Origin of the sequence: Klebsiella sp. P1927 (genome assembly GCF_018204675.1) — a bacterium.
Classification (GTDB): Bacteria; Pseudomonadota; Gammaproteobacteria; order Enterobacterales; family Enterobacteriaceae; genus Klebsiella; species Klebsiella pneumoniae.
Window position 1 is genome coordinate 114,076 of record NZ_CP073379.1, and the last position, 56,736, is coordinate 170,811.

Genomic DNA, 56,736 nt, shown 5'->3' on the forward strand with positions numbered 1-56,736 from the left:
AATATCATGCCGCTGAATTCATAAGAAATATATCCTCTGATAAAAAACCCAAGTTTTATAATCTCATAATGGAAGACATAAAACAAAACAATTATAGATATCATAATACAATCTCATTCCTACAAGAAACAGATGAGATAGACTGTAAAAAAAATCTTGTAATACCTTTGTGTGAACATTATAAGATCCATAAGTGGAATGATATGGAAATAGTTGATTACAAGGATTTGTTTAGGGAGTTTTTTGTGGATTCTACTGCTCAAGTTGTAATAAATAACGGAAATTATAGTGTCCAGGCACTTAATTACTCAACGACTTTCATGAGCTGGATAGCTTTTTTCGAAAATGAAATGTATTATGATTTGTACAATATTGTAACTAATATTTTATTTTCACATGAAAATTCCAGATCCCTCCCAGAGGAAATATTTACAGTAACCAAAGATGGTATAAGTCAAATCAGCTTAATTCTTTTAATTAATAGGATGGATTTATTTGATATTGCGCTTGATGCTTTCATAAAACAAGTTCGTGAGATTTATCAGCATTTATATGTCAATTCGTCCGTAACTATCAAAAATGAAACTGAAAGTATAAATGAATTTTTTGACTTGTAATAAATGATATTTTTAATAGAAGAAGGCAGTGCTTTGGGGCGTGCCTTTTAAGCCAGTATAGCGAAGTGCACAAGTCTTTGAGGCAGTGAAACCGGACTCACTCATGCGAATAGTAGGTGCAATGAGTCCGGTGAAGTACTGGCAGCATCTTGGGATCACAACATAACAGTCCAGGAAAACATCCGCAGCCCCTTAGGGACAATAATCTATGTTGCTAAGCAAGACGGAATGATCATCAACCTTAGGGAGTTTTCGAGCAGCAAGGATAAAACGAAAGCTAGATGGACGATAGATATCATCAATAATGAACAAGTTAGTAACCTGCAAGGTAAGTCAAAAAAACCTATCGAGATTAAGTTTAGGTGATATTTATGAAAGCGACATGCAAAGAATTACTTGAATATAAAGAAAATTTAGAAGGGTGTTCTATCAGTACAGTATGGTACGTGACACCTCCAGAAAGATTCAGTGAAAAAGATTTCAATTTTAATCAGAGAAAAGAATTTTTCCTTCATCTGCTACGTATGCTTTTAGAAACAGGCAAGATCAGGCTAGGTAAGCATGGTGAATTTTTGCAGGGTAGTGTTGATGAACTAATCAGCCGTTATGATGCGGCTTTCCCGAAAACAGAAGGAGAGTGGGAAACTAGAGGTGAGCATCTATGGTTCTACGAAGATGATTGCCCCGGTGGTATCGTCTGGATCCATGACAGCGGCTATGAGGATTGGACCTGACTACGGTTCTGTACTGGGGGCTTACCAGCTTGCAGGGGATCGCCCTCTTGCCGCATTCTTTATCGTGGCCGTAATTCCCGGTAGCAGCTCCAGCAGGATGGCCCCTAGCCGTTCTGCTGTTGCGGAGGTTGCTTCAAGTTTACTTAGTCTCAGTCGGAGATCAGGCTCGAATACCTGCCACATACCTTCACTGACGGTAAGAAATGGCCTTTATGCATCCCCGGCGGTGAAAGTAATGGAAGGTACGCTTCCTTTTATGATGCTGGTACCGAAGAATTTCTCATAGCGTCGGGCATCGGATTCGGGAAGACTGTCTGACAGTACCACACGATGTGCGCGGACAGGCTCGCGGGTTGCGAGTCTGGCAAACTGACCTGCTCCCCGTTGATTAATACACCGCGATGTTAGTAATGTCTTCATAAGCCACATGAGGACATCCCCATGAAGAAGCGATTTTCCGACGAACAGATCATCAGTATTCTCCGCGAGGCTGAAGCCGGGGTTTCGGCCCGGGAACTCTGCCGCAAGCATGCCATTTCAGACGCCACCTTCTACACCTGGCGTAAGAAGTTCGGTGGCATGGAAGTCCCCGAAGTGAAGCGGCTCAAGTCACTTGAAGAGGAGAACGCTCGTCTCAAGAAGCTACTCGCTGAAGCCATGCTGGATAAGGAGGCGCTTCAGGTGGCCCTGGGCCGAAAGTTTTGACGACAGACCAGAAGCGGGAAGCCGTGGAAGTCATGTGTGAGACAACGGGTCTGTCGCAACGCCGTGCCTGCAGGCTGGCTGGTCTGTCACTTTCAACCTGCCGTTATTCGGCTCAGCGTCCGGCTGCTGACGCACAACTGTCTCTACGCATCACAGAGCTGGCACTTGAACGCCGCCGGTTTGGTTACCGGCGCATCTGGCAGTTATTGCGCCGGGAGGGCCTTCACGTCAACCACAAGTGCGTTTACCGCATCTATCACCTTAACGGTCTGGGTGTAAAACGCAGGCGCCGCCGTAAGGGTCTGGCGACTGAACGGCTTCCGCTTCTTCGCCCGGATGCGCCGAACCTGACATGGTCGATGGATTTTGTCATGGATGCTCTTGCCAGCGGCCGCCGGATTAAGTGCCTGACCTGTGTGGATGATTTCACGAAGGAGTGTCTGACGATCACCGCCGCTTTCGGGATTTCAGGTATTCAGGTCGCGCGTATTCTGGACAGCATTGCGCTGTTTCGTGGATATCCTGAGACGATAAGAACCGATCAGGGCCCGGAATTTACCTGCCGCGCGCTGGATCAATGGGCCTTTGAACATAGTGTTGAGTTGCGCTTAATCCAGCCGGGCAAGCCAACTCAGAACGGATTTATTGAGAGTTTCAACGGTCGCTTTCGGGATGAATGCCTGAATGAGCACTGGTTCAGCGATGTTCTTCATGCCCGGAAAATCATTAATGACTGGCGGCAGGATTATAACGAGTGTCGACCTCATTCATCGCTGAATTACCAGACGCCATCTGAATTTGCAGCAGGCTGGCGAAACGGGAAGCATGAAGAAAAATCAACCGACATTACTAACTGAAGGTTGTATCTAATACTGGGGGCAGGTCAAAACCACAAAAAAGGGCGATTTCCGCGATTTGTAGTGACAGCGGAGCCTCGGGCTGAAGCGTCAGCCAGCGAGGAGATACCGTCAAATCTCCCTCTCGTCCAACATCCAGTATTAGTTCCATTGGACAGACAAGCTTTTTGTACGTGGCGAGACGCTGTGCAGCCAGTATACCCCGTATAAGGTTAGGACTGCAAAGGGCGGCAAAAAGTGGTGGGCTGAAAGTTTGGGTCGTCAGGGTTTCGATAACACGTAAGGGAGACATCGCGTCATCTGACTCAATTTCCAGCGCGCGCCAGAAGCTGAAATAGTCGTGTGCAGAAATAAAGACAATAAGTGGGATGCTGTGGTCGCCCTCATTATCTGTTGAATTCAAAAATCAGATTTCCCTCATCCCGGAGTTGCCTATAACATCCATCCTTGCCCTTCCGGCTGACCTTAAGGGAAGGGGGGAGGGTGGCAGAATTTATAGCCAGGTAACCGGCTACGCCGGGCTTTCGGCGCCATTTGACTCCACAGATACATGCAGCTTCATCTGGCGCCTCCATGCCGCTAACGCGGCATCCGATGCTGTAGTCTTTAATGTCTGCTTTGTGCCAAAAGCGGAAGTTTAATTGTTCTGACCAGCTCTCAAATCGCGGTCAGATTTTGACGACCGTTTCAGATGCTTCTCAGCAAACCTTTGTTCAACGACAACAGCGACTTCTTAATTTCGTTATCGCCGATGTGAATGCTAAAATTCCTAAAAGTTTCACTATTGCCAAAGCATCCATTTATGAAGAACGCTGATTTTAAACGCCCGCAACTGACGCTGCCGAACGGCGCAGACAAGCTACTGCTGCACTCGTGCTGTGCGCCCTGTTCGGGGGAAGTCATGGAGGCGATTCAGGCCTCGGGCATTGATTACACAATTTTCTTTTATAATCCTAATATTCATCCGCAAAAGGAGTACCTCATCCGTAAGGAGGAGAATATCCGTTTTGCCGAAAAACACGGCGTGCCTTTTGTTGATGCGGATTACGACACCGACAACTGGTTCGAGCGTGCGAAAGGGATGGAGTGGGAGCCTGAGCGCGGTGTTCGGTGTACCATGTGCTTTGATATGCGCTTTGAACGCACCGCGCTGTATGCCGCGGAACATGGGTTCAGCGTGATCAGCAGCTCACTCGGGATTTCCCGCTGGAAGAATATGCAGCAGATTAACGACTGCGGACAACGCGCTGCTGCGCATTATCCGGGAATGGCATACTGGGATTACAACTGGCGTAAGCAGGTCGGGTCATCGCGCATGATTGAGATCAGCAAACGCGAGCAGTTTTACCAGCAGGAGTATTGTGGCTGTGTCTATTCACTGCGTGATACCAATATGCACCGTAAATCGCAGGGCAGGCCGCTCATCAAACTCGGTAAACTTTACTACGGTAAGGAAGGCGAAGAACAGTAATACCAGAAGCCCACATTCGCATGTGGGCTTCTGTAAGCATTGACACAACCACGGCGTTTATCCCATATGTTGCATTCATTCTTGTAACGTAAGGACACTGACACTAAATAAAAGCCAGCACCATCTTCGAAACCATGACTGCTATTCTCTCACAGCGGACTTTTAGCCCAGTTAACGTGTCCGCTGCGTGCCAGGAGCAGACGTTCAGCTGTTTATTTTTTGGCATGAAACTGCGCGCTCTTTGGACGTTCAGATTATTTTGTCCAGTTTTAATTAATCCATCCAGTTTCTACGCTTTTTTGCTCTGGAGGCGTCTAGAAGGAAGTACGGGAATATTTCGTGAAAGTATGGAACTTGCGGTTCATTGATACCATTTTGAATCTCTCTGAGTTCCACAGCATCCCTGAGAGATACCAATAAAAAATAGTACGGCTGCAACATACATATTATTTCAGACGCAATGCAGGGTGAAACTTTTATAATTTTCCAGTTTAGCATACGCTGATCAATATGAGTCATAATATGTCCGTCTAGTCCAAAATCATAGGTGTATCCATAAAGCCTATTTTTATCAGCCCATTCAATAATTTCAGTTTGAAGTTTTTCCCTCTTGTTTGCTGATATGTGTTTCCAGTAGCAGGCATTGAGTATCTCGTTCCACTGTTCAAGCGGATTATTTATCTTTTTTTTATCTTCAACAATCGTGTTAAGGTTGTAGTATCTGGTTTCCTTACCAAACTCTGATAGCATTGTCAGAATTAATTCCTGCTCATCGTTGAGTTTCCATTCATTGTTGTTTCTATTATTATAATTTTCAGCAATAGCCACGGCCGTCTCATGTAAGGCCAATATATCATGACCTTTCTCCCTCAGTTGCTTATATGATGGTTTATGAAATTCATTTTCAATCATAAACTGCACTACATATATAATTTTAAAGAATCGCTCCAGCCCCGTTGATAGTTGGAAGAAAGCGTTATAAAAGCTTCCTTTATCGTGATACTTGCACTTATTTAGAGCCGTTAATCCTCCACGTAGCGAAGCGCTTGCCAGTAATGCCTCTGTTGTGAATTGCTGGAAGGATGCACCAAGCATATAAACTCCTGTTAAGTTTTAAATCAGTAAAATCTAGTCTAAATCTTTTCAAGCTTCTAAAAATCAGTAAGATAGGTAGTTACATTCACCAAACTTTCTGAGAGACATAAATGATTAACGATAATGATGTTAAAGTCTTTGCAAAAGAAAAGGAAGAAATGCTGATCAGCAAGCTTTCTTCTGGCAGAGAGCATTCTCCGTCGAGTGCAGATACAAGGCAAAGAAACGAATTTGAGCGAGACTATGCGCGCATTCTTTACTCTTCTTCGTTCCGGCGGTTACAGGGAAAGATGCAGCTGTTTGAAGTCGATCCTCAAAAATTTAACCGTAACAGACTGACTCATAGCCTGGAAGTCGCCCAGATTGCCCGAAGCATCGCATCCGAACTTGAACTTGAACATCACGTTGTAGCCGAACTGGCTGCGCTTGCGCACGATATTGGCAACCCTCCGTTCGGCCACTCCGGCGAAAAACAACTTAACAAGATTGCTAAGGACTTCGGCGGCTACGAGGGCAATGCGCAGGCACTCAGAATACTCAGAAGTCTTGAGATAAAGCATCCATATTGCCCCGGCCTCAACCTCACCCACCGCGCCATTCTCTCTGTGGTTAAATATCCCTTTAAAAATGAAAATGGCAACAAAAAATTTCTTTATGATAATGACTACAAATACTTCACAGACTTAGTAAATAAATATGAATTAGATTTGCAGCCAGGTGAAAAAACTATTGATGCGCAGATAATGGATCTGTCAGACGAAATTGCATATGCCGCGCATGACCTTGAAGATGCACTAAGCCGTAGTATGGTCAGCATTGAGGATATCGTTTATGAGTTTGGAAGATCCGATTACAAAGATTCAATTGGTTCATTAAATGAAATCATTGAAAAATCAAAAGCCACAGCTTCGAAAGCATTCAGACTAAATTCATCCGAAGAGTTCGCCATTATATTCAGAAAAGAATTGACATCCAATATTGTTAATGTGCTTGTTAATGATATTACTGTCACTCAGGGTGAAAATAGCTTCAGGCAACTTGGGTTTGGCACTAAAGAAAATCTGTCTTCCGGTCTTAAAGATATCGTATTTAAAGTCATCATGCGCAAAAGAGACATTAAAAGCTATGAGCACAAAGGGAACATGATTATCACAGATTTATTTAATTTCTATAATTCTGACAATAACATAGAATTTATATCACCCCAACTGTATCGGACGCTTCCGGAAGAAAAAATTAACAATGAAATAAATCCTCTTTATCAAAAAGATAAAGAACGGGCAATTGTCGACTACATCTCTGGCATGATGGACACGTTTGCCATCCGCGAGTGGGAAACGCATTGCAGAAAATGACCTGACTGACATGCAGATCAACAGCAGATTCAGCTCCACTCTTTTCACTGGACAGAACAGTGATTCTGTCCATTACCCACGTCCTTATCCCCCCGCTTCTGTGGATAAACCACATCTGGTGCGCCTGTGCCAGCCTCTGCCGTGTTAATTGCACTCGCTCCGTGCAAATCGTGTTTTTCAACCTGGACGAAAGAGCACATTCGGAAATAATGTCCAGTGACAAAGTCAGTCAGATCGGAATTAATCATCTTTACTTTACTGGGCACTGTTGCAAAGTTAGCGATGAGGCAGCCTTTTGTCTTATTCAAAGGCCTTACATTTCAAAAACTCTGCTTACCAGGCGCATTTCGCCCAGGGGATCACCATAATAAAATGCTGAGGCCTGGCCTTTGCGTAGTGCACGCATCACCTCAATACCTTTGATGGTAGCGTAAGCCGTCTTCATGGATTTAAATCCCAGCGTGGCGCCGATTATCCGTTTCAGTTTGCCATGATCGCATTCAATCACGTTGTTCCGGTACTTAATCTGTCGGTGTTCAACGTCAGACGGGCACCGGCCTTCGCGTTTGAGCAGAGCAAGCGCGCGACCATAGGCGGGCGCTTTATCCGTGTTGATGAATCGCGGGATCTGCCACTTCTTCACGTTGTTGAGGATTTTACCCAGAAACCGGTATGCAGCTTTGCTGTTACGACGGGAGGAGAGATAAAAATCGACAGTGCGGCCCCGGCTGTCGACGGCCCGGTACAGATACGCCCAGCGGCCATTGACCTTCACGTAGGTTTCATCCATGTGCCACGGGCAAAGATCGGAAGGGTTACGCCAGTACCAGCGCAGCCGTTTTTCCATTTCAGGCGCATAACGCTGAACCCAGCGGTAAATCGTGGAGTGATCGACATTCACTCCGCGTTCAGCCAGCATCTCCTGCAGCTCACGGTAACTGATGCCGTATTTGCAGTACCAGCGTACGGCCCACAGAATGATGTCACGCTGAAAATGCCGGCCTTTGAATGGGTTCATGTGCAGCTCCATCAGCAAAAGGGGATGATAAGTTTATCACCACCGACTATTTGCAACAGTGCCCTTTATCCGTGTTGATGAATCGTGGGATCTGCCACTTCTTCACGTTGTTGAGGATTTTACCCAGAAACCGGTATGCAGCTTTGCTGTTACGACGGGAGGAGAGATAAAAATCGACAGTGCGGCCCCGGCTGTCGACGGCCCGGTACAGATACGCCCAGCGGCCATTGACCTTCACGTAGGTTTCATCCATGTGCCACGGGCAAAGATCGGAAGGGTTACGCCAGTACCAGCGCAGCCGTTTTTCCATTTCAGGCGCATAACGCTGAACCCAGCGGTAAATCGTGGAGTGATCGACATTCACTCCGCGTTCAGCCAGCATCTCCTGCAGCTCACGGTAACTGATGCCGTATTTGCAGTACCAGCGTACGGCCCACAGAATGATGTCACGCTGAAAATGCCGGCCTTTGAATGGGTTCATGTGCAGCTCCATCAGCAAAAGGGGATGATAAGTTTATCACCACCGACTATTTGCAACAGTGCCCTTCGGCTTCCCGCAAAGCCATGCTGCCGGTACTTGAGCAATATAACGGCATGCTCTATTACCCAACCTTTTACGAAGGGCTTGAGCAATCGCCAAACGTTATTTATACCGGACAGGAAGCTACTCAACAGATAATCTCCGGCATTGATTGGGTAGTTAAAAATAAACATGCAAAAACCTTCTACCTGCTTGGCTCTGATTATATTTGGCCGCGTACTGCAAACAAAATCGCCCGTCACCATATTGAAAAGCTGGGGCTGAAAGTCGTTGGCGAAGATTATTACCCACTCGGTAATACGCAGTTCAATTCGGTTATTAACAAAATAAAACTCAAAAAGCCTGATGTTATCTATGCCATTGTTGTCGGCGGTTCGAATGTGGCCTTCTATAAGCAATTGAAGGCGGCGGGGATCGATATGACGCAGGAGAAACCGCTGCTGCTGACCATCTCCGTCACGGAAGATGAGATCCGCGGTATTGGCGGCGAAAATATCGTCGGCGCCTATGCCTCGATGAAGTATTTCCAGAGTATGGATAATCCGGAAAATAAAAGCTTTGTCGCCGCATTTAAAAAGCGCTGGGGTAATGACATGGTTATCGGCGATGTCACTCAGGCGGCCTATCTTGGCCCATGGTTATGGAAAGCGGCGGTTGAGAAAGCTGGCTCGTTCGACGTGGACAAAATTCGTAAGGCCTCGCCCGGTATTGAGTTCAAAGATGCGCCGGAAGGGTATGTACGCATCCATGATAACCATCATCTGTGGTCCAAAACGGTTATCGGTCGCGCTCGTGCGGATGGGCAGTACGACGTGATTTATCAGACGCCAGAACTTATCGAACCGAACCCATTCCCGAAAGACTAACCGACGCTTCCCCCCATATAGCGTGGGGGGGCTTTGACTTCACCGAGGATACTTCCATGTTCAGCGATTATAACTTCGCCGATTTGGCTTCCATTTTTGTCATGCAGGGGTTTTCGGGGCTCAGCCTGTTCGCCGTGTTTGTTCTGATGTCGCTTGGACTCGCTATTATTTTTGGCCAGATGGGCGTGATTAATATGGCTCATGGCGAGTTCATGATCCTGGGTGCTTATGTCACATGGTTGACCGGTAAGTTTTTCAGCGCTTATCTGCCTTCAATCTTCGGCATCTACTTCTTTGTTGCCATTGCCCTTGCTTTCCTGTGTACCGCCTTGCTGGGTACGCTCGTTGAGAAAATCCTGATACGGCATCTGTATAAACGCCCCCTCGACACGCTGCTGGCGACATGGGGTCTGAGCCTGATTCTACAGCAGTGCTATCGTTCGCTATTTGGTCCCCGCGAAGTCGGCGTTGACTTACCTTCATGGCTAATGGGGTCGTATCAGTTTGCCGACAATATTGATATTCCTGTTAATGGGGTATTTGTTCTGCTGCTGACCGTAGTTATTACCGCTTTTACGGCCTGGCTGATTTATTTCTCCGCCTGGGGAATAAAAGTCCGCGCGGTGGTACTTAACCGCCAGATGGCCAGCGCGGTGGGTATTAATACGGCTCAGGTCGATAGTCGAACCTTCGCACTTGGGTGCGGCATCGCCGGGATCGCCGGAAGCGCCTTTACCATGATCGGCTCAACAGGTCCAACGGCTGGCCAGCAGTATATCGTTGACACCTTCCTGGTGGTGGTGTTTGGCGGCGCGCAAAGTTTGCTCGGCACGCTCGCCTCCGCATTTGCCATTTCACAATCGCAATCCACGCTGGAGTTTTTCCTGAGCGGTTCAATGGCGAAGGTGATTACGCTACTGATCGTGGTCGGCATTCTGCTATTGCGTCCGCAAGGTCTTTTCGCCAACCGGGTCCGCCGCTAGGAGTTTATGATGAAACGCATGCAAAATTATCCGCTACTGGGTATTGCCCTGGTGATAGGCCTTATTTTTATCGTCATGCCGCTAACCCTGGATCTTTTCCGTTTAAACCTGATCGGTAAATACCTGACTTATGCATTTGTTGCCGTCGGGCTGGTACTTTGTTGGGGCTACAGCGGTATTCTGAGCCTGGGGCAGGGCATCTTTTTTGGCCTCGGCGGTTATTGTATGGCCATGTTTCTCAAGCTGGAAGCTTCCTCGCCAGCGGAAACAAAAATGCAAACCACCCCGGGCATCCCGGATTTTATGGACTGGAATCAGCTAACCGCTTTGCCCTCGTTCTGGCAGCCATTCCATTCTTTTAGTCTGACAATTCTGGCTATTTTAATCGTGCCCACTATTTGCGCATGGATTCTCGGCAGCGCAATGTTTAAACGCCGCGTTGGCGGGGTGTACTTCGCTATTATCACCCAGGCTATCTCCGCGATCCTGACGATTCTTATTATCGGACAACAGGGTTACACCGGGGGAATTAACGGCATCACGGATTTACGCACGCTTTTAGGTTGGGATATCCGTACTGATTCTGCACGCTATATCCTCTACTTTATTAATGCTGTTTTACTGATGCTGGTTGTGAGCGCGGGCTATTTTATTGTGAATAGCAAGCTCGGCCGACTGATGGTTGCCATTCGCGATAAGGAAGACCGCGTTCGTTTCTCTGGTTATGATGTCGCGAATATCAAAACGGTGGTTTTCTGCATTAGCGCTCTGTTTTCGGCGATCGGTGGCGCGATGTTCACTCTGCAAGTAGGGTTCATGTCGCCAGGGTTTATTGGCACTGTTGCTTCAATTGAAATGGTCGTTTTCTGTGCCGTGGGCGGGCGAGGTTCTTTGCTGGGGGCAGTATATGGCGCCCTTATCGTCAATGCCGCCAAGAGCAGTATTTCCGAGTCTTTTCCTGAACTCTGGACGATTGCCATGGGCCTGCTCTTTATTGCCGTCGTGCTGATTTTCCCGAAAGGACTGGCAGGGCTTTATCAGCAATATATTCACCCGATCGTGATGTCGCTGCTGCGCAAAAAGAGTATGACCAAACCCAGAGTAAACACCGGAGTGCTGAAATGAAAAATCCGATAAAAGAAATAATTTTAGCGGTAGAGGGATTAACCGTTTCATTTAATGGCTTCAAAGCCGTCGATGATTTTTCAATGTACATCGATGAGGGGCAGATTTACGTTATTATTGGCCCAAATGGCGCGGGTAAGACAACAGTGCTTGATCTCATTTGCGGGAAAACAAAGCTAACCAGCGGCAGCATCAAATTTCGCAATAAGGAACTGAGTAAACTTCGGGAAAATAAAATTGTTCATGAAGGGGTTGGGCGTAAATTCCAGAATCCATCAATCTATGAGAACTTAACGGTATTTGAAAATCTCGAGTTATCTTATCCCAAAGCCAGAACCGCGTTGGGCGCCATGTTCTTTCGTCGCACGCCAGAAATAATCGCTGCGGTCGAACAGGTTGCTGGCGAAATTTTCCTTGCCGATTACCTACATACGCAGGCTGACCTTCTCAGCCATGGGCAAAAGCAGTGGTTAGAAATAGGGATGCTACTAATACAAGATCCTAAGCTCATGATGCTGGACGAACCCGTGGCAGGCATGTCTGTCGCCGAACGCCAAAAAACCGCGCAGCTCCTGCGCAAAATTGCCGGGGGACGTTCTGTACTGGTGATTGAACACGACATGCAGTTCGTCGAAGACATTGCCGATCATGTCACCGTCATGCACCAGGGAAAAGTATTGTCGGAAGGTAGCATCAATAAAGTCAAAAACGACCCTCGGGTTATTGACGTTTATCTTGGTCATTAAGGAGACACGGATGCTGAAAATTTCTGATTATGCTGTCGCATATGGTCAGAGCCAGGTCATCAGTGGACTGAATCTGACGTTAGCAGAGGGTGAAATCGTCGCTCTGGTAGGGCGCAATGGTATGGGTAAAACCACGCTGATGAAATCACTGATTGGTATGATACCGTCCTGTGCCGGTGAGTTAGAGTTTGCCGGTACAAATATTACCGGCTTGCTTAGTTACCAGCGTGTTCAGCATGGCATTGGCTTTGTCCCGCAGGGGCGAATGGTATTTTCAACCATGACGGTTGAAGAAAATATAAAAACGGGGATTCGCCAATCCCGTTCGTTACAGGTTCCTGAATACCTGTATGACTATTTCCCTGTGCTGAAAGAAATGCGCAAACGGATGGCGGGAAATCTTTCCGGTGGTCAGCAGCAGCAGCTCGTTATGGCCAGAGCTCTCGCCGGTAAACCCAAATTACTTTTGCTGGATGAACCAACGGAGGGAATTCAACCGTCAATTATTAAAGAAATGGCAAAAATATTACGTAAGATTCGTGATGCAGAAGGGTTGACCATATTAGTTTCCGAGCAGGTTTTAAGCTTTGTACTCGATGTGTCAGATAAAATTGTTGTTATTGAGAAAGGCAATATTGTTCATCAACAGGCGCGTTCTGGTGCTGATGAAGAACAAATTGCGTCATATCTGTCGGTTTAAATTTATATCACCAACTTAACTACGAGAGGTCTGCTATGGGTAGCACCGGAAGTGTAAGCTCCTGGGATGAAGCGTTATTAATTGCCGCCATCCAATACCCCGTTCCCGTTATTAAAGGACCGGAGGATATCCAGATACAGGTCGATAAGATTTGTAAGGCCGTTGACTCCACCAAAGCCGGATATCCGGGACTTGATGTTATCGTCTTCCCGGAATATTCAACCCAGGGACTGAATACTAAAATCTGGACCTATGACGAGATGTTACTCACTCTCGATAGCCCGGAGATTGGTCAGTTCAAAGAGGCCTGTATCCGCAACGGCATCTGGGGGGTATTTTCCTTAATGGAGCGCAATGAAGACCCGTCTCTTCCACCGTACAACACCGCTATTATCATTAACGATCGGGGCGATATCGCTCTGCATTACCGCAAGCTGCAACCATGGGTTCCGATTGAGCCCTGGATGCCGGGAAATATGGGAATGCCGGTATGCGATGGGCCTAAAGGTTCTAAACTCGCCGTCTGCATATGCCATGACGGCATGTTCCCGGAACTGGCGCGTGAGGCTGCTTATAAAGGCTGCAATGTCTATATCCGTATTTCGGGCTATTCCACGCAGGTGAACGATCAGTGGATCTGGACCAACCGGACGAATGCCTGGCAAAACCTGATGTATACCGTTTCGGTGAATCTGGCCGGTTATGACGATGTCTTTTATTACTTCGGCGAGGGTACGGTCTGCAATTATGACGGTAACGTCATTCAGCAGGGGCACCGCAACCCATGGGAAATTGTTACCGCAGAGCTGTTCCCGCGCCTGGTGGATAAAGCGCGTGAAAACTGGGCGTTGGAAAACAATATTTTCAACCTTGGCTGCCGGGGCTATGTCGGCAAACCGGGAGGCGAACGCGAGAATTACCTGACCTGGGTGCGCGATCTTGCCAATGGCGAATACAAACTTCCGTGGGATGAAAATGTCAAAATTCGCGATGGCTGGAAGTATTATCCTGATGGGGTGCAATTAGGCCCGCTACCTAAATAAATTGAGTGTGCCAGGCGCTAAGTCAATCACTTTAAAGACTGAAGTCTGGCGCAGTAGCCCCTGAAAGTTGAATATCCAATTCCAATGAGTAGGGGGCTGAGCCATCCGGTAAGGGCTGAATTTGCCTGCGGGATTGGCTCAGCCCGCCAGACCCGTTTGGTGTTGCGTCGGACAATGTCCGGCGGCAAAGAAGGTAATGACTCCAACTTACTGATAGTGTTTTATGTTCAGATAATGCCCGATGACTTTGTCATGCAGCTCCACCGATTTTGAGAACGACAGTGACTTCCTGCCCAGCCTTGCCAGATGCTGCCTCAGATTCAGGTTATGCCGCTCAATGCGCTGCGTATATCGCTTGCTGATAACGTGCAGTTCTCCCTTCAGGCGTGATTCATAAAGCGGCCAGCCATCCGTCATCCATACCACGACCTCAAAGGCCGACAGCAGGCCCAGAAGACGCTCCAGCGTGGACAACGTGCGTTCACCGAATACGTGCGCCACAACCGTCCTCCGTATCCTGTCATACGCGTAAAACAACCAGCGCTGGCGTGATTTAGCACCGACGTAACCCCACTGTTCGTCCATTTCCGCGCAAACAATGACGTCACTGCCCGGTTGTATGCGTGAGGTTACCGACTGCGGTCTGAGTTTTTTAAGTGACGTAAAATCGTGTTGAGGCCAACGCCCATAATGCGGGCGGTTGCCCGGCATCCAACGCCATTCATGGCCATATCAATGATTTTCTGGTGCGTACCGGGCTGAGAGGCGGTGTAAGTGAACTGTAGTTGCCATGTTTTACGGCAGTGAGAGCAGAGATAGCGCTGATGTCCGGCAGTGCTTTTGCCGTTACGCACCACGCCTTCAGTAGCGGAGCAGGAAGGACATCTGATGGAAATGGAAGCCACCCGCACAGCGCGCTGGGATATCACTCCCCGAGGGAATACCGGCAGCGGACATCGTTAACTTAAGATACAAAAGCTGTTCGGAGATGGAGGGTCAAGATCAGGGTGACCTGCGCCATGATGTTATCCGAGCCCTGTTTCCTAATCACTACACCGGTATTTGATTACCCAGGTCAACTTCAGGCTGTTACAGGGACGGCAACCGTGTCAGCACATCCTTGAGATAGGCATACGGATCGTGCCCATTATTACGGGCCGACTGGATCAAACTCATGATCGCAGCAGCGCGCTTGAGTATGCGAACCCACGCCGAGCATTTGAGAAGGCAACGGGATGAACGCTGGCTGGATAGCCGTGGTTTTCTGGGTAGGCAGCCGAATCCATTTGTGGTCGAGGTTGGCATTGAGGCTGTAGCCCAAGGCGATGTTTGCGATGGAGGCACCGGGTTCAGAACACTCCTGAATGACCTGAGCCTTGAAAGATTTGCTGTAGGTACGGCGCTGAGGGCGCATGGAAAATCCGCTTGATGGGCCATGGCCTTCGGCGGCGGTGTCGGGAAGGTGTGTTGGCCGGACGGATACTGTTGAACTACGTTGTCTGGGGCAACGGAAGTGTTTCGGCCCGACTCTGGAACGCGATCCGCAGCGACGACTGGGCAATTCCGCACGTTAGCCTGAGCAGCCTCGGGGAAATCGTCGTCTGGGCGCGCCCAGACGAGTTTCCGCCAAGGAACATGCAGACGAGCAAGGGGCTGCGGGCACTCGGCTACAACGTGAGGATCGGTGTTTGATCGAGGCGCCTGTGGTACACGCAGGCTGACGAGCCAGGCGCTGTCCATTGCCTGATCAGACCGCCCCGCTGCGCCTTGCCTGAGCAGTTGACCTGCATCAATGGGGCGGGAGAACGCTGTACATTGACTCTTGAAGGCTGTCATGGTAAGCGTAATATCTTACAAAGTATTACAAGGATTTCCTTGGCCGGAACCGCAAAGCGACGCGATTGGAGAGGGTGAGATGAAAGCGCACCTACAGGGATGAAAGCGCACCTACAGGTGATTTTCACGCTCGATGAATTGGCTGCGTACTTGAAAGTCGGCAAGCGGACGCTTTATCGGCTCGCCGCGCACGGGGAAATTCCGGCTTTCAAGGTGGGCGGGACGTGGCGGTTTCCTCAAAGTGAAATCGATCAGTGGATCAATGATCAGACCCGAGCCGCAGCAAAGAAGGAGGTGATGCGCAAGCGTGAACAGCAGAAGTCATCCGAGCAGCCCGTGTCGCCTGGGCGCACTGCCCGTCACAGCAGGCAAAGGGCTTGAGTAACTCGTTTTCCAATTTTTCTGGAGGTATGACATGGACATCGATTTCAAGAAGTTGGCTCCCTGGAACTGGTTCAAGAACGAGCAGCAAGAGCAGCAGACCGTCTCTTCCCTGCCGGTGCAGCGCAATGACCTGCCAGCGGCGAGCGGGCCAGTCAGCCCGATCCTGCAACTGCATCGGGAAATCGACCGGCTGTTCGATGACGCATTCCGGGGCTTCGGTTTTCCGGCGTTGAACATGCCGCAGTGGCCATCCGATTGGTCGGGCATGCTGAAGCCGGCCCTGGACATCCAGGAAACCGACAAGCAGTACAAGATTGCCCTGGAAGTGCCCGGTGTCGAGGAGAAGGACATCCAGATCACTCTCGACAACGACGTGCTGATGGTGCGTGGCGAGAAGCGCCAGGAACAGGAGAAGAAGGAAGGTGGCTTCCACCGTGTGGAGCGCTCCTACGGCAGCTTTCAGCGTGCCTTGAACCTGCCTGACGACGCCAACCAGGATTCGATCAAAGCATCGTTCAAGAACGGGGTGCTCACGGTCACGATCGACAAGCGCGAGGTCAGCGCGCCGAAGCAGGGACGCTCGATCCCGATCAACGGCTGACGTCGCCGGCTCGTTCGTCACAAGAAAAACCCGGCACGAGACGAGGCGTCGCGGTTCGCGATGCCTCGTCGCCTCAACCTTGTCAACCTTGTCAACCTTGTCAACCTTCTCAGGAGCATCAGCATGGCCAGAAAACAATGCCAGGTCTGCGGCCAACCCGCCACCGTGCGGGTGGAAGCCAGTCTCAACGGGCGTCACAGCACCATGCTGTTGTGCGACGACCATTACCGCCAATTAGTGCGCCAGCAAAAACGCACCGTTTCGCCGCTGGAAGCCTTGTTCAGCTCGCGCAGCGGCCTGTTCGAGGACTTCCTCGGCAGTGACTTCTTCCGCATCGGCGACGACACGACGCCCGTTGCCGCCGATACCGATGATGTGGTCGATGCCTCGTTAAGTGAGCCCGCCGCCGCAGGTTCAGGTGTGCCGCGCCGTCGCGGCAGTGGGCTGGCCAGCCGCATCAGCGAACAGTCGGAAACCTTGCTGCAGGAGGCCGCCAAACACGCTGCCGAATTTGGCCGCTCCGAGGTGGATACCGAACATCTGCTGCTGGCACTGGCCGACAGCGACGTGGTCAAGACCATCCTGGGTCAGTTCAAGATCAAGGTCGATGACCTCAAGCGGCAGATCGAGTCTGAGGCCAAGCGCGGGGACAAGCCCTTCGAGGGCGAGATCGGCGTGTCGCCACGCGTGAAGGATGCGCTCAGCCGCGCCTTTGTGGCCTCCAATGAACTCGGCCATTCTTATGTCGGTCCAGAGCATTTCCTGATCGGTCTGGCTGAGGAAGGCGAAGGGCTGGCCGCCAACCTGCTACGCCGCTACGGCCTGACGCCGCAGGCGCTGCGCCAACAGGTCAGCAAGGTGGTGGGCAAGGGCGCCGAGGATGGCCGCGCTCAGACGCCGACCAACACGCCAGAACTCGACAAGTACTCGCGCGACCTGACCAAGATGGCGCGCGACGGCAAGCTCGATCCGGTGATCGGCCGCGCACAGGAGATCGAAACCACCATCGAGGTGCTGGCCCGGCGCAAGAAGAACAACCCGGTGCTGATCGGCGAGCCGGGTGTGGGCAAGACCGCCATCGTCGAAGGGCTGGCGCAGCGCATGGTGGCGGGCGAAGTGCCCGAGACCTTGCGCGACAAGCGACTGGTGGAACTCAACATCAACGCCATGGTGGCCGGCGCCAAATATCGCGGCGAGTTCGAGGAGCGCGTGCAGAAGGTGCTGAAGGAGGTGACCGAGCACCAGGGCGAGCTGATTTTATTCATCGACGAGGTGCACACCATCGTCGGTGCCGGCCAGGGCGGTGGCGAAGGCGGGCTGGACGTGGCCAACGTGTTCAAACCGATGATGGCGCGCGGTGAACTCAACCTGATCGGCGCCACGACGCTGAACGAGTACCAGAAATACATCGAGAAGGATGCCGCACTGGAGCGGCGCTTCCAGCCGGTGACGGTACCCGAGCCGACGGTGGCCCAGGCCATCATGATTCTGCGCGGCCTGCGCGACACCTTCGAGGCGCACCACAAGGTCAGCATCTCCGAGGACGCGATCATCGCGGCGGCCGAGTTGTCCGACCGCTACATCACGGCGCGCTTCCTGCCGGACAAGGCAATCGACTTGCTCGACCAGGCGGCCGCGCGCGTGAAGCTGTCGGCCACGGCCCGGCCGGTGGCCGTGCAGGAGCTGGAGTCCGAACTGCACCAGCTGCGGCGTGAACAGGATTACGTGGCCGCGCGCAAGCAGTACGACCAGGCCGCCGAGCTCGGGAAGCGCATCGAAGCCAAGGAGGCCGAGCTCAAGAAGCTCGTCGAGGACTGGGAGCGGGAGCGGGCCTCCGGCAGTGCCGAGGTCAAGGCGGAACACGTGGCGCAGATCGTCTCGCGCCTGACCGGCATCCCGGTCAACGAGTTGACGGTGGAAGAGCGCGAAAAGCTGCTGCACTTGGAACAACGGCTGCACGAGCGCCTGGTGGGACAAGACGAGGCGGTCCGTGCCGTGGCCGATGCCGTGCGGCTGTCCCGCGCCGGCCTGCGTGAAGGCAGCAAACCGGTGGCTACCTTCCTGTTTCTGGGCCCGACCGGGGTGGGCAAGACCGAGCTCGCCAAGGCATTGGCCGAATCGATCTACGGCGATGAGCACGCCCTGTTGCGCATCGACATGTCGGAATATGGCGAACGCCATACCGTGGCGCGATTGGTGGGCGCGCCTCCGGGCTATGTCGGTTACGACGAAGGCGGTCAGCTCACCGAGAAGGTGCGGCGCAAGCCCTACAGCGTGCTGCTGCTCGACGAGATCGAGAAGGCACACCCTGACGTATACAACATCCTGCTGCAAGTGTTCGACGACGGTCGCCTCACCGACGGCAAGGGCCGGGTGGTGGATTTCACCAACACCATCATCATCGCCACGTCCAACCTGGGTTCGGACATCATCCAGCGACGGCTGAAGGCGCGCGGGGCGGCCGGCGAGGAGTACGAAAAGACCAAGGCCGGAGTCATGGACGTGCTGCGCGGCCATTTCCGGCCCGAGTTCCTCAACCGCATCGACGAGATCATCGTCTTCCATGCGCTGGGCAAGGAGGAGATCCGCCACATCGTCGGCCTGCAGCTCGATCGCGTGGCGCGCAGCGCCGCCAGCCAGGGCGTGACGCTCACTTTCGATCAGACGCTGATCGACCATTTCGCGGAAGAAGGCTACAAGCCCGAGTTCGGTGCGCGTGAACTCAAGCGCCTGATCCGCAGCGAGCTGGAAACTGCGCTGGCGCGCGAGATGCTCGGCGGCGGCATCGGCAAGGGCGATCACGCCAGCGCACGCTGGGACGACAAGGCCGAACGCGTGGTGTTCGAACGCAAAGAGCCACCGCAGACCCCGGCCGAGCCGGAGCAGCCGGATGCCGCGAAGGCGAGCGACGCATCTTGATGGCGGGCGAGGCTGCCGTGTCCGACCCCATCGGCCTGGCACTGGCATGGGCAGCCTCCCTGGCCTCGATCGCGGTGGCGGTCGTGGCCGCAGGTCACGCGGGCGTCTACAAGCGTGATGAGCAGTCGGCCACGCCGTGGGGACTGCTCATCAGCGGCGGCACTGCCCTCCCGCTCGCTGGCCATCCGTTCGCGTGACGGCGCGGCCCATCTGTTCACCTGATCCTCTGGCAACTCGACTTTCGAGGAACAAGGCCCATGGCTGGGTGACGCGGGCAGGCAACTGATAGTCGGTACTCTGTTCGACATCTCTTCTCGCAAGGAAATAGAGCAGCAGTTGCTGCGTATGGTGATCACCGACCCCTTTGCTTCACGGTTGAGGGAACATGTTCGCGCAACCGACATGGCTGCCCGGATTGGGGGGAGGAATTCGCTGTGTTGTTGGAAGCGGCATCGATAGAAGGCGCCCAAGTATGGGCGGAGCGATTTCGTCAGGACACTGCGGCGACAGCGGTGGTGTGTGGAGAGGTGTCGATCAGCTATAGCGCCAGCATGGGGGGGGCTCTCCTTGACCCCCGTTTGCACTCTGTCGAGCAGGTGATGCTGCAGGCGGACAGCGCGCTCTACCAGGCAAAAAAGACAAGGGTGCAACCAAGTTGTGGGCGCACAAGTATTTCAGAATTGAGAGGAGTGGCGATGAAGGAAAAGCAAGCAGACCCGATCAAAACATTTCGCGCCCAATGGGCAGTGATGACGTTCTACGAGCGCTTTGAACAGGTGATCGCGCTCGCGCTGTCCGCAATCATTGCCGTTATCATCGTGGTCTCGCTGCTGCAGCTGATCTCGATCGTCTTCAGCCTGCTGATCATTGATGCATTCAATCCGCTCGATCACAAGGTCTTCCAGACCGTGTTCGGCATGATCATGACGCTGCTCATTGCCATGGAGTTCAAGCATTCCATCGTGAGGGTGGCCTTGCGGCGCGACAGCATCATCCAGGTCAAGACGGTGATCCTGATCGGGCTGATCGCCCTGGCGCGTAAATTCGTGATCCTCGACCCGGAGACCGGCCCCGCCAAGGTCGCGGCGCTTGCAGGCGCGACACTGGCCCTCGGGGCGACTTACTGGCTGCTGCGCGAGCGCGATGACCGGACAGCCGGGGAAAGCTCAGATGATCAGTCGTGATCTGCGCCACGCGCAGAATGTCGGCGCGCGGCATCGCTGGCACAATCGCCTGCAAACCGTGCTGTTGGTGCTGACCCTGCTCGGAATTGCCGCCGTCGCTGGCAGCCTGCTGTTGGGTGACGGCGGGCTTTGGCTGGCGCTTGCGGCTGCGGGGTTCACCCTGCTGCTTGAACCGGCGGCCGCCTCCGGGCTGACCTTGCGGCTGTATGGCGCACGCCCCCTGCACCCGGATGAAGCGCCCGATCTTTGGGCTGTGTTGCGCGAACTGGCGGCGCGGGCCGGGCTGCCTACCGTGCCGGTACCGCACTACGTGCCCAGCGGGGTCGTCAACGCCTTCGCCACCGGTTCGAAGCATCACGCGGCCATCGCGCTGACCGACGGCCTGCTGCGTAGCCTCACGCCCCGCGAGTTGACCGGCGTGCTCGGCCACGAAATCGCGCATATTGCGAACGAGGATTTGCGTGTCATGGGCTTGGCCGATTCCATCAGCCGGCTCACCCATCTTCTGGCCTTGTTGGGGCAGCTTGCGATCGTGCTCAGTTTGCCAACGCTATTGCTTGGAGTCACGGAAGTCAATTGGCCCGCGTTGCTTCTACTTGCGGTCGCGCCACAGCTGGCCTTGCTGGCTCAGTTGGGCTTGTCCAGGGTGCGCGAATTCGACGCCGACCGGCTCGCTGCCGAATTGACCGGCGACCCGCACGGGCTGGCCTCAGCGCTCGCCAAGATCGAGCGGGTGAGCCGCTCCTGGCGCGCCTGGCTGCTGCCCGGATGGGGCAATCCGGAACCCTCCTGGTTGCGCACGCATCCAGCGACGGCTGAACGCATTGAGCGCTTGCTGGAACTAGCTCCGCCGCCCGCGATGCCGCCGTTTCCATCGGCCCGTTTCGACCCCGAAGTGACCGTATCACCACGTCCGCCACGCTGGCGCACTGGCGGCCTTTGGCGCTGATTTCAACATGGAGAATGACGTGACCTACCCGACCCCTACAGCCGCCCGGAGCCGGATCGATTCATCCGGCGCTGGCTCGTCATCACTGGCTGCATCGCCGCACTCATGCTGCTGTGGCAGTTCCTGCCCGCCATCGAAGCCTGGTTCAGTCCCCACGAAACAAATGCTTCAGCCCGGAAGAGAGGTCTCAGGCCGTCCGGGAGCTCTGTAACCGACGTGGAACCGCGCGTAAAGTTGCACAAAGCATAGGCGTCAGCGTCCCGGTCCTGTACAAATGGAAGAAAGACCTTATCAGTGACGAGGCTTATCAATCCATGCGCAAACGAAAGTCAGCCCCTCAGGATAAAAATCAGGATGCTTTACTCGGTGAAATCCAGCGTCTCAGGAAGCAGGTTCATCAGCTGCAGCTCGAACGTGACATACTGACAAAGGCGAATGAACTGATAAAAAAAGATCTGGGCGTCAGCTTTCTGAAACTGAAAAACAGGGAGAAAACCCTGATAGTTGATGCCCTTAAGAAAAAGTACCCCGTTGCTGAGTTGCTAAGCGTTCTGCAACTTGCCCGCAGCTGTTATTTTTACCAAAACGTCTGTACGATAAGTATGCGGAAATACGCGTGATCATGGCCGATATCTTTGAGGAGAATTACCGCTGTTACGACTATCGGCGCCTTCACGCGATGCTTCGCGGTAACAACAGGGTTATTTCTGAAAAGGTTGTCCGCAGACTGATGGCAGAAGAGCAGCTCGTTGTTAAGCGCACCAGGCGACGACGATACAACTCTTACTGTGGCGAAATCGGCCCGGCACCGGAAAATTTACTCGCCCGGGATTTTAGTTCCTGCAGGCCAAATGAGAAGTGGCTGACCGATATTACGGAGTTCCAGCTTCCGGCTGGAAAAGTCTATCTGTCGCCGGTTATCGACTGCTTTGATGGCCTGGTTGTAAGCTGGTCGATAGGAACACGCCCGGACGCGACGCTGGTGAATACGATGCTCGATGACGCACTCGATACGCTCAACGAACATGATAAACCAGTGATACACAGCGATCGTGGTGGCCATTACCGGTGGCCGGGCTGGCTCGAGCGTATCAACACCTCCGGACTTATAAGGTCCATGTCGCGCAAAGGATGCTCGTCGGATAATGCTGCGTGTGAAGGCTTCTTCGGGCGTATCAAAAACGAAATGTTCTATGGCAGAGACTGGGCGGGTATCACGCTGGAAAAATTTATCTGCTTCCTGGACAGGTACATACGCTGGTATAACGAGAAACGTATCAAGCTATCATTAGGTGCAATGAGTCCTGTGAAGTACCGGCAGCATCTTGGGATCACAACATAACAGTCCAGGAAAACATCCGCAGCCCCCTAATAGACATTAGCATTGAGCCCCTACAATACAGGTGCGCATAACAAAGATTATGTTAAATCCAATAATAAACGAAATAAAAATCAATATGTTGAGGCTGTGGCCTGCTACTTTCCCACTCCAGCAACCAGTCATGGAAGCTTTAGAAACAGAGTCCTCTCATGAGTTTGTGATGCCTTAAATCCATGGTGAGCATAGAAACCTTTGGCTTCTTCAGTAAGCGCATGAACCATTATCGCACGAACGCCAATGTTCTCAGCTACGCGATAACACCGTAGAAGGGGTCAGTTTGGATATCGAAAATTATTGTACGTTAAGGCTATTTTTTGACCTTTCGACTTTAGCTGGTCTCAGCCGACGAAACTTACCGGAAGCCGGTATCCGGTTGCTTTTCCAGATATAATCGCCTGTCAGATTGATGTGCTCCCAGCCTAACGGAGACAAATGCGACAGCAGTTGTTCGTTGATCTTCACCCCTTTACGCTTCAGGGCATCGACCGCTCTTTCCATATAGACGGTATTCCACAGCGAGATAGCCGCCGTCAGCAGCGTCAGTCCACTGGCGCGGTAGCTATGATTTTCCGGTTTTCGGTCCCTGATTTCACCCAGCCGATGCAGGAATACCGCACGCGCCAGCGCGTTACGGGCTTCTCCTTTATTCAGCCCCGCCTGTACCCGCCGACGAAGTGCCGGATCGCGGAACCAGTCGAGCATAAACAGCGTTCGTTCAATACGGCCAATTTCCCTCAATGCCTTGGCAAGTCCGTTTTGCTTGGGGTAGCTGGCAAGCTTTTTCGGCACTGTTGCAAATAGTCGGTGGTGATAAACTTATCATCCCCTTTTGCTGATGGAGCTGCACATGAACCCATTCAAAGGCCGGCATTTTCAGCGTGACATCATTCTGTGGGCCGTACGCTGGTACTGCAAATACGGCATCAGTTACCGTGAGCTGCAGGAGATGCTGGCTGAACGCGGAGTGAATGTCGATCACTCCACGATTTACCGCTGGGTTCAGCGTTATGCGCCTGAAATGGAAAAACGGCTGCGCTGGTACTGGCGTAACCCTTCCGATCTTTGCCCGTGGCACATGGATGAAACCTACGTGAAGGTCAATGGCCGCTGGGCGTATCTGTACCGGGCCGTCGACAGCCGGGGCCGCACTGTCGATTTTTATCTCTCCTCCCGTCGTAACAGCAAAGCTGCATACCGGTTTCTGGGTAAAATCCTCAACAACGTGAAGAAGTGGCAGATCCCGCGATTCATCAACACGGATAAAGCGCCCGCCTATGGTCGCGCGCTTGCTCTGCTCAAACGCGAAGGCCGGTGCCCGTCTGACGTTGAACACCGACAGATTAAGTACCGGAACAACGTGATTGAATGCGATCATGGCAAACTGAAACGGATAATCGGCGCCACGCTGGGATTTAAATCCATGAAGACGGCTTACGCTACCATCAAAGGTATTGAGGTGATGCGTGCACTACGCAAAGGCCAGGCCTCAGCATTTTATTATGGTGATCCCCTGGGCGAAATGCGCCTGGTAAGCAGAGTTTTTGAAATGTAAGGCCTTTGAATAAGACAAAAGGCTGCCTCATCGCTAACTTTGCAACAGTGCCGGATAAAGCGCCCGCCTATGGTCGCGCGCTTGCTCTGCTCAAACGCGAAGGCCGGTGCCCGTCTGACGTTGAACACCGACAGATTAAGTACCGGAACAACGTGATTGAATGCGATCATGGCAAACTGAAACGGATAATCAACGCCACGCTGGGATTTAAATCCATGAAGACGGCTTACGCCACCATCAAAGGTATTGAGGTGATGCGTGCACTACGCAAAGGCCAGGCCTCAGCATTTTATTATGGTGATCCCCTGGGCGAAATGCGCCTGGTAAGCAGAGTTTTTGAAATGTAAGGCCTTTGAATAAGACAAAAGGCTGCCTCATCGCTAACTTTGCAACAGTGCCATATTTTTTATGCTCTCGGTCGTATGGAAGCTGGACCGCCTCGGTCGTGATCTTCGTCATCTCATTAATACAGTGCACGACCTGACCGCGAGGGGGACCGGTCTGAAAGTGCTGACCGGTCACGGGGCGACTATCGACACAACAACGGCCGCTGGCAAGCTTGTCTTCGGTATCTTTGCCGCACTGGCGGAGTTTGAGCGCGAACTGATTGCTGAAAGAACGACTGCAGGTCTGGCATCAGCAAGAGCCCGTGGGCGGAACGGCGGCCGACCTTATAAAATGACGCCAGTCAAACTGCGACTGGCAATGGCATCAATGGGACAATCAGAAACAAAGGTCAGTACGCTATGCCAGGAACTTGGGATAACCCGGCAAACTTTGTACAGGCATATTTCCCCTGTTGGTCAACTGCGGGCGGACGGGATCAAGCTGCTCAACCGTGGATAATTTGAACGGACGGAAAAATCTGGGGTTCCGGCGTAGTACCCCTATCACCTCCACATTTTTGCAACAGTGCCTTATAAATGGCAGCCTTATGTTTACTTGCCAAGATGGGCTACCATATGATGTTTTATACTGAGCAATATTAATATTATCTTTAATGGAAAAATTAAGCCCACTAAGTGACCCACTGCTATATGGCTCTATTGTGAAGACGCCTGAGGGTAAAAATTTATACATGGTTGTCCCTATGTCTATTATTGCAAGGTTGACAATATTATTCGTTTTATAAATTTGAGCGTTTAAAATCACACATCAAAGCAATTAGTCAGGATAAACAACAATACCCAGTGCTTCGAGAATCAGTTCTTGCTGCCAGGCTGCAATTTTGATACCTGATGTATCGACTTTGCGGGGATCTAAACCGTCGAGTTCGGCGTGGCATAAATTGGCACCCTGTAGGCTAAATTGCCCCCAGACATCTTCGGAAAAAACACCTCGACTTAAGTCTGACTCTTTCAGTGATGCACCCGCTAGGTTCGTTCCTATCCAGCGATTTTCAAACAACTCACATTTTTCTAAACAAACCCTCTCCATATTGGCATAGGAAAGATTACATCCAGAAATAAATGCTGAGCAAAAGTACATACGATTACTCACTTGATGGGCAAAGTTTGTTCGGGAAAAGTTGGCACCTTTTAAATCACACGCACGGAACTCTATACCGTAGCAATTGGCATTACTGAAGTTTGCCATCGCAAGTTGGCATTGTTGGAAACTTGCATCACGAAGATCTGCGACATCAAAGTGGCAGCCTTCGATATCACCCTGTTCAATGAACTTGCAGTTGACGAATGTCGTATCACGCAAGTTAGCACGTCGAAAGTCGCTGCGAATGAATGTGCAAGCGGTGAAGGTGAGATCACTTAAGTCTTTATGTGAAAAGTTGTGGTGCCGATATGTATGATTGTAGGTTTCCATGAGTACTCCTTGTTGAAAGGAGGGCTAGACTACCATTATACATATGCCAAGACATTAAAATAAAAGCCTGTTACATCAACACATTACAACCCCTCAATTTACCTGTTTTAAGTGGTCAAATTGGCGCGTAGAGCGCCTATCGCTCTTGCATTGGCACGCGGCCCTGTTGAAAAAAGTTATTCGCTTTAGATAGGGTTAGGAGAGCCGTGCTTCGCCGGTAAAAAATCGGACTATCCGACGCAGGGCGGACTCATCGGCGGAGAAGCAAACTTTGACTATATCTCCCTACACTTGGAAGAGGGCTAGACTGGCCCCATAGATCACCAGACACTTCGACTCTCTTAAAATAAGAGGTAGTCTTGGAACTATGTTTAATACCAGTCAGAACGATAAGATGGTTGAAGTGTTATCAGGACCTGAGCGGCGTCGGCGTCGTACACCGCAGGAAAAAATTGCCATTATTCAGCAGACTATGGAGCCCGGTATGACCGTGTCTCATGTCGCGCGCCTGCATGGCATCAATGCAAACCAGATATTCAAATGGCGCAAGCAATATTAAGACGGTTCACTGACGGCTGTTGCATCGGGCGAGGAAGTGGTGCCGGCCTCCGAACTCGCTGCCGCCAATAAGCAAATTCGCGAACTCCAGCGCCTTCTGGGCAAAAAGACGATGGAAGCCGAGATACTCAAAGAGGCCGTGGAGTTCGGCCGGGCAAAAAAATGGATTGCGCATGCGCCCTCGTTGCCTGGGAACGACGAATAAGCGACGTTTGCAGAAGTCTTGGCGTGTCGCGTGCGCAGTTGAGCATTCGGGTTCACCGGCCATCTGACTGACAGGATCGCAGACGGCAGCCCCGTTCTGACGATACCACCGTATTGTCCCGGATAAACATGGCGGTGGCTGACCTGCCGACGTATGGTTATCGCCGTGTGTGGGCGCTGCTGCGACGGGAGTCGGAGCGGGACGGCCTGCCTGTGGTTAATGCAAAGCGGGTGTATCGCATTATGAGAACGCATAATCTGCTTCTTGAACGTAAACCCGCTGATCCTTGCCGTAAGCGGGCCCATAAGGGGCGCGTAGCAGTAGCGGAAAGTAACCGGCGCTGGTGCTCAGATGGCTTTGAGTTCCGCTGTGATAATGGCGAAAAGCTGCGGGTGACCTTCGCGCAGGACTGCTGCGACAGGGAGATCATTGACTGGGCAGCGAGCACCGGAGGCTATGACAAAGAAACGGTGCAGGATGTCATGCTGGGTGCGGTGGAAAAACGCTTCGGAAGGCAGTTGCCAACAGTGCCGGCGTTCGCCCGGTTGCTGGGACTGGAGCCTTGTACGACAGCAGTGCGAAGCCCGGAAAGCAATGGCATAGCAGAAAGCTTCGTGATGACGATAAAACGGGACTACATCAGCATCATGCCGAAACCGGACAGCGAGGCAGCGGTGATGAATCTGGCGGTGGCGTTCAGTCATTACAACGAACATCATCCGCATAGTGCACTGGGATATCGCTCACCACGGGAATATATACGCAGGAAGTTATCGCAACCGTAAGAGAGCAAAAACGTCTGGATATATAGGGTCAAATCCACTGTAAATATATTACCAGTTCTTAATTACTGAATCTCCGATCCCTGCAATATGCTCGTTGAGTTCATTCATAGATGAATGAGTATTTGTAATATACAGGACTACTATACGAGATGGCTTGCCTCCGGGGCCCAACAGTGCAACGATGCCCCGAGATCCGTGATCACCTGCTCCTGTTTTATCCGCTATCATCCAGCCAGCTGGCAGTACAGAGCGGAACAGAGGCCCGCCGACTTTATCTTCCTGCATCCAGCTTATTAATTTTTTTCGAGATTTTTCTGTAAGTACACTTTCGTTTAACAATTTTTGTAGCGTTTGAGCCATCGCTGCCGGAGTGGTGGTATCACGCTCATCGCCAGGCTTCGCCTCATTAAGGCTGGGTTCGTGTCGATCAAGCCTTGTATAACTATCACCAGTGCTACGCAGAAAATGAGTTAATCCCTCCGGCCCGCCAATAGTTGATAGCAATAAATTTGCAGCAGTGTTATCACTGGTGGTAATGGCAGCATTGCATAACTCAGAAACCGTCATTCCATCTGCAATGTGCTGACTGGTTAGTGGAGAATAGTCGTCCAGGTCATGCTTATTATAGGTAATTCGGCGTTCAAGTTGTTCAAGCCCTTTATCAACACGTACTAATATTGCTCCACATAACAAAACTTTGAATGTGCTCATCATAGGAAAACGTTCTTCACGGCGATGACTACTCAGAACCTTCCCGGATAAAAAGTCTATTTCAGTAAAACCAACCCGACCTTTGATATGGTCTTCTGTGCTTTGTATTGTATCAGTAACATTGACTGGTGTAGATAATGCTGGAGTACACATTCCAGCCAGTAAAGAGATTATAATAAGGCGGATCTTTTTCATATTAATATCCTTTTTAAAATTAAGTTAAGTAATAATAGATAAATAATGAGTAAACAGGCTCTGTTCAGCCGGACTGTCGGTGTACCACCGGAGCACGTAAAGCATCCGGTGCAATCTTCAGCCGGGTAAGCACCGGACCGATAATCTGGCCGAAGACAGGCGCCGCCACTGAGCCACCAAAATGCTGTCCCGCTTTGGGATTGTTAATAACCACAACCAGTGCCACTTCAGGACGGCTCGCCGGCGCGACGCCTGCCGTATAGGTAATATGCCCCCCGTCATATTTTCCACCGGCACCTAACTTCTCTGCGGTTCCGGTTTTTATTGCCAGACGGTAGCCCGGTACAGCTGCCCTTACGCCACTTCCGCCGGGTAACACATCACTTTCCATCATTCTGATTACAGCATCGGCAAGCTTCGGGTCCGCCACCTGCTCACCGTACACCGGCGCGGATAACCGTGTAACGGATAACGGATGATAAACGCCACAGGCCCCGAGAGTGGCATAGGCTCTGGCTAACTGGAGCGGGGTTACCCGGAGGCCGTAGCCAAAAGCGAAGGTGGCGCGCTCAATATCAGCCCATCGATGGCGACTGAACGGAAAGTAACCAGTACTTTCACCGGGAAGGCCCAGCCCTGTCGGTTTTCCCAGCCCGAAGGATGAATACGTTTTTACCAGCGCATCCGAAGGCATCGCCAGGGCAATATGTGAAACTCCGGTATCACTGGATTTCTGAAGTATGCCGGTCGGCGTCAGCGCCGGCCAGTATCCCACGTCCCGGATAAGATGGCCGTCAACCCTGAACGGCCTTGTGTCAAGAAGCGTGCTGCTGCTGATAATATGGCGGCGCAGGCCTTCAAGAATGACGAAGGGTTTAACCGTTGAACCCGGCTCAAAGCTGTCATTAATCGCCACGTTACGCATTTCAGCGGAAGTGGCACCGGAAAAACGGTTGGGATTAAACGACGGATAGGATGCCATAGCCAGAATTTCGCCGGTGTTTACGCTGACAAGCACCGCAGCGCCTGACTGGGCGTGATGTTGCTCGACCCCCTCCCTTAACCGGCTGTAAACAATATACTGAAGCACACTGTCAATACTCAGCCTGATCGCCGGTGCAGTTTCCGGAGCGTCATACTGGATCACGCTGATGACGCCCCCCCTGGCGTTTTTGCGTATTTTTTTCACCCCGAAGTCCTTTCTCAGAACGGTGTTAAAGCTCTGCTCAATACCACTCAGCCCTCTATTTTCGGCACCGGTCACACCAATGAGCGAGGCTGATGCCTCACCCAGCGGATAGTAGCGATTTTCATTGTATTTCTGACTTATGCCCGGCAGATGCAGCTGTGACACGGCCCTGGACAATGACAGGGGCGACTTTTTCTTCAGAAACAGGAATTCCTTGTCCGAATTATCTTGAATAGTTCTGCGAAGTGGCACTGTTGCAAAGTTAGCGATGAGGCAGCCTTTTGTCTTATTCAAAGGCCTTACATTTCAAAAACTCTGCTTACCAGGCGCATTTCGCCCAGGGGATCACCATAATAAAATGCTGAGGCCTGGCCTTTGCGTAGTGCACGCATCACCTCAATACCTTTGATGGTGGCGTAAGCCGTCTTCATGGATTTAAATCCCAGCGTGGCGCCGATTATCCGTTTCAGTTTGCCATGATCGCATTCAATCACGTTGTTCCGGTACTTAATCTGTCGGTGTTCAACGTCAGACGGGCACCGGCCTTCGCGTTTGAGCAGAGCAAGCGCGCGACCATAGGCGGGCGCTTTATCCGTGTTGATGAATCGCGGGATCTGCCACTTCTTCACGTTGTTGAGGATTTTACCCAGAAACCGGTATGCAGCTTTGCTGTTACGACGGGAGGAGAGATAAAAATCGACAGTGCGGCCCCGGCTGTCGACGGCCCGGTACAGATACGCCCAGCGGCCATTGACCTTCACGTAGGTTTCATCCATGTGCCACGGGCAAAGATCGGAAGGGTTACGCCAGTACCAGCGCAGCCGTTTTTCCATTTCAGGCGCATAACGCTGAACCCAGCGGTAAATCGTGGAGTGATCGACATTCACTCCGCGTTCAGCCAGCATCTCCTGCAGCTCACGGTAACTGATGCCGTATTTGCAGTACCAGCGTACGGCCCACAGAATGATGTCACGCTGAAAATGCCGGCCTTTGAATGGGTTCATGTGCAGCTCCATCAGCAAAAGGGGATGATAAGTTTATCACCACCGACTATTTGCAACAGTGCCATATCTGGATCGCGCAACAGGGCTTTGATCTCTCGCACCTGCTGGTCGTCTAACTTCGGCTTGCGGCCACCGGCCCGGCCACGGGCGCGGGCTGCTGCCAGCCCGGCCTGCGTCCGCTCACGGATCAAGCCGCGCTCGAACTCGGCCAGCGCCGCGAAAACATGGAATTGCAGCTTGCCCGATGCGCTGCCCGTCTCGATCTTCTCGGTCAGGCTCTCGAAATGCACGCCGCGCTGTTCAAGCTCGGCCACGATCTGCACCAAGTCATGCAGGCTGCGCCCGAGTCGATCAAGCCGCCACACCACGAGGGTATCCCCGGCCCGTAACGCCTTGCGGCACTGCTCAAGCTCCGGGCGTGCCGCGCTCTTGCCGCTGGCCGCTTCCTCATAGATCACGCTGCACCCGGCCTGCTGGAGCGCGTCGCGCTGCAGGTCTAGGTGCTGGTCGTCCGTCGAAACGCGGGCGTATCCAATGCGTTGATTCATTGACAGTGCCTGAACATAGAAAAATTGACGGTTATCTTAACGGTTTTGGGTATGCCCGGCCATGAAAAAGCGAAACCCTGCAGACCTGTCCAGAAAACCACCGTTTTCTGAACATCGCCACAGATAGCCCGAATTGTCATTTTCAGAAGACGACTGCACCAGTTGATTGGGCGTAATGGCTGTTGTGCAGCCAGCTCCTGACAGTTCAATATCAGAAGTGATCTGCACCAATCTCGACTATGCTCAATACTCGTGTGCACCAAAGCGAGGTGAGCATGGCGACGGAGGCTCTGTTGCAAAGATTGGCGGCAGTCAGAGGTAGGCTGTCGCTCTGCGCCGATCAGGCGGCTGCTGCGAAATGGTGGTTGAGCATGCCCATGGCCTCCGTCAGCGCCGAGGGCCCAATGCCAAAAGCTCTCTCCACAAGGCGCACCTCGCCCCTGATGCCGGGCTGCAGGCACCAGGGGCGAGCCTGTCCTTTGCGCAGGGCTCGCATGACTTCGAATCCCTTGATCGTGGCATAGGCCGTGGGGATCGATTTGAAACCGCGCACCGGCTTGATCAGTATCTTGAGCTTTCCGTGATCGGCCTCGATCACGTTATTGAGATACTTCACCTGCCGGTGGGCCGTCTCCCGGTCCAGCTTTCCTTCGCGCTTCAATTCGGTGATCGCTGCACCATAGCTCGGCGCTTTGTCGGTATTGAGCGTGGCAGGCTTTTCCCAGTGCTTCAGGCCTCGCAGGGCCTTGCCCAGGAACCGCTTCGCTGCCTTGGCGCTGCGGGTCGGCGACAGGTAGAAATCGATCGTGTCGCCCCGCTTGTCGACTGCCCGGTACAGGTAGGTCCACTTGCCCCGCACCTTGACGTAGGTTTCATCCAGGCGCCAGCTCGGATCAAAGCCACGCCGCCAGAACCAGCGCAGCCGCTTCTCCATCTCCGGGGCGTAGCACTGGACCCAGCGATAGATCGTCGTATGGTCGACCGAAATGCCGCGTTCCGCCAGCATTTCCTCAAGGTCGCGATAGCTGATCGGATAGCGACAATACCAGCGCACCGCCCACAGGATCACATCACCCTGGAAATGGCGCCACTTGAAATCCGTCATCGTTCCGTCCGTCCAATCTCCGCCAAGCATGCTCAAGCTTCACGATTTTTGCAACAGAGCCCACACGAGTATTGAGCATAGTCGAGATTGGTGCAGATCACTTCTGATATTGAACTGTCAGGAGCTGGCTGCACAACAGCCATTACGCCCAATCAACTGGTGCAGTCGTCTTCTGAAAATGACATTTGGTATCTCTCATAAACGGATGTTTTTGAGAGAACTATCTTCGGCCTTCACACGCACGAAAGGCGGCGAAGCTCCGCCGTTAATCCGTCCGCCGGAGATCTCGCCCAGGCAGGCTGAAGGCCGAGCAAGCCTGACAGGCCCGAAAAGCCCGGCACGGGCGTCGGCGGCGATGACGGCGGCGGCATTATCCAGGGTTGATGATGGAAGTGGAGGATATCGACAACCTCTCGCGCAACCAAGACATCGCGGTCGGACTGCAAGTGATCTTGAAGCCACGGGCCCGTCCCACCCCGACATGGACCTCGATGCCCGAACGGACGTTAGATTTCGAGTTCTAGGCGTTCTGCGATGAAGGTTGGATCCCAGCCGGGATTGAAAGTGTCGACGTGGGTGAATCCGAGCCGCTCGTATAGGCCACGCAGGTTCGGGTGGCAGTCGAGCCGCAGCTTGGCGCACCCCTGCGTTCGCGCGGCATGGCGGCAAGCCTCGATCAGCGCGGAGCTGACACCCCGGCCCGCATGTGTCCGTCGCACCGCGAGCTTGTGCAGATATGCGGCCTCCCCCTTGAGGGCGTCGGGCCAGAACTCGGGATCCTCGGCCGACAAGGTGCAACAGCCGACGATGCCGTCGCTGCAACTCGCGACTAGGAGCTCGGATCTCAGGACGAAGGTCTCCGCGAATGTCCGGTCGATCCGCGCGACGTCCCAGGCGGGCGTTCCCTTGGCGGACATCCACGCCGCAGCGTCGTGCATCAGCCGCACAACCTCGTCGATATCACCCGAGCAGGCGACCCGAACGTTCGGAGGCTCCTCGCTGTCCATTCGCTCCCCTGGCGCGGTATGAACCGCCGCCTCATAGTGCAGTTTGATCCTGACGAGCCCAGCATGTCTGCGCCCACCTTCGCGGAACCTGACCAGGGTCCGCTAGCGGGCGGCCGGAAGGTGAATGCTAGGCATGATCTAACCCTCGGTCTCTGGCGTCGCGACTGCGAAATTTCGCGAGGGTTTCCGAGAAGGTGATTGCGCTTCGCAGATCTCCAGGCGCGTGGGTGCGGACGTAGTCAGCGCCATTGCCGATCGCGTGAAGTTCCGCCGCAAGGCTCGCTGGACCCAGATCCTTTACAGGAAGGCCAACGGTGGCGCCCAAGAAGGATTTCCGCGACACCGAGACCAATAGCGGAAGCCCCAACGCCGACTTCAGCTTTTGAAGGTTCGACAGCACGTGCAGCGATGTTTCCGGTGCGGGGCTCAAGAAAAATCCCATCCCCGGATCGAGGATGAGCCGGTCGGCAGCGACCCCGCTCCGTCGCAAGGCGGAAACCCGCGCCTCGAAGAACCGCACAATCTCGTCGAGCGCGTCTTCGGGTCGAAGGTGACCGGTGCGGGTGGCGATGCCATCCCGCTGCGCTGAGTGCATAACCACCAGCCTGCAGTCCGCCTCAGCAATATCGGGATAGAGCGCAGGGTCAGGAAATCCTTGGATATCGTTCAGGTAGCCCACGCCGCGCTTGAGCGCATAGCGCTGGGTTTCCGGTTGGAAGCTGTCGATTGAAACACGGTGCATCTGATCGGACAGGGCGTCTAAGAGCGGCGCAATACGTCTGATCTCATCGGCCGGCGATACAGGCCTCGCGTCCGGATGGCTGGCGGCCGGTCCGACATCCACGACGTCTGATCCGACTCGCAGCATTTCGATCGCCGCGGTGACAGCGCCGGCGGGGTCTAGCCGCCGGCTCTCATCGAAGAAGGAGTCCTCGGTGAGATTCAGAATGCCGAACACCGTCACCATGGCGTCGGCCTCCGCAGCGACTTCCACGATGGGGATCGGGCGAGCAAAAAGGCAGCAATTATGAGCCCCATACCTACAAAGCCCCACGCATCAAGCTTTTGCCCATGAAGCAACCAGGCAATGGCTGTAATTATGACGACGCCGAGTCCCGACCAGACTGCATAAGCAACACCGACAGGGATGGATTTCAGAACCAGAGAAAGAAAATAAAATGCGATGCCATAACCGATTATGACAACGGCGGAAGGGGCAAGCTTAGTAAAGCCCTCGCTAGATTTTAATGCGGATGTTGCGATTACTTCGCCAACTATTGCGATAACAAGAAAAAGCCAGCCTTTCATGATATATCTCCCAATTTGTGTAGGGCTTATTATGCACGCTTAAAAATAATAAAAGCAGACTTGACCTGATAGTTTGGCTGTGAGCAATTATGTGCTTAGTGCATCTAACGCTTTTAGCAGGGGCGCGACGTCAGGAGCGTCCCTTGCCTAAACTTGTTAAGGCATTTGTGAACAAACGCCACCAGTATTTTGGTTTAGAACCAATGCATACTTCATACGAATACAGCCTATCTCGAATCAAGCAGGAACCATCCAAGATTGGCATAAAAGGTACATTCAACCTTTTCACTGCATCCCATTGGTGCACGTACTCGGTCTTGCAACTCGGACACTTTGGGTTTGCACCAGGAACAAACCTACCCCCGCAAGGGCAATCTGGAAGAGTTGCTGCTATTCGATCCAAGAGCTCTTGATTGATTTCATTTTCATACAGTAATGCATGGTCCTGCTCTCTATGGATTACATTCGAGCAAGTATCACAGAAAAAATGCGGGCAACTGTCGCTCATGCCGCTCGATTGCCAGGCAGGAGTTTCCTTCCCACACTTTGGGTTTGGGCATTTCATTCTTCCTATCCATGGTGCATTCGCTTCGTAATGTACGATTTTCATGTAGCCTTAACGCCTGGCACAGCGGATCGCAAACCTGGCGCGGCTTTTGGTACAAAAGGCGTGACAGGTTTGCGAATCCGTTGCTGCCACTTGTTAACCCTTTTGCCAGATTTGGTAACTATAATTTATGTTAGAGGCGAAGTCTTGGGTAAAAACTGGCCTAAAATTGCTGGGGATTTCAGGAAAGTAAACATCACCTTCCGGCTCGATGTCTATTGTAGATATATGTAGTGTATCTACTTGATCGATCAGGCTTTTGTATATCTCCCCACCACCTGAAACAATGACATGATCCGTTATTTTCTTTAGGTTGGTTAAAGCATCTTTAATTGATGGAAAGATCAATACGTTCTCATTGTCAGATGTAAAACTTGAACGTGTTACGACCGCATACTTTCGGTTGGGTAATGCTCCCATTGATTCAAAAGTCTTGCGTCCAACCAACAGCCATTGGTTATAGGTAATAGCTTTAAACAGGAGCTGTTCACCTTTGGCACTCCATGGAATATCAGGGCCATTCCCGATAACTCCATTCTTCGATATAGCTACCATTAGTGATAGTTTCACAATTCTTCCTCAGAGGTTAACTTTGTTTTAGGGCGACTGCCCTGCTGCGTAACATCGTTGCTGCTCCATAACATCAAACATCGACCCACGGCGTAACGCGCTTGCTGCTTGGATGCCCGAGGCATAGACTGTACAAAAAAACAGTCATAACAAGCCATGAAAACCGCCACTGCGCCCCTATCTCATCTGCGCAAGGCAGAACGTGAAGACGGCCGCCCTGGACCTCGCCCGCGAGCGCCAGGCGCACGAGGCCGGCGCGCGGACCCGCGCCACGGCCCACGAGCGGACGCCGCAGCAGGAGCGCCAGAAGGCCGCCAGAGAGGCCGAGCGCGGCCGTGAGGCTTGGACGCTAGGGCAGGGCATGAAAAAGCCCGTAGCGGGCTGCTACGGGCGTCTGACGCGGTGGAAAGGGGGAGGGGATGTTGTCTACATGGCTCTGCTGTAGTGAGTGGGTTGCGCTCCGGCAGCGGTCCTGATCAATCGTCACCCTTTCTCGGTCCTTCAACGTTCCTGACAACGAGCCTCCTTTTCGCCAATCCATCGACAATCACCGCGAGTCCCTGCTCGAACGCTGCGTCCGGACCGGCTTCGTCGAAGGCGTCTATCGCGGCCCGCAACAGCGGCGAGAGCGGAGCCTGTTCAACGGTGCCGCCGCGCTCGCCGGCATCGCTGTCGCCGGCCTGCTCCTCAAGCACGGCCCCAACAGTGAAGTAGCTGATTGTCATCAGCGCATTGACGGCGTCCCCGGCCGAAAAACCCGCCTCGCAGAGGAAGCGAAGCTGCGCGTCGGCCGTTTCCATCTGCGGTGCGCCCGGTCGCGTGCCGGCATGGATGCGCGCGCCATCGCGGTAGGCGAGCAGCGCCTGCCTGAAGCTGCGGGCATTCCCGATCAGAAATGAGCGCCAGTCGTCGTCGGCTCTCGGCACCGAATGCGTATGATTCTCCGCCAGCATGGCTTCGGCCAGTGCGTCGAGCAGCGCCCGCTTGTTCCTGAAGTGCCAGTAAAGCGCCGGCTGCTGAACCCCCAACCGTTCCGCCAGTTTGCGTGTCGTCAGACCGTCTACGCCGACCTCGTTCAACAGGTCCAGGGCGGCACGGATCACTGTATTCGGCTGCAACTTTGTCATGCTTGACACTTTATCACTGATAAACATAATATGTCCACCAACTTATCAGTGATAAAGAATCCGCGCGTTCAATCGGACCAGCGGAGGCTGGTCCGGAGGCCAGACGTGAAACCCAACAGACCCCTGATCGTAATTCTGAGCACTGTCGCGCTCGACGCTGTCGGCATCGGCCTGATTATGCCGGTGCTGCCGGGCCTCCTGCGCGATCTGGTTCACTCGAACGACGTCACCGCCCACTATGGCATTCTGCTGGCGCTGTATGCGTTGATGCAATTTGCCTGCGCACCTGTGCTGGGCGCGCTGTCGGATCGTTTCGGGCGGCGGCCGGTCTTGCTCGTCTCGCTGGCCGGCGCTGCTGTCGACTACGCCATCATGGCGACGGCGCCTTTCCTTTGGGTTCTCTATATCGGGCGGATCGTGGCCGGCATCACCGGGGCGACTGGGGCGGTAGCCGGCGCTTATATTGCCGATATCACTGATGGCGATGAGCGCGCGCGGCACTTCGGCTTCATGAGCGCCTGTTTCGGGTTCGGGATGGTCGCGGGACCTGTGCTCGGTGGGCTGATGGGCGGTTTCTCCCCCCACGCTCCGTTCTTCGCCGCGGCAGCCTTGAACGGCCTCAATTTCCTGACGGGCTGTTTCCTTTTGCCGGAGTCGCACAAAGGCGAACGCCGGCCGTTACGCCGGGAGGCTCTCAACCCGCTCGCTTCGTTCCGGTGGGCCCGGGGCATGACCGTCGTCGCCGCCCTGATGGCGGTCTTCTTCATCATGCAACTTGTCGGACAGGTGCCGGCCGCGCTTTGGGTCATTTTCGGCGAGGATCGCTTTCACTGGGACGCGACCACGATCGGCATTTCGCTTGCCGCATTTGGCATTCTGCATTCACTCGCCCAGGCAATGATCACCGGCCCTGTAGCCGCCCGGCTCGGCGAAAGGCGGGCACTCATGCTCGGAATGATTGCCGACGGCACAGGCTACATCCTGCTTGCCTTCGCGACACGGGGATGGATGGCGTTCCCGATCATGGTCCTGCTTGCTTCGGGTGGCATCGGAATGCCGGCGCTGCAAGCAATGTTGTCCAGGCAGGTGGATGAGGAACGTCAGGGGCAGCTGCAAGGCTCACTGGCGGCGCTCACCAGCCTGACCTCGATCGTCGGACCCCTCCTCTTCACGGCGATCTATGCGGCTTCTATAACAACGTGGAACGGGTGGGCATGGATTGCAGGCGCTGCCCTCTACTTGCTCTGCCTGCCGGCGCTGCGTCGCGGGCTTTGGAGCGGCGCAGGGCAACGAGCCGATCGCTGATCGTGGAAACGATAGGCCTATGCCATGCGGGTCAAGGCGACTTCCGGCAAGCTATACGCGCCCTAGGAGTGCGGTTGGAACGTTGGCCCAGCCAGATACTCCCGATCACGAGCAGGACGCCGATGATTTGAAGCGCACTCAGCGTCTGATCCAAGAACAACCATCCTAGCAACACGGCGGTCCCCGGGCTGAGAAAGCCCAGTAAGGAAACAACTGTAGGTTCGAGTCGCGAGATCCCCCGGAACCAAAGGAAGTAGGTTAAACCCGCTCCGATCAGGCCGAGCCACGCCAGGCCGAGAACATTGGTTCCTGTAGGCATCGGGATTGGCGGATCAAACACTAAAGCTACTGGAACGAGCAGAAGTCCTCCGGCCGCCAGTTGCCAGGCGGTAAAGGTGAGCAGAGGCACGGGAGGTTGCCACTTGCGGGTCAGCACGGTTCCGAACGCCATGGAAACCGCCCCCGCCAGGCCCGCTGCGACGCCGACAGGATCTAGCGCTGCGTTTGGTGTCAACACCAACAGCGCCACGCCCGCAGTTCCGCAAATAGCCCCCAGGACCGCCATCAATCGTATCGGGCTACCTAGCAGAGCGGCAGAGATGAACACGACCATCAGCGGCTGCACAGCGCCTACCGTCGCCGCGACCCCGCCCGGCAGGCGGTAGACCGAAATAAACAACAAGCTCCAGAATAGCGAAATATTAAGTGCGCCGAGGATGAAGATGCGCATCCACCAGATTCCCGTTGGAATCTGTCGGACGATCATCACGAGCAATAAACCCGCCGGCAACGCCCGCAGCATCGCGACCGTCATCGGTGAGAAGTTCGGCAGGTATTGGGTGGTGACAATGTAGGTGCTGCCCCAAATGGCAGGTGCTATCGCTGTGAACAATAAATCGGGCGTGCGTAATGACATGCGATTACAAGACCTCCGCTACGGCGATGGGTTTTTGAGAGTTGCAGGCGCCGCGATGACCGCACCCTGACTTGGACTGGCCCTGCCTCGCACCAATCCACCTGCGGCTATGGCCGCGATCATGCGAGGCCCGAAAATTACACGACCTGTACACGTCCGCCGAACCCGGAACGCAACAGAGCTTCGTGGGCATCCCGATCCGGGTCGTAGCAGCAGTCCTGGACCAAACGCACGTCGTAGTCCGCATCACTAGCCCAGGCGACGCTTGAAAGAACAACGCCGGTGGTGCTTATCCCGGCCATGACAAGCGTGCTTACGCCGCGCGTCCGAAGGTCGGCGTCGAGCGCCGTGCCATAAAAGACGCTGGCTCGCGGACATGCATAGAAAAGGTCGCCCCGTTCGATCGCAAGCCCTTCGACGGGCAGACCGGTGCGAAATCGTCCGCTCGGGAGATACGGTGAGATTTGGCGATTCGTCGCCGGCGGCGCATGTTCATACTCTTCGCCGAGCGAAAAGTTGGGGAACAGCACGGGCCGGCCGCGCAAGGCGTGCTGGCAGCCGTGCAGACCCTGCGTGAGATGAACGCCGACAACCTGCGCAAGGTGCCGGCCGATGCACCCACGGCCTTCATCAAGCCGCGCTGGAAGCCGCTGGTGATCACCCCGGAAGGCCTCGACCGGAAATTCTACGAAATCTGCGCCCTGTCCGAGCTGAAGAACGCCCTGCGCTCCGGCGACATCTGGGTCAAGGGCTCGCGGCAGTTCCGCGACTTCGACGACTACCTGCTGCCGGCCGAGAAGTTCGCCGCACTCAAGCGCGAGCAGGCCCTGCCCCTGGCGATCAACCCGAACAGCGACCAGTACCTGGAAGAGCGTTTGCAGCTGCTGGACGAGCAGTTGGCCACCGTCACCCGCCTGGCCAAGGACAACGAGCTGCCCGATGCCATCCTCACCGAGTCAGGGCTGAAAATCACCCCGCTGGATGCGGCGGTGCCGGATCGGGCGCAGGCGCTGATCGACCAAACCAGCCAGTTACTGCCGCGCATCAAGATCACCGAACTGCTGATGGACGTGGACGACTGGACGGGCTTCAGCCGCCACTTCACCCACTTGAAGGACGGGGCCGAGGCCAAAGACAGGACGTTGCTGCTGTCCGCAATCCTCGGTGATGCGATCAACCTCGGGCTGACCAAGATGGCCGAGTCGAGCCCCGGCCTGACCTACGCCAAGCTGTCCTGGCTGCAAGCCTGGCACATCCGCGACGAAACCTATTCGGCGGCCTTGGCCGAGCTGGTCAACCACCAGTATCGCCACGCCTTTGCCGCCCACTGGGGCGACGGCACGACCTCATCCTCCGATGGCCAGCGCTTCCGCGCGGGTGGCCGGGGCGAGAGCACCGGGCACGTCAACCCGAAGTACGGTAGCGAGCCGGGACGGCTGTTCTATACCCATATCTCCGACCAGTACGCGCCGTTCAGCACCCGCGTGGTGAATGTCGGCGTCCGCGATTCCACCTATGTGCTCGACGGCCTGCTGTACCACGAGTCCGACCTGCGGATCGAGGAGCACTACACCGACACGGCCGGCTTCACCGATCACGTCTTTGCCCTGATGCACCTGCTAGGCTTCCGCTTCGCGCCGCGCATCCGCGACCTCGGCGAAACCAAGCTGTACGTGCCGCAGGGCGTGCAAGCCTACCCGACGTTGCGCCCGCTGATCGGCGGCACCCTGAACATCAAGCACGTGCGTGCCCACTGGGACGACATCCTGCGCCTGGCCAGCTCGATCAAGCAGGGCACCGTCACCGCCTCGCTGATGCTGCGCAAGCTCGGCAGCTACCCGCGCCAGAACGGACTGGCCGTGGCCCTGCGCGAGCTGGGCCGGATCGAGCGCACGCTGTTCATCCTGGACTGGCTGCAAAGTGTTGAACTGCGCCGCCGCGTGCATGCCGGCCTGAACAAAGGTGAGGCGCGCAACTCGCTGGCCAGGGCGGTGTTCTTCAACCGCCTTGGGGAAATCAGGGATCGGAGCTTCGAGCAGCAGCGCTACCGGGCCAGCGGCCTCAACCTGGTGACGGCGGCTATCGTGCTGTGGAACACGGTGTACCTGGAACGCGCCACCCAGGGGTTGGTCGAGGCCGGCAAGCCGGTGGACGGCGAGCTGCTGCAATTCCTGTCGCCGCTGGGCTGGGAGCACATCAACCTAACCGGCGATTACGTCTGGCGGCAGAGCCGCAGACTGGAAGACGGGAAGTTTCGGCCCTTACGGATGCCCGGAAAACCTTAGCGTACGATTTTTTCCGAATTCTGCGGGCTCCCCAAATTGTCGTCTCCAGGTCATTTGGTGAGCGTGTAACCAGCTTTCAGGAAATGCAGATGGCCATCACCGGCTTTGCTGCGCGGGCAGGAGAAAAGCTGCGTCAGGAAAAGCAGCACTGTCGTGCGATCAGTGTCTTTATCCGAACCAGCCCGTTTTCACCCCGGGATGCGCCCTGTGCCAGCCAGGCGACGGAGACGCTACTGGTAGCCACTCAGGACAGCCGGGACATCATTGCCGCTGCCCAGCGTGCGCTTGCGCGCATCTGGCGTGATGGCTACCGGTACGCAAAGGCTGGTATCATGCTGGCCGATTTTTCCGGCCGCGAGGCACAACTTAATCTGTTTGATGAATGTGCTCCCCGTCCTGACAGCGAAGCCCTGATGAATGCCGTCGATCGGATTAACCGCGCCGGTAAGGGCCGCATTTTTTTTGCCGGCCAGGGGATCAATGTGGGGTTCGCGATGCGCAGGGAAATGCTGAGTCCGGAATACACGACAGACTGGAACGCCTTGCCGCGTGCTTTCATGAGATAAGCGATATCTGGATTTTATAGATGTAAAATCATATGGTTACATTATTAACGTATGGTTCTTCCCCATTGGGCTTCAGACCTCCTGTACCGCGTTTTCCTGTTGAGACAACACCTACCCGGCGAAAACTAAAACCGGGTAGGATGTCATCAGTACAGGGCAATGACAGGTTTTTTGATGCCGCAGGCGTGAGCGTAGCGGGTCAGAGTGTCGATGCTGGCTTTGGTGATGTTGTTTTCCAGGCGGGAAATAACCGGAGGTGTAACCCCCATGCGTTCAGCAACCTGCGCTTTTGTCAGGTTGTCATGTTTACGCCATTCCGCAAGTAGCTCTCTGAGCTTCTCCTTGCGTTCTTCTTCCTGCCATGCAGCGCGATATTCGTCGTCCTGCATCCACTCGTTATGCAGTTCTTTATGGCTTACCAGTTTCATTAAGTACCTCCGCTAACCGCTTTTTGGCGAGATCGATTTCTTTCGCTGGCGTTTTCTGTGACTTCTTGATGAAAACCCGGAGCATGATGATGGTATTGCCTTTGTGGTATACCCAGATGCCCCTGGCTATGTCCGTCCCCATCGTGCGGATCTCAAAAAGTCCATCGCCCAGGGGCTTCGTGTCCGGCTCCCGCAGTAATCGGGCATCATACTCCAGTTTGCCGATGAGACGGTCAAACTTCACCCTGATTTTTACGGGTAATGCTGTGGCTTCTTCCCTGGCTTCCGGGTGATAAACAACGCTAAACATGTGACCTCCCATTTCCATTAATATTAACCTATAGGCTAATGTTAGGCAAGGTGAAAATTAACCTGTAAGCTAATTTTTAGGGAGGGGTATGCGACCAGCTATGACACGGACCCAGCATTGACAAAAGGCTCTAAAATTGTATTTTTTAACTTTTACGTTCCTTTTTACATCAGTGCCTTAACATTTTTTCTATGTACTGAACGAAGGGATAATTTTGAGACAAGGATACAATTATATGAAAGTGAATTATCTGGCACCGTTATTATGTATTGGCGTGTTGGCGCTGACCGGTTGTAACGATCCAAAGAAACCCTCCGAAAGTAATTTCAAAGAAGCCGCACAGCAGTATCTGGATACTGTATACCCGGCATGTTATATCAAAGCTAATTTCCCTGGCACTGTTGCAAAGTTAGCGATGAGGCAGCCTTTTGTCTTATTCAAAGGCCTTACATTTCAAAAACTCTGCTTACCAGGCGCATTTCGCCCAGGGGATCACCATAATAAAATGCTGAGGCCTGGCCTTTGCGTAGTGCACGCATCACCTCAATACCTTTGATGGTGGCGTAAGCCGTCTTCATGGATTTAAATCCCAGCGTGGCGTTGATTATCCGTTTCAGTTTGCCATGATCGCATTCAATCACGTTGTTCCGGTACTTAATCTGTCGGTGTTCAACGTCAGACGGGCACCGGCCTTCGCGTTTGAGCAGAGCAAGCGCGCGACCATAGGCGGGCGCTTTATCCGTGTTGATGAATCGTGGGATCTGCCACTTCTTCACGTTGTTGAGGATTTTACCCAGAAACCGGTATGCAGCTTTGCTGTTACGACGGGAGGAGAGATAAAAATCGACAGTGCGGCCCCGGCTGTCGACGGCCCGGTACAGATACGCCCAGCGGCCATTGACCTTCACGTAGGTTTCATCCATGTGCCACGGGCAAAGATCGGAAGGGTTACGCCAGTACCAGCGCAGCCGTTTTTCCATTTCAGGCGCATAACGCTGAACCCAGCGGTAAATCGTGGAGTGATCGACATTCACTCCGCGTTCAGCCAGCATCTCCTGCAGCTCACGGTAACTGATGCCGTATTTGCAGTACCAGCGTACGGCCCACAGAATGATGTCACGCTGAAAATGCCGGCCTTTGAATGGGTTCATGTGCAGCTCCATCAGCAAAAGGGGATGATAAGTTTATCACCACCGACTATTTGCAACAGTGCCGTTTTTAGCGATATGACTCGCCGCCAGCGCGCCGATCGCCTGTTTCTCCTCACTCTGCAGCGTGCTTTTCACCAGATGACTGGGTTCCGCAGCCAGCCGGCTGACGGCGCGCACGCCGCCCGAGACGCTGACCAGCAGCCCCTGCTCCTCCAGTTTACTGACGTCCCGACGGATGGTCATATGGGACACGCCGAGGATCTCCGTCAGCTCGTTAATGCTTACCGCCCCACGCTGCTCCACCAGGGCTAAAATACGCTGATGTCGTTCTATTGGAATCACCGCTCTCCCCTTACCATTTTTTCACACCAGGCGTCACCACCCAGGCTACGGCCCTGGCGACACCCGGTGTTGTTATCGCGCTTTGCCGCTGTTTTTAGGCTATTTTAGGGCAAGAATCGCCGTTGTGCAGCCTCTTTCCGCCTGTGAATTTTTTATATTCATGTGGGTTATTCGTGATAACTCTCACATAAATTCACATGATAACGCTTTATTCTATCATTAAATCACATTAATTAACTAATGTTCACAAGGAGACCAGCATGGCTGCACACACTAACGTCTGCGTGATTGGACTGGGTTCAATGGGCATGGGCGCCGCCCGCGCCTGCCTGCAGGCGGGCCTGAACACCTGGGGCGTTGACATCAATCCCGACAACTGTCGCGCACTGCTGGCGGCGGGCGCCAATGGCGCGGGCCCCAGCGCGGTGCCGTTCGCCGCGGAACTGGATGCAGTTGTGCTGCTGGTGGTCAATGCCGCCCAGGTGCGGGGGATCCTGTTCGGCGAGAGCGGCCTCGCCGCCCATCTGAAGCCGGGCACCGTCGTGATGGTGTCGTCCACCATCGCTTCCGCCGATGCTCAGGCCATTGCCGAGGCGCTGGCGGAGTACCAGCTATTGATGCTCGACGCGCCGGTATCGGGCGGCGCCGTGAAAGCGGCCGCCGGCGACATGACGGTGATGGCCTCCGGGAGCGATGCCGCCTTTGCCCGCCTCGCGCCGGTGCTGGACGCCGTGGCCGGCAAAGTCTACCGCATAGGGAGCGACATTGGTCTTGGCTCGACGGTAAAAATTATCCATCAGCTGCTGGCCGGGGTGCACATCGCCGTTGCCGCCGAAGCGATGGCGCTTGCCGCCCGCGCCGGGATCCCACTCGAAACGATGTATGACGTGGTCACCCACGCGGCGGGTAATTCATGGATGTTTGAGAATCGCATGCAGCACGTCCTGGATGGCGATTACTCGCCAAAATCCGCTGTCGATATTTTTGTCAAAGATCTCGGGCTGGTGAATGACACTGCCCGGGCGCTGACCTTCCCGCTGCCGCTCGCTACCACCGCGCTGAATATGTTCACCTCCGCCAGTAATGCCGGATTCGGTCGGGAAGATGACAGCGCGGTGATCAAGATTTTCAACGGCATCACCCTGCCGGGCCATAAACAGTGAGGAGAGACAACATGCAGCTTGGTGTCATTGCCGATGACTTCACCGGCGCCACGGATATTGCCAGCTTCCTCGTGCGCAACGGCATGCCGACGGTGCAACTGAATGGCGTGCCGACCCGCGATCTTCCGCTGACCAGCGAGGCGGTGGTCATCAGCCTGAAAACTCGCTCCTGCCCGGCGGAAATGGCCGTCAGCCAGTCGCTGGCGGCCCTGCGCTGGCTGCAGGCCCAGGGCTGTCAGCAGTTTTATTTCAAGTACTGTTCCACTTTCGACAGCACCGCGCAGGGCAACATTGGCCCGGTGCTGGATGCCCTGCTGGCCGAGCTGGGTGAGACGCGGACGGTGATTTCCCCGGCGCTGCCGGTTAACGGCCGCACGGTCTATCAGGGATATCTGTTCGTCGGCGAGCAACTGCTGAATGAGTCCGGGATGCGCCACCATCCGGTGACGCCGATGGAGGATGCGCACCTGGGCCGCTTAATTGAGCGCCAGGGGCGCGGAAAAGCCGCGCTGATTGCCTGGCCGATTGTCGCCCGGGGGCCGGAGGCGGTCGCCGCCGCGCTGGCGGCAGTCAACGATCCGGCGGTGCGCTATGTGGTGCTCGACGCCCTCAGCGAACAGGATCTGCTCACCCAGGGCGTGGCGCTGCGGGAGATGAAGCTGGTCTCCGGCGGTTCCGGCCTCGCCATCGGCCTCGCCCGCGACTTGGCGCAGCGCCATGGCGCCCGGGGTGAAAGCGCTCAGGCCGGCATGCCGCTGGTCGGCCCGGCGGTGGTGCTCTCGGGCTCCTGCTCGGTGATGACCAACAGCCAGGTGGCGGCCTATCGTCAACAGGCCCCCGCCCGCGCCGTCGACTTAAGCGCCTGCTTTACCGATCTGGAGAGCTACGTCAGGACGCTGACTGACTGGGTGGACGCGCAGCGCGATGCGCCGCTGGCGCCGATGATCTATGCCACCACCGAGCCGCAAACGCTGCAGCGGATCCAGGCGCAGTATGGCGACAAGGCCAGCAGCGAACGGGTGGAACAGCTGTTTGCCGCTCTTGCCGCCGCCCTGAAGGCGAAAGGATTTACCCGCTTTATTGTGGCCGGAGGGGAAACGTCGAGCATTGTGGCGCAGACCCTGGGGGTTGAGGCGTTCCATATTGGGCCGACCATCTCCCCTGGCGTGCCCTGGGTGCGTGACACCCGCCAGCCGCTCTCCCTGGCGCTGAAGTCAGGTAACTTCGGCGATATCCAGTTCTTTGCCCGTGCCCAGCAGGAGTTTCGTCATGACTGAGCAACAACTGCGAGAGGAAATGGTGCAGATTGGCGCCTCGTTATTTAGCCGCGGCTATGCCACCGGCTCCGCTGGCAATCTGTCGCTGCTGCTGCCGGACGGCAACCTGCTGGCGACGCCGACCGGCGCCTGCCTCGGCGAACTGCAGGCTCAGCGGTTGTCGGTGGTGACGCTGCAAGGAGAATGGATCTCCGGCGACAAACCGTCGAAAGAGGTCACTTTTCACCGGGCAGTCTATTTGCACAACCCGGCCTGCAAGGCGATCGTCCACTTGCACAGCCACTATCTGACCGCGCTCTCCTGCCTGCAGGGGCTCGATCCGCACAACTGTATCCGCCCCTTTACCCCCTATGTGGTGATGCGCGTCGGCGACGTCCCGGTGGTTCCCTACTACCGGCCGGGCGATGACCGTATTGCCCAGGCGCTGGCCGGGCTGGCGCCCCGCTATAACGCCTTTTTACTGGCCAACCACGGACCGGTGGTTACTGGCTCATCGCTGCGCGAAGCCACCAACAATACCGAGGAACTGGAAGAGACCGCACGGCTGATATTTACCCTCGGCAACCGCGAGATCCGCTACCTGACCGCTGACGAAGTAAAAGAACTGAGATAAAACCATGCCAAAATTCGCTGCAAATTTATCCATGCTGTTTACCGAACTGCCGTTCCTGGAACGCTTTGCCGCCGCTGCCCGGGCGGGATTTGAAGCCGTTGAGTTTCTGTTTCCCTATGAGTATGCCGCCGGGGAAATCAGACAGCGCCTGCAGGAGAACCAGCTGCAGCTGGTGCTGTTCAATACCCCACCCGGCGACGTCAACGCCGGAGAATGGGGGCTCGCCGCCATCCCCGGGAGAAGCGCGGAGGCCCGACGCGATATTGAGCTGGCGCTGGAGTATGCCTGCCAGCTCGGTTGCCCGCAGGTGCATATCATGGCCGGCGTGGTGCCGCCGGGAGCGGATCGCGCAGCCTGCGAGGCCGTGCTTATCGATAATCTGCGCTACGCGGCGGAGTGCTTTGCCCGCCACGACAAGCGGATACTCATCGAAGCGCTGAATCCGCAGACCAAACCGGGCTATCTCTACCACAGTCAATATCAGACGCTGGCGATGGTGAAACGGGTCGACAGGCCGAACCTGGCGGTGCAGTTAGATCTGTTTCACGCGCAGAAGGTGGACGGCAATTTAAGCCATCTTATTACCGAATATGCCGGCCAGTATCGCCATATTCAGATTGCCTCCCTGCCCGACCGTCATGAACCGGATGAGGGCGAAAGGCACTGTTGCAAAGTTAGCGATGAGGCAGCCTTTTGTCTTATTCAAAGGCCTTACATTTCAAAAACTCTGCTTACCAGGCGCATTTCGCCCAGGGGATCACCATAATAAAATGCTGAGGCCTGGCCTTTGCGTAGTGCACGCATCACCTCAATACCTTTGATGGTGGCGTAAGCCGTCTTCATGGATTTAAATCCCAGCGTGGCGCCGATTATCCGTTTCAGTTTGCCATGATCGCATTCAATCACGTTGTTCCGGTACTTAATCTGTCGGTGTTCAACGTCAGACGGGCACCGGCCTTCGCGTTTGAGCAGAGCAAGCGCGCGACCATAGGCGGGCGCTTTATCCGTGTTGATGAATCGCGGGATCTGCCACTTCTTCACGTTGTTGAGGATTTTACCCAGAAACCGGTATGCAGCTTTGCTGTTACGACGGGAGGAGAGATAAAAATCGACAGTGCGGCCCCGGCTGTCGACGGCCCGGTACAGATACGCCCAGCGGCCATTGACCTTCACGTAGGTTTCATCCATGTGCCACGGGCAAAGATCGGAAGGGTTACGCCAGTACCAGCGCAGCCGTTTTTCCATTTCAGGCGCATAACGCTGAACCCAGCGGTAAATCGTGGAGTGATCGACATTCACTCCGCGTTCAGCCAGCATCTCCTGCAGCTCACGGTAACTGATGCCGTATTTGCAGTACCAGCGTACGGCCCACAGAATGATGTCACGCTGAAAATGCCGGCCTTTGAATGGGTTCATGTGCAGCTCCATCAGCAAAAGGGGATGATAAGTTTATCACCACCGACTATTTGCAACAGTGCCTTTTACCCTTGGTGCCGTACTGGAGCAGCAGGAGCATACTGCCGCCCTGACCGACCGCCCTGCAGCACCGGACGAAAACCTGCCGCCGCTATTGCGGGAAGCGCTGCAGATTATGGACAGTGATGATGGTGAGCAGGCCTTTCTGCATGGCCTGGAGAGCCTGATCCGGGGGTTTGAGGTGCAGCTTACGGCACTGTTGCAGGGGTCCGCTTGGGAAAGGGAAAATATCCTACGCTAAGGCTGTTTTTTAACCATCAACTGTTAGCAAACTGCCCAAGTGGCGGTGCTATGCCATTTCTGCGTCCGAAACCGAGCGATTACGTACACCATGCCACCGATCTGTACGAAAGTAGGCAAAACCAGAAACGGACAGTCTGATAGTTCCGTACATCCCTTACGGTCAGGGGTTTCCACTCAATTGAACGAAATCACCCGTTAAGCTTGAAAAGCTTAACGTAGGATAATTTCCGAATTCCAAGCGGCCCCCCTCTTGCGCTCTCCTGTTCCCGTCCTGCGGCATCCGTGTAGTGGTGGAAGCTTTACCTAAATCACCACGCCCCGTTCCGTTTAGACAGTTCGCTCCAAGCTGGGCTGTATGCAAGAACCCCCCGTTCAGCCCGACCGCTGCGCCTTTTCCGGTAACTATCGTCTTGAGTCCAACCCGGAAAGACACGACTTAACGCCACTGGCAGCGGCCACTGGTAAACAGGATGTGCGAGAGATGTATCGAGAGTTCTTGAAGTGGTGGCCAGACTGAGGCTACACTAAAAGGACAGATTTGGTGACGTCTCGCACAAGACTGTTACCACGGTTCAGAAACTTGCCGGTTTACTGAACCTTCGAAAAACCACCCTGCAAGGTGGTTTTTTCGTTTACATGGCAAGAGACTACGACGTCCAACGTCAGATCTCAAGAAATTATTTAAAAATAAATAGTTAACCAATATCCTTGTGATATTTATTATCCAGGAATCAACGCCTTTACCCGCTGCCGGAGCCTCACCTCAATAGCACTCTCCGGCAGCCGTATTGTTACAGCGAATCAAACTGATAGCTGACCGATAGCCCAACGCCATAGTTACGGCCCGGCGCCGGTTCATAATAGCGTCCGTTGCTCTCGTTGACGATAACAGAGCCGACGTAGCGCTTATCAAACAGGTTATCAACGCGCGTATAGAGGTCGACGGTCCAGTTATCTAGCACATATTTATAGCCGGTATTCAGTGCCGTCACCGTATAGGCTGGAGCCTGCTCGCTATTGGCATCGTTGACCTGAATATCGCTCATATAGCGGACTTCAGCGCCAGCGTACCATCCCTCTTCCGGCACCCAGCCAAAGGAGGCATAGGCGCTATTACGTGCAATCCCCGGGATCCGATTGCCGCTCTGAATAGCATCGCCGGCGTTTTCACGGTAGGTCGCATCCAGCAGCGTCCACGCCAGTTTGGCGCGCCAGGCGGGCGCAAATTGCTGATCCCATCCCAGTTCGACCCCGCGGCGGCGCGTCTTGCCCGCGTTCTGATAGGACGTACGGCCATTGTCGCTGGCGGCAACGACAATTTCATTTTTCGTGTCCGTATTGAAGACGCTCAGGCTCGCCATCCCGGTGCCCACCTGCCATTTACTGCCTGCTTCAACGGTGGTGTTAGTGGCCGGTTGCAGAGCAAAGTTAAGCCCGGACTGACCATCGGGACGATAGGACAGCTCGTTAATGGTCGGCGTTTCAAATCCCCTCCCGGCAGAGAGGTAAACGTTCCACTGCGGCGTCATGGCATACTTCAGCGCTGCCGCCGGAAGCCACTTGTGATAGCTCGCTTCGCCGCTATCATCACCATTTTTACCTACAACATAACGATCGTTGGAATCAAACCATACCGAGCTATAGCGCGCCCCGGCGTCCAGCCCCAGGGCTGAGGTGAGCTGCCAGTGCGTTTGAATGTAGGGATCGAGGTTCCACATCAGGTTACGTTCGTTACGTCGCATATCACCTTTGGTGCCGAGATCGTAAACGCCGTTCTGATAAACAAAGTTCTCATAGCCTTTGCGCTGTTCGGTCATCGCCTCGTAATCAAGGCCGGTGGTGATGGCGTAAGGGATAAAACCGCTGTCATCGTGGTGTGTCCAGCGCGTGGCTTTGTTGAATAAATCAGATTTCGGGTAAGTCTCCCCCGTAGCGGGTTGTGTTTTCAGGCAATACGCACGCTTTCAGGCATACCTGCTTTCGTCATTTTGTTCAGCGCTCGTACCAGGGCCATAGCCTCCGCAACCTGACCATCGTAGTCACGCAGCGTCAGTGAACCCCCGAACAGCTGTTTTACCCGGTACATCGCCGTTTCCGCTATCGAGCGACGGTTGTAATCTGTTGTCCATTTCCACCGCGCATTACTCCCGGTCATTCGCTGATTAGCCACTGCACGGTTACGGTCTGCATATTCACCGGGCCAGTAACCCGCACCTTTTCGGGGCGGGATAAGCGCGCTGATTTTCTTACGCCGCAGTTCATCGTGACAGAGCCGGGTATCGTAAGCTCCATCGGCGGCGGCTGACCTGATTTTCCGGTGGGTTTGCCGGATTAACCCGGGGAAGGCCTCTGAGTCCGTAACGTTGTTCAGCGACAGGTCAGCGCAGATGATTTCATGTGTTTTACTGTCAACTGCCAGATGCAGCTTACGCCATATACGACGGCGTTCCTGGCCATGCTTTTTGACTTTCCACTCGCCTTCACCGAAGACCTTCAGCCCGGTGGAATCAATTACCAGGTGTGCGATTTCACCCCGGGTGGGCGTTTTGAAACTGATATTAACCGACTTTGCCCGCCTGCTGACACAGCTGTAATCCGGGCAGCGTAGCGGAACGTTCATCAGAGAAAAAATGGAATCAATAAAGCCCTGCGCAGCGCGCAGGGTCAGCCTGAATACGCGTTTAATGACCAGCACAGTCGTGATGGCAAGGTCAGAATAGCGCTGAGGTCTGCCTCGTGAAGAAGGTGTTGCTGACTCATACCAGGCCTGAATAGCTTCATCATCCAGCCAGAAAGTTATGGAGCCACGGTTGATGAGGGCTTTATTGTAGGTGGGCCAGTTGGTGATTTTGAACTTTTGCTTTGCCACGGAACGGTCTGCGTTGTCGGGAAGATACGTGATCTGATCCTTCAACTCAGCAAAAGTTCGATTTATTCAACAAAACCAGTTACAGCCCTTCGGCGATGATTCTCGCCGCTGAAGCCAGCACATCGCGGCGGCTCTCTGCGTTCTGTTGCGGCTGGGTAAAATAGGTCACCAGAACCAGCGGCGCACGACCCTGCGGCCAGATCACCGCAATATCATTGGTGGTGCCGTAGTCGCCGCTGCCGGTCTTATCACCCACAGTCCACGACGTCGGTAAGCCGGCCCGAATGCTGGCTGCGCCGGTCGTATTGCCTTTGAGCCACGTCACCAACTGCGCCCGCTGGGTTTCGCCCAGCGCATGACCCAGCGTAAGCTGACGCAACGTCTGCGCCATCGCCCGCGGCGTGGTGGTGTCTCTCGGGTCGCCGGGAATGGCGGTATTCAGCGTAGGTTCAGTGCGATCCAGACGAAACGTCTCATCGCCGATCGCGCGGGCAAAAGCCGTCACGCCTCCCGGGCCACCGAGCTGGGCAATCAATTTGTTCATGGCGGTATTGTCGCTGTACTGCAACGCGGCCGCGCTCAGTTCTGCCAGCGTCATTGTGCCGTTGACGTGTTTTTCGGCAATCGGATTGTAGTTAACCAGATCGGCAGGCTTGATCTCGACAGGCTGATTAAGCAGCTGCTTTTGCGTTTCACTCTGCTTAAGCACCGCCGCGGCCGCCATAACTTTACTGGTACTGCACATTGGAAAGCGTTCATCACCGCGATAAAGCACCTGCGTATTATCTGCGGTATCGATGAGCGCGACGCCCAGCCGCCCTCCGCTGCTTTTCTCCAGCGCCGCCAGCTTTTGCTGCACCGCACTCGTCTGCGCATAAAGCGGCGCGCTGCCCAGCAGCAGCGGAATGCACGCCGCCGCCGCGAACATCATCCGTTGCACTCTCTTTGTCACCATCTCAAACTCCCAATACGGTCAATCCGTGTTACATCAGTATTCCCTAAATTCCACGTGTGTTTTTTATTAGCTTCAAAAATCACTATTTCACGAAGAATTTAGACTGCTTCTCACACATTGTAACATTATTTACAACCACCTTTCAATCATTTTTGATAAATCATTGATTTCATCTTTGCTGCAATGATACTTAATAAACTCTGCAAGTTATCCACAGAGCAACACTCAATTTTATTGATGATATTCTTATTATACCAGACATTTTTCATACACTCCCTTGTACGGATAGTTTTCCGACAACTTCATGATTACATATCTTGCGGTTTTGATTATTTTTGCTGCAAGAAATACATACTTCAAACGAAAGGTCTTTATTTGCTGTCTGTATTCTGAAGAGTCCAAGGAATCAAACTTGAACAACAAAAATAGGTTATATGAAAGCATCATCATTTGAAACACGGCTTCATTCGCCCAAAATGACTTTAGCAAGAGATGACCCACCGCCATGTCGTATTTGGCTTCTTTGATATAGTTTTCAGCATTACCACGCTTTTCATAGTATATAACTACTTTTTCAGAAAGCAAGGTAGTATTTGTTACAAAGAAAAAGTAGTCGTATTCGGAACCTTCTAAAAGTGATAATTGTGCTCTTTCTTTTTCTGGTTTCAGTACGCGAGATACGACAAATCTTCTGTCTTTTTCCCATTTAACTAATTTTGTATACAGTTCTGTAGTTTCTCTACCTTCTTCTCCTTTAACGAATACAATTGATGAATTCGTTGCTTGTGAGGTGAGTGTAGAATAACTTTTGGCTTTAATTAAATATTTGCATCCAAGAGATTCTATCGTTTCGATAATTTTTTCATCAAAGTAGCCACTATCCATTCGAAATAAAATTTCTAAATCGTCTGATTTGATGTTAGCAACAATTTCTTTGATCATTTCCGCAGCACCGTTTGCAGTGTAAGTATTGCCACTTCTTACAAATCCGGTAACATATGCTTTTAATTCGTCGCAAAATGCAAATTGGATATTGTAGCATCGGTTTCCCAGTTTCTTAGGATTATATCCTTTTGACGCACCTTCTTGATGACCTTCTACGTTAATTACACTACTATCAATATCAATCGTAATGGATGTCAATTTACTTTTAGTGAGCAGTTTTTTAAAGACTTTAAAATTAATGTCTCTAAACATTTGGGTTGTCTTGAAGTTGAAGTTTCCTAGAAACCGTGACACTGTTTCAGGTTCTTTTACGGAAATATCAAACTCGTTGACGAGGGGATCATTTTGAAGTAGCTTTAGACGTTCTAACTTATCAATGCCAATGAAGTGACCGCAGAGCATGGTCTTTATATGATTCATCTTGATTTTATTTGTTGAGTCATTATCAAATACGAGGTCATTTTCAATAAAATCAAAAATCCCATTGCTTTTTGCATTCTCAAGGAGCAGAAAAAGACCTGCATTTGATGTTAGATTCTTAGCTTTGAAATCAATTTTATTAATCATAATTAGAACCCCTTTTTACTACTTTTCTTACTATTATTTTACCATATATCGAGTCATAAAAGCTGATAATTTAACATATTTTTGAGCACTTTTCTTTCACCCAATGGGTGAAAGCTGAATTTCGAAGGAATGCATATTTATCAAGGCTTTGATTATGCTTTTTGAAGTACTGACGTAGAATCTAGGTGCTAACTTTTCCAGTTTAATGGCCTCTCGTCGGGTTGTGTAGCAACAGTGTCGCCACCGGCGGAAATCCGCCGGTTTGAATGCTTTTTTGTTCAGCAGGCGACGAGGTGCCCGTCGCCAAAATCGGTAAAGCGCTGCGGTACTCTCTGATAGCCGATGGGTTTGATCGGTTCTGGTCTTATCGGCATTGCGCTGGTGGCTCGGGGTTGCCGTCTTTGCTGAACGTCAGGTATAGGAACGGCGCTGAGCAAGTGCTGAGTATAAGGATGCTGCGGATGGTGCAACACTCGATCTCGTGGGCCGATCTCCACGAGCTGGCCGCCAAACATCACCGCTACCCGGTGGCAGATGCGCTCCACCACCGCCATATCATGGGAAATAAACAGATAGCTGAGCCGATAGCGCTGACGCAAATCTTCCAGCAGCGTCAGCACCTGCGCCTGTACTGAAACATCCAGCGCGGAAACCGATTCATCGGCGATGATCACTTTCGGGTTCAGCGCCAGCGCGCGGGCAATGCAAATGCGCTGGCGCTGGCCGCCGGAAAACTGGTGCGGATAACGCCGCATCGCTTCCGCTGGCAGGCCGACCTGCTGCAATAGCTGCGCCACCCGCTCCGTGCGCTGTACTGCGGGCATCTGCTCATGAATCAGCAGCGGCTCCCCAACCAGGTCGAAAATAGTTTTGCGCGGATTGAGCGCCGCCCAGGGATCCTGAAACACCATCTGCAAATCGCGGCGTACCGCTCTTAACGCCTCGTCCTTCAGGCCGTGCAGCTCCTGTCCGTTAAGCTGCGCGCTGCCGCTAAATGGCACCATATTCATCAGAGCTTTTGCCGTCGTCGATTTACCGCAGCCGCTTTCACCGACGATGCCCAACGTCTCGCCGGGGAAAAGATCGAAGCTGACGCCATCGACGGCATGGACTTCGCGACGCACGCGCAGGCCGTCGCCGCGCACCGGAAAGCGCACGCTGAGGTCGCGGACGCTGAGCAACGGTCGCGTCGCCTCGACCGGCGCCAGCGCGGGCGCCTGGCCCAGCACCGGTACCGCCTGCAACAGCTGGCGGGTATAAGCCGCCTGCGGCGAGGTAAACAGCGTTTTTGCCGGAGCCTGCTCCATGATTTTGCCGTGACTCATGACCAGCACATCATCGGCCATTTCTGCCACCACTCCCATATCGTGGGTGATCAACAGCAGGCTGGTGGAAAACGCCTGCTGCAGTTCGCGCATCAACTCGAGGATCTGCGCCTGAATAGTGACGTCGAGGGCCGTGGTCGGCTCATCGGCAATCAGCACCTGTGGCTGGCACAGCATTGCCATGGCGATCATCACCCGCTGGCGCATACCGCCGGAAAGCTCGTGCGGATACTGTTGCAGGCGCTTCTCCACATGACTGATTTTGACCGCGTCCAGCATCGTGCTGACCCGGCTGCGCCGTTCACGGCGGCCCAGCACTTCGTGGCGTTGCAGCGTCTCTTCCAGCTGCTGGCCCACCGTCATCAGCGGATTGAGCGAGGTCATCGGTTCCTGAAAAATCATGGCAACCGACTTGCCGCGCAGCAACTGCATTTGCCGCTCCGGCAGGCTGAGCAAATCCTGGTTATCAAAAATAATCGCGCCGCCTGGAATCTGTGCCTCCTCCGGAAGCAAACCCATGATCGCCAGCGAAGTCAGCGATTTACCGCTGCCCGACTCGCCGGCAATGCACAGAGTTTTTCCCGGCCAGAGCGCAAAG

The 56,736-nt window shown here is 53.8% G+C and carries 50 protein-coding genes and 17 pseudogenes (2 of these 67 cut by a window edge); 34 read left to right on the plus strand and 33 right to left on the minus strand.

All coding sequences use genetic code 11. The features are described from left to right. The 3 genes from KB892_RS29350 to KB892_RS29360 form a co-directional block, all read left to right on the plus strand. Positions 1-617 carry the end of an NACHT domain-containing protein gene (locus KB892_RS29350; protein WP_211778028.1) on the plus strand. It extends 1,213 nt beyond the left edge of the window, so only the last 617 of its 1,830 coding nucleotides appear in the window; its start codon lies beyond the left edge, outside the window; the stop codon is at positions 615-617. Positions 618-988: 371 nt separating this feature from the next. After that, positions 989-1,351 carry a DUF596 domain-containing protein gene (locus KB892_RS29355; RefSeq protein ID WP_015632534.1) on the plus strand — a complete coding sequence of 121 codons (363 nt, stop codon included), beginning with the start codon at positions 989-991 and terminating at the stop codon, positions 1,349-1,351. Between the two features lie 441 nt (positions 1,352-1,792). Further along, positions 1,793-2,913, plus strand: a protein-coding gene (locus tag KB892_RS29360) for an IS3 family transposase (protein ID WP_087530309.1) whose coding sequence is annotated in 2 segments (ribosomal slippage) — positions 1,793-2,051 and positions 2,051-2,913 — 1,122 coding nt in all. Because the reading frame shifts where the segments join, the coding sequence is not laid out codon by codon here. On the opposite strand, the gene KB892_RS29365 is transcribed toward KB892_RS29360, so the two are convergent. After that, the gene (locus tag KB892_RS29365) at positions 2,906-3,316 is read right to left on the minus strand and encodes an AraC family transcriptional regulator ligand-binding domain-containing protein (protein ID WP_072025961.1); all 411 of its coding nucleotides are present in this window, start codon (positions 3,314-3,316) and stop codon (positions 2,906-2,908) included. The two genes, KB892_RS29360 and KB892_RS29365, sit on opposite strands and share 8 nt — an antisense overlap. 399 nt (positions 3,317-3,715) lie before the next feature. Between KB892_RS29365 and KB892_RS29370 the strand changes: the two genes are divergently transcribed. Then, positions 3,716-4,384: an epoxyqueuosine reductase QueH gene (locus tag KB892_RS29370; protein WP_032433951.1), complete on the plus strand. Its 669-nt coding sequence runs from the start codon at positions 3,716-3,718 to the stop codon at positions 4,382-4,384. 273 nt (positions 4,385-4,657) lie between these two features. On the opposite strand, the gene KB892_RS29375 is transcribed toward KB892_RS29370, so the two are convergent. Beyond that, positions 4,658-5,479 (minus strand): hypothetical protein, encoded by an 822-nt coding sequence (locus KB892_RS29375; RefSeq protein WP_015632537.1) that lies wholly within the window; start codon positions 5,477-5,479, stop codon positions 4,658-4,660. A gap of 113 nt (positions 5,480-5,592) precedes the next feature. Here KB892_RS29375 and KB892_RS29380 point away from each other — a divergent pair, with 113 nt between their 5' ends. After that, entirely contained in the window at positions 5,593-6,834 is a 1,242-nt protein-coding gene (locus KB892_RS29380) for a deoxyguanosinetriphosphate triphosphohydrolase family protein (RefSeq protein WP_032433962.1), read from the plus strand. A gap of 313 nt (positions 6,835-7,147) precedes the next feature. Here KB892_RS29380 and KB892_RS29385 read toward each other — a convergent pair whose 3' ends face one another. Beyond that, positions 7,148-7,852, minus strand: coding sequence for an IS6-like element IS26 family transposase (locus KB892_RS29385; RefSeq protein ID WP_001067855.1), 705 nt, complete (start codon positions 7,850-7,852; stop codon positions 7,148-7,150). 64 nt (positions 7,853-7,916) lie between these two features. Beyond that, positions 7,917-8,333 (minus strand): annotated as a pseudogene (locus KB892_RS29390) (IS6-like element IS26 family transposase); the annotation flags it as partial. Positions 8,334-8,398: 65 nt separating this feature from the next. On the opposite strand from KB892_RS29390, the pseudogene KB892_RS29395 reads away from it, so the two are divergent. From KB892_RS29395 to KB892_RS29420, 6 genes and pseudogenes are all read left to right on the plus strand, one after another. Next, a pseudogene (locus KB892_RS29395) lies at positions 8,399-9,259 on the plus strand (transporter substrate-binding protein); the annotation flags it as partial. 56 nt (positions 9,260-9,315) lie between these two features. Continuing rightward, positions 9,316-10,242 (plus strand): urea ABC transporter permease subunit UrtB, encoded by a 927-nt coding sequence (gene urtB, locus KB892_RS29400; RefSeq protein WP_004181993.1) that lies wholly within the window; start codon positions 9,316-9,318, stop codon positions 10,240-10,242. 9 nt (positions 10,243-10,251) lie between these two features. Then, positions 10,252-11,367: an urea ABC transporter permease subunit UrtC gene (gene urtC / locus KB892_RS29405; protein WP_004181994.1), complete on the plus strand. Its 1,116-nt coding sequence runs from the start codon at positions 10,252-10,254 to the stop codon at positions 11,365-11,367. Beyond that, a complete protein-coding gene (urtD, locus tag KB892_RS29410; protein ID WP_004181995.1) occupies positions 11,364-12,113 on the plus strand; it encodes an urea ABC transporter ATP-binding protein UrtD in 750 nt (249 codons plus the stop codon). The genes urtC and urtD overlap by 4 nt, the downstream gene beginning before the upstream one ends. Before the next feature lie 10 nt (positions 12,114-12,123). Further along, the gene (gene urtE / locus KB892_RS29415) at positions 12,124-12,813 is read left to right on the plus strand and encodes an urea ABC transporter ATP-binding subunit UrtE (RefSeq protein ID WP_004181996.1); all 690 of its coding nucleotides are present in this window, start codon (positions 12,124-12,126) and stop codon (positions 12,811-12,813) included. 35 nt (positions 12,814-12,848) lie between these two features. After that, positions 12,849-13,856: a formamidase gene (locus tag KB892_RS29420; RefSeq protein ID WP_004181997.1), complete on the plus strand. Its 1,008-nt coding sequence runs from the start codon at positions 12,849-12,851 to the stop codon at positions 13,854-13,856. Positions 13,857-14,063: 207 nt separating this feature from the next. Here the strand turns inward: KB892_RS29420 and KB892_RS29425 are convergent. From KB892_RS29425 to KB892_RS29435, 3 genes and pseudogenes are all read right to left on the minus strand, one after another. Beyond that, positions 14,064-14,761 (minus strand): IS1 family transposase gene (locus KB892_RS29425; RefSeq protein ID WP_223174644.1). Its coding sequence is split into 2 segments (ribosomal slippage): positions 14,064-14,512 and positions 14,512-14,761, totalling 699 coding nucleotides; the frame shifts between segments, so codons are not numbered across the junction. 184 nt (positions 14,762-14,945) lie between these two features. Next, positions 14,946-15,050: pseudogene (locus KB892_RS29430) on the minus strand (transposase domain-containing protein); the annotation flags it as partial. Next, a complete protein-coding gene (locus tag KB892_RS29435; protein WP_004118209.1) occupies positions 15,007-15,270 on the minus strand; it encodes a transposase in 264 nt (87 codons plus the stop codon). The gene KB892_RS29435 and the pseudogene KB892_RS29430, both read right to left, overlap by 44 nt. A gap of 14 nt (positions 15,271-15,284) precedes the next feature. On the opposite strand from KB892_RS29435, the gene KB892_RS29440 reads away from it, so the two are divergent. The 9 genes and pseudogenes from KB892_RS29440 to KB892_RS29475 all read left to right on the plus strand — a co-directional run. Then, positions 15,285-15,548 carry a hypothetical protein gene (locus KB892_RS29440; RefSeq protein WP_004118208.1) on the plus strand — a complete coding sequence of 88 codons (264 nt, stop codon included), beginning with the start codon at positions 15,285-15,287 and terminating at the stop codon, positions 15,546-15,548. Between the two features lie 243 nt (positions 15,549-15,791). Continuing rightward, complete coding sequence (locus tag KB892_RS29445) at positions 15,792-16,073, plus strand: helix-turn-helix domain-containing protein (protein WP_004152118.1); 282 nt, start codon at positions 15,792-15,794, stop codon at positions 16,071-16,073. A 34-nt stretch (positions 16,074-16,107) separates the two neighbouring features. Then, a complete protein-coding gene (gene hsp20 / locus KB892_RS29450) occupies positions 16,108-16,677 on the plus strand; it encodes a small heat shock protein sHSP20 (protein ID WP_004152117.1) in 570 nt (189 codons plus the stop codon). Between the two features lie 123 nt (positions 16,678-16,800). After that, on the plus strand, positions 16,801-19,596 hold the full coding sequence (gene clpK / locus KB892_RS29455; RefSeq protein ID WP_048255129.1) for a heat shock survival AAA family ATPase ClpK: 2,796 nt from the start codon (positions 16,801-16,803) through the stop codon (positions 19,594-19,596). Beyond that, on the plus strand, positions 19,596-19,793 hold the full coding sequence (locus tag KB892_RS29460) for a hypothetical protein (protein WP_004152115.1): 198 nt from the start codon (positions 19,596-19,598) through the stop codon (positions 19,791-19,793). The genes clpK and KB892_RS29460 overlap by 1 nt, the downstream gene beginning before the upstream one ends. Before the next feature lie 237 nt (positions 19,794-20,030). Then, a pseudogene (locus KB892_RS31300) lies at positions 20,031-20,177 on the plus strand (diguanylate cyclase); the annotation flags it as partial. 114 nt (positions 20,178-20,291) lie between these two features. Further along, the gene (locus KB892_RS29465; RefSeq protein ID WP_004152114.1) at positions 20,292-20,780 is read left to right on the plus strand and encodes a phosphate-starvation-inducible PsiE family protein; all 489 of its coding nucleotides are present in this window, start codon (positions 20,292-20,294) and stop codon (positions 20,778-20,780) included. Next, positions 20,767-21,729, plus strand: coding sequence for a zinc metalloprotease HtpX (locus KB892_RS29470; protein WP_004152113.1), 963 nt, complete (start codon positions 20,767-20,769; stop codon positions 21,727-21,729). The genes KB892_RS29465 and KB892_RS29470 overlap by 14 nt, the downstream gene beginning before the upstream one ends. 167 nt (positions 21,730-21,896) lie before the next feature. Further along, positions 21,897-23,071 (plus strand): annotated as a pseudogene (locus tag KB892_RS29475) (IS3 family transposase); the annotation flags it as partial. A gap of 158 nt (positions 23,072-23,229) precedes the next feature. On the opposite strand, the pseudogene KB892_RS29480 reads toward KB892_RS29475, so the two are convergent. After that, positions 23,230-23,379, minus strand: a pseudogene (locus KB892_RS29480) (GNAT family N-acetyltransferase); the annotation flags it as partial. A 22-nt stretch (positions 23,380-23,401) separates the two neighbouring features. Then, positions 23,402-23,893: pseudogene (locus KB892_RS29485) on the minus strand (Tn3 family transposase); the annotation flags it as partial. 64 nt (positions 23,894-23,957) lie between these two features. Between KB892_RS29485 and KB892_RS29490 the strand changes: the two are divergent. From KB892_RS29490 to KB892_RS29500, 3 genes and pseudogenes are all read left to right on the plus strand, one after another. After that, positions 23,958-24,662, plus strand: a complete 705-nt coding sequence (locus KB892_RS29490) for an IS6-like element IS26 family transposase (RefSeq protein ID WP_001067855.1) — start codon at positions 23,958-23,960, stop codon at positions 24,660-24,662. A 53-nt stretch (positions 24,663-24,715) separates the two neighbouring features. Next, positions 24,716-25,009: pseudogene (locus tag KB892_RS29495) on the plus strand (IS6-like element IS26 family transposase); the annotation flags it as partial. Positions 25,010-25,079: 70 nt separating this feature from the next. Then, positions 25,080-25,508: pseudogene (locus tag KB892_RS29500) on the plus strand (recombinase family protein); the annotation flags it as partial. Between the two features lie 318 nt (positions 25,509-25,826). Here KB892_RS29500 and KB892_RS29505 read toward each other — a convergent pair. Then, a complete protein-coding gene (locus KB892_RS29505) occupies positions 25,827-26,483 on the minus strand; it encodes a quinolone resistance pentapeptide repeat protein QnrS1 (RefSeq protein ID WP_001516695.1) in 657 nt (218 codons plus the stop codon). Positions 26,484-26,877: 394 nt separating this feature from the next. Between KB892_RS29505 and KB892_RS29510 the strand changes: the two are divergent. Then, positions 26,878-28,031: pseudogene (locus KB892_RS29510) on the plus strand (IS3 family transposase). Positions 28,032-28,079: 48 nt separating this feature from the next. Here the strand turns inward: KB892_RS29510 and KB892_RS29515 are convergent. From KB892_RS29515 to KB892_RS29530, 4 genes are all read right to left on the minus strand, one after another. Beyond that, complete coding sequence (locus KB892_RS29515) at positions 28,080-28,937, minus strand: class A beta-lactamase LAP-2 (RefSeq protein WP_012477595.1); 858 nt, start codon at positions 28,935-28,937, stop codon at positions 28,080-28,082. Positions 28,938-29,001: 64 nt separating this feature from the next. Further along, complete coding sequence (locus KB892_RS29520) at positions 29,002-30,396, minus strand: penicillin-binding transpeptidase domain-containing protein (protein WP_223807724.1); 1,395 nt, start codon at positions 30,394-30,396, stop codon at positions 29,002-29,004. 29 nt (positions 30,397-30,425) lie between these two features. Then, on the minus strand, positions 30,426-31,130 hold the full coding sequence (locus KB892_RS29525) for an IS6-like element IS26 family transposase (protein WP_001067855.1): 705 nt from the start codon (positions 31,128-31,130) through the stop codon (positions 30,426-30,428). A gap of 11 nt (positions 31,131-31,141) precedes the next feature. Then, positions 31,142-31,678 carry a recombinase family protein gene (locus tag KB892_RS29530; protein WP_019725122.1) on the minus strand — a complete coding sequence of 179 codons (537 nt, stop codon included), beginning with the start codon at positions 31,676-31,678 and terminating at the stop codon, positions 31,142-31,144. Positions 31,679-31,813: 135 nt separating this feature from the next. Between KB892_RS29530 and KB892_RS29535 the strand changes: the two are divergent. After that, positions 31,814-31,879, plus strand: a pseudogene (locus KB892_RS29535) (EAL domain-containing protein); the annotation flags it as partial. 139 nt (positions 31,880-32,018) lie between these two features. On the opposite strand, the gene KB892_RS29540 reads toward KB892_RS29535, so the two are convergent. The 6 genes and pseudogenes from KB892_RS29540 to dfrA1 all read right to left on the minus strand — a co-directional run bounded on the left by KB892_RS29540 (position 32,019) and on the right by dfrA1 (position 36,275). Then, positions 32,019-32,783 (minus strand): IS6-like element IS6100 family transposase, encoded by a 765-nt coding sequence (locus KB892_RS29540; RefSeq protein WP_001389365.1) that lies wholly within the window; start codon positions 32,781-32,783, stop codon positions 32,019-32,021. A 117-nt stretch (positions 32,784-32,900) separates the two neighbouring features. Continuing rightward, positions 32,901-32,969: pseudogene (locus tag KB892_RS29545) on the minus strand (EAL domain-containing protein); the annotation flags it as partial. Between the two features lie 320 nt (positions 32,970-33,289). Then, positions 33,290-33,790: a GNAT family N-acetyltransferase gene (locus KB892_RS29550; RefSeq protein ID WP_000376623.1), complete on the minus strand. Its 501-nt coding sequence runs from the start codon at positions 33,788-33,790 to the stop codon at positions 33,290-33,292. 127 nt (positions 33,791-33,917) lie between these two features. Continuing rightward, positions 33,918-34,757, minus strand: a complete 840-nt coding sequence (gene sul1, locus KB892_RS29555; protein WP_000259031.1) for a sulfonamide-resistant dihydropteroate synthase Sul1 — start codon at positions 34,755-34,757, stop codon at positions 33,918-33,920. Beyond that, positions 34,751-35,098 (minus strand): quaternary ammonium compound efflux SMR transporter QacE delta 1, encoded by a 348-nt coding sequence (locus KB892_RS29560; RefSeq protein ID WP_000679427.1) that lies wholly within the window; start codon positions 35,096-35,098, stop codon positions 34,751-34,753. Before KB892_RS29560 ends, sul1 begins: the two co-directional genes overlap by 7 nt. Positions 35,099-35,801: 703 nt before the next feature. Then, entirely contained in the window at positions 35,802-36,275 is a 474-nt protein-coding gene (dfrA1, locus tag KB892_RS29565; protein WP_000777554.1) for a trimethoprim-resistant dihydrofolate reductase DfrA1, read from the minus strand. A 202-nt stretch (positions 36,276-36,477) separates the two neighbouring features. On the opposite strand from dfrA1, the gene KB892_RS29570 reads away from it, so the two are divergent. Then, positions 36,478-36,720, plus strand: coding sequence for a transposase (locus tag KB892_RS29570; protein ID WP_000844627.1), 243 nt, complete (start codon positions 36,478-36,480; stop codon positions 36,718-36,720). Positions 36,721-36,751: 31 nt separating this feature from the next. Here KB892_RS29570 and tetR(A) read toward each other — a convergent pair whose 3' ends face one another. Beyond that, entirely contained in the window at positions 36,752-37,402 is a 651-nt protein-coding gene (gene tetR(A), locus KB892_RS29575; RefSeq protein WP_000164043.1) for a tetracycline resistance transcriptional repressor TetR(A), read from the minus strand. A gap of 105 nt (positions 37,403-37,507) precedes the next feature. On the opposite strand from tetR(A), the gene tet(A) reads away from it, so the two are divergent. Continuing rightward, positions 37,508-38,707 (plus strand): tetracycline efflux MFS transporter Tet(A), encoded by a 1,200-nt coding sequence (gene tet(A), locus KB892_RS29580; protein ID WP_000804064.1) that lies wholly within the window; start codon positions 37,508-37,510, stop codon positions 38,705-38,707. Positions 38,708-38,738: 31 nt separating this feature from the next. Here the strand turns inward: tet(A) and KB892_RS29585 are convergent, their stop codons facing one another. Both KB892_RS29585 and KB892_RS29590 read right to left on the minus strand, forming a co-directional pair. Then, positions 38,739-39,623: a DMT family transporter gene (locus KB892_RS29585; RefSeq protein ID WP_000058717.1), complete on the minus strand. Its 885-nt coding sequence runs from the start codon at positions 39,621-39,623 to the stop codon at positions 38,739-38,741. Positions 39,624-39,760: 137 nt separating this feature from the next. After that, positions 39,761-40,153, minus strand: a complete 393-nt coding sequence (locus KB892_RS29590; protein WP_001351729.1) for a cysteine hydrolase family protein — start codon at positions 40,151-40,153, stop codon at positions 39,761-39,763. Positions 40,154-40,156: 3 nt separating this feature from the next. Between KB892_RS29590 and KB892_RS29595 the strand changes: the two are divergent. Both KB892_RS29595 and KB892_RS29600 read left to right on the plus strand, forming a co-directional pair. Continuing rightward, a pseudogene (locus KB892_RS29595) lies at positions 40,157-41,908 on the plus strand (Tn3-like element TnAs1 family transposase); the annotation flags it as partial. 89 nt (positions 41,909-41,997) lie between these two features. Further along, positions 41,998-42,474 (plus strand): DUF4113 domain-containing protein, encoded by a 477-nt coding sequence (locus tag KB892_RS29600; protein ID WP_194164765.1) that lies wholly within the window; start codon positions 41,998-42,000, stop codon positions 42,472-42,474. Positions 42,475-42,620: 146 nt separating this feature from the next. Here KB892_RS29600 and KB892_RS29605 read toward each other — a convergent pair whose 3' ends face one another. The 4 genes and pseudogenes from KB892_RS29605 to KB892_RS29620 all read right to left on the minus strand — a co-directional run. Further along, positions 42,621-42,902, minus strand: coding sequence for a helix-turn-helix domain-containing protein (locus KB892_RS29605; protein WP_000780222.1), 282 nt, complete (start codon positions 42,900-42,902; stop codon positions 42,621-42,623). Then, positions 42,883-43,212 (minus strand): type II toxin-antitoxin system RelE/ParE family toxin, encoded by a 330-nt coding sequence (locus tag KB892_RS29610; protein ID WP_000493286.1) that lies wholly within the window; start codon positions 43,210-43,212, stop codon positions 42,883-42,885. The genes KB892_RS29605 and KB892_RS29610 overlap by 20 nt, the downstream gene beginning before the upstream one ends. 446 nt (positions 43,213-43,658) lie before the next feature. Then, positions 43,659-44,363 carry an IS6-like element IS26 family transposase gene (locus KB892_RS29615; protein ID WP_001067858.1) on the minus strand — a complete coding sequence of 235 codons (705 nt, stop codon included), beginning with the start codon at positions 44,361-44,363 and terminating at the stop codon, positions 43,659-43,661. A gap of 54 nt (positions 44,364-44,417) precedes the next feature. Further along, a pseudogene (locus KB892_RS29620) lies at positions 44,418-44,705 on the minus strand (DeoR family transcriptional regulator); the annotation flags it as partial. 260 nt (positions 44,706-44,965) lie between these two features. Here KB892_RS29620 and ltnD point away from each other — a divergent pair. The 4 genes and pseudogenes from ltnD to KB892_RS29640 form a co-directional block, all read left to right on the plus strand. Continuing rightward, the gene (gene ltnD, locus KB892_RS29625) at positions 44,966-45,868 is read left to right on the plus strand and encodes an L-threonate dehydrogenase (protein ID WP_002210514.1); all 903 of its coding nucleotides are present in this window, start codon (positions 44,966-44,968) and stop codon (positions 45,866-45,868) included. 11 nt (positions 45,869-45,879) lie between these two features. Next, positions 45,880-47,145 carry a 3-oxo-tetronate kinase gene (gene otnK / locus KB892_RS29630; RefSeq protein WP_002210515.1) on the plus strand — a complete coding sequence of 422 codons (1,266 nt, stop codon included), beginning with the start codon at positions 45,880-45,882 and terminating at the stop codon, positions 47,143-47,145. Beyond that, complete coding sequence (locus KB892_RS29635) at positions 47,138-47,758, plus strand: 3-oxo-tetronate 4-phosphate decarboxylase (RefSeq protein ID WP_002210516.1); 621 nt, start codon at positions 47,138-47,140, stop codon at positions 47,756-47,758. Before otnK ends, KB892_RS29635 begins: the two co-directional genes overlap by 8 nt. Positions 47,759-47,762: 4 nt before the next feature. Further along, a pseudogene (locus KB892_RS29640) lies at positions 47,763-48,416 on the plus strand (TIM barrel protein); the annotation flags it as partial. A gap of 53 nt (positions 48,417-48,469) precedes the next feature. Here KB892_RS29640 and KB892_RS29645 read toward each other — a convergent pair. Further along, complete coding sequence (locus tag KB892_RS29645; RefSeq protein WP_001067855.1) at positions 48,470-49,174, minus strand: IS6-like element IS26 family transposase; 705 nt, start codon at positions 49,172-49,174, stop codon at positions 48,470-48,472. Positions 49,175-49,232: 58 nt separating this feature from the next. Here KB892_RS29645 and KB892_RS29650 point away from each other — a divergent pair. Continuing rightward, positions 49,233-49,475, plus strand: a pseudogene (locus tag KB892_RS29650) (TetR/AcrR family transcriptional regulator C-terminal domain-containing protein); the annotation flags it as partial. Between the two features lie 793 nt (positions 49,476-50,268). Here KB892_RS29650 and KB892_RS29655 read toward each other — a convergent pair. The 5 genes and pseudogenes from KB892_RS29655 to KB892_RS29675 form a co-directional block, all read right to left on the minus strand. Further along, positions 50,269-51,366 (minus strand): annotated as a pseudogene (locus KB892_RS29655) (TonB-dependent receptor domain-containing protein); the annotation flags it as partial. A gap of 56 nt (positions 51,367-51,422) precedes the next feature. Beyond that, positions 51,423-52,391, minus strand: coding sequence for an IS5-like element IS903B family transposase (locus KB892_RS29660; protein WP_013362812.1), 969 nt, complete (start codon positions 52,389-52,391; stop codon positions 51,423-51,425). A gap of 34 nt (positions 52,392-52,425) precedes the next feature. After that, entirely contained in the window at positions 52,426-53,301 is an 876-nt protein-coding gene (locus KB892_RS29665) for an extended-spectrum class A beta-lactamase CTX-M-14 (protein WP_001617865.1), read from the minus strand. A gap of 249 nt (positions 53,302-53,550) precedes the next feature. Next, the gene (locus tag KB892_RS29670) at positions 53,551-54,813 is read right to left on the minus strand and encodes an IS1380-like element ISEcp1 family transposase (protein WP_000608644.1); all 1,263 of its coding nucleotides are present in this window, start codon (positions 54,811-54,813) and stop codon (positions 53,551-53,553) included. A gap of 278 nt (positions 54,814-55,091) precedes the next feature. After that, a protein-coding gene (locus KB892_RS29675; RefSeq protein WP_004118832.1) for an ABC transporter ATP-binding protein crosses the window boundary here: on the minus strand, positions 55,092-56,736 show its 3' portion. The gene runs 89 nt beyond the window's last position; the window shows 1,645 of its 1,734 coding nt (coding positions 90-1,734); its start codon lies off the right edge, out of view — the gene reads right to left on this strand; its stop codon occupies positions 55,092-55,094.

What these genes read in the sequence shown, in the direction of transcription:
- KB892_RS29355 (WP_015632534.1), top strand. Translation starts at nt 989, where the DNA reads ATGAAAGCGACATGCAAAGAATTACTTGAATATAAAGAAAATTTAGAA.
- KB892_RS29370 (WP_032433951.1), top strand. Translation starts at nt 3,716, where the DNA reads ATGAAGAACGCTGATTTTAAACGCCCGCAACTGACGCTGCCGAACGGC.
- KB892_RS29375 (WP_015632537.1), bottom strand. Translation starts at nt 5,479, where the DNA reads ATGCTTGGTGCATCCTTCCAGCAATTCACAACAGAGGCATTACTGGCA.
- KB892_RS29385 (WP_001067855.1), bottom strand. Translation starts at nt 7,852, where the DNA reads ATGAACCCATTCAAAGGCCGGCATTTTCAGCGTGACATCATTCTGTGG.
- urtB (WP_004181993.1), top strand. Translation starts at nt 9,316, where the DNA reads ATGTTCAGCGATTATAACTTCGCCGATTTGGCTTCCATTTTTGTCATG.
- urtC (WP_004181994.1), top strand. Translation starts at nt 10,252, where the DNA reads ATGAAACGCATGCAAAATTATCCGCTACTGGGTATTGCCCTGGTGATA.
- urtD (WP_004181995.1), top strand. Translation starts at nt 11,364, where the DNA reads ATGAAAAATCCGATAAAAGAAATAATTTTAGCGGTAGAGGGATTAACC.
- urtE (WP_004181996.1), top strand. Translation starts at nt 12,124, where the DNA reads ATGCTGAAAATTTCTGATTATGCTGTCGCATATGGTCAGAGCCAGGTC.
- KB892_RS29420 (WP_004181997.1), top strand. Translation starts at nt 12,849, where the DNA reads ATGGGTAGCACCGGAAGTGTAAGCTCCTGGGATGAAGCGTTATTAATT.
- KB892_RS29435 (WP_004118209.1), bottom strand. Translation starts at nt 15,270, where the DNA reads ATGCGCCCTCAGCGCCGTACCTACAGCAAATCTTTCAAGGCTCAGGTC.
- KB892_RS29440 (WP_004118208.1), top strand. Translation starts at nt 15,285, where the DNA reads ATGGGCCATGGCCTTCGGCGGCGGTGTCGGGAAGGTGTGTTGGCCGGA.
- KB892_RS29445 (WP_004152118.1), top strand. Translation starts at nt 15,792, where the DNA reads ATGAAAGCGCACCTACAGGTGATTTTCACGCTCGATGAATTGGCTGCG.
- hsp20 (WP_004152117.1), top strand. Translation starts at nt 16,108, where the DNA reads ATGGACATCGATTTCAAGAAGTTGGCTCCCTGGAACTGGTTCAAGAAC.
- clpK (WP_048255129.1), top strand. Translation starts at nt 16,801, where the DNA reads ATGGCCAGAAAACAATGCCAGGTCTGCGGCCAACCCGCCACCGTGCGG.
- KB892_RS29460 (WP_004152115.1), top strand. Translation starts at nt 19,596, where the DNA reads ATGGCGGGCGAGGCTGCCGTGTCCGACCCCATCGGCCTGGCACTGGCA.
- KB892_RS29465 (WP_004152114.1), top strand. Translation starts at nt 20,292, where the DNA reads ATGAAGGAAAAGCAAGCAGACCCGATCAAAACATTTCGCGCCCAATGG.
- KB892_RS29470 (WP_004152113.1), top strand. Translation starts at nt 20,767, where the DNA reads ATGATCAGTCGTGATCTGCGCCACGCGCAGAATGTCGGCGCGCGGCAT.
- KB892_RS29490 (WP_001067855.1), top strand. Translation starts at nt 23,958, where the DNA reads ATGAACCCATTCAAAGGCCGGCATTTTCAGCGTGACATCATTCTGTGG.
- KB892_RS29505 (WP_001516695.1), bottom strand. Translation starts at nt 26,483, where the DNA reads ATGGAAACCTACAATCATACATATCGGCACCACAACTTTTCACATAAA.
- KB892_RS29515 (WP_012477595.1), bottom strand. Translation starts at nt 28,937, where the DNA reads ATGAAAAAGATCCGCCTTATTATAATCTCTTTACTGGCTGGAATGTGT.
- KB892_RS29525 (WP_001067855.1), bottom strand. Translation starts at nt 31,130, where the DNA reads ATGAACCCATTCAAAGGCCGGCATTTTCAGCGTGACATCATTCTGTGG.
- KB892_RS29530 (WP_019725122.1), bottom strand. Translation starts at nt 31,678, where the DNA reads ATGAATCAACGCATTGGATACGCCCGCGTTTCGACGGACGACCAGCAC.
- KB892_RS29540 (WP_001389365.1), bottom strand. Translation starts at nt 32,783, where the DNA reads ATGACGGATTTCAAGTGGCGCCATTTCCAGGGTGATGTGATCCTGTGG.
- KB892_RS29550 (WP_000376623.1), bottom strand. Translation starts at nt 33,790, where the DNA reads ATGGACAGCGAGGAGCCTCCGAACGTTCGGGTCGCCTGCTCGGGTGAT.
- sul1 (WP_000259031.1), bottom strand. Translation starts at nt 34,757, where the DNA reads ATGGTGACGGTGTTCGGCATTCTGAATCTCACCGAGGACTCCTTCTTC.
- KB892_RS29560 (WP_000679427.1), bottom strand. Translation starts at nt 35,098, where the DNA reads ATGAAAGGCTGGCTTTTTCTTGTTATCGCAATAGTTGGCGAAGTAATC.
- KB892_RS29585 (WP_000058717.1), bottom strand. Translation starts at nt 39,623, where the DNA reads ATGTCATTACGCACGCCCGATTTATTGTTCACAGCGATAGCACCTGCC.
- KB892_RS29600 (WP_194164765.1), top strand. Translation starts at nt 41,998, where the DNA reads ATGGCCATCACCGGCTTTGCTGCGCGGGCAGGAGAAAAGCTGCGTCAG.
- KB892_RS29605 (WP_000780222.1), bottom strand. Translation starts at nt 42,902, where the DNA reads ATGAAACTGGTAAGCCATAAAGAACTGCATAACGAGTGGATGCAGGAC.
- KB892_RS29610 (WP_000493286.1), bottom strand. Translation starts at nt 43,212, where the DNA reads ATGTTTAGCGTTGTTTATCACCCGGAAGCCAGGGAAGAAGCCACAGCA.
- KB892_RS29615 (WP_001067858.1), bottom strand. Translation starts at nt 44,363, where the DNA reads ATGAACCCATTCAAAGGCCGGCATTTTCAGCGTGACATCATTCTGTGG.
- ltnD (WP_002210514.1), top strand. Translation starts at nt 44,966, where the DNA reads ATGGCTGCACACACTAACGTCTGCGTGATTGGACTGGGTTCAATGGGC.
- otnK (WP_002210515.1), top strand. Translation starts at nt 45,880, where the DNA reads ATGCAGCTTGGTGTCATTGCCGATGACTTCACCGGCGCCACGGATATT.
- KB892_RS29635 (WP_002210516.1), top strand. Translation starts at nt 47,138, where the DNA reads ATGACTGAGCAACAACTGCGAGAGGAAATGGTGCAGATTGGCGCCTCG.
- KB892_RS29645 (WP_001067855.1), bottom strand. Translation starts at nt 49,174, where the DNA reads ATGAACCCATTCAAAGGCCGGCATTTTCAGCGTGACATCATTCTGTGG.
- KB892_RS29665 (WP_001617865.1), bottom strand. Translation starts at nt 53,301, where the DNA reads ATGGTGACAAAGAGAGTGCAACGGATGATGTTCGCGGCGGCGGCGTGC.
- KB892_RS29670 (WP_000608644.1), bottom strand. Translation starts at nt 54,813, where the DNA reads ATGATTAATAAAATTGATTTCAAAGCTAAGAATCTAACATCAAATGCA.